66 protein-coding genes and 2 pseudogenes are annotated in these 56,741 nt (G+C 34.9%); 50 read left to right on the forward strand and 18 right to left on the reverse strand.

All coding sequences use genetic code 11. The features are described 5' to 3' along the window. Positions 1-324: 324 nt before the first annotated feature. Positions 325-828, forward strand: coding sequence for a hypothetical protein (locus tag ACIGAM_RS16820; protein WP_396512641.1), 504 nt, complete (start codon positions 325-327; stop codon positions 826-828). A 105-nt stretch (positions 829-933) separates the two neighbouring features. Here the strand turns inward: ACIGAM_RS16820 and ACIGAM_RS16825 are convergent. After that, positions 934-1,179 (reverse strand): annotated as a pseudogene (locus tag ACIGAM_RS16825) (group II intron reverse transcriptase/maturase); the annotation flags it as partial. Between the two features lie 50 nt (positions 1,180-1,229). Here ACIGAM_RS16825 and ACIGAM_RS16830 point away from each other — a divergent pair. The 21 genes from ACIGAM_RS16830 to ACIGAM_RS16930 all read left to right on the forward strand — a co-directional run bounded on the left by ACIGAM_RS16830 (position 1,230) and on the right by ACIGAM_RS16930 (position 18,272). After that, positions 1,230-1,610, forward strand: coding sequence for a transposase (locus ACIGAM_RS16830; RefSeq protein ID WP_396512642.1), 381 nt, complete (start codon positions 1,230-1,232; stop codon positions 1,608-1,610). Between the two features lie 190 nt (positions 1,611-1,800). After that, positions 1,801-2,037, forward strand: a complete 237-nt coding sequence (locus ACIGAM_RS16835) for a hypothetical protein (protein WP_396512643.1) — start codon at positions 1,801-1,803, stop codon at positions 2,035-2,037. A gap of 483 nt (positions 2,038-2,520) precedes the next feature. Next, entirely contained in the window at positions 2,521-2,952 is a 432-nt protein-coding gene (locus tag ACIGAM_RS16840; protein ID WP_396512644.1) for a hypothetical protein, read from the forward strand. A 179-nt stretch (positions 2,953-3,131) separates the two neighbouring features. Continuing rightward, positions 3,132-3,689, forward strand: coding sequence for a hypothetical protein (locus ACIGAM_RS16845; protein ID WP_396512645.1), 558 nt, complete (start codon positions 3,132-3,134; stop codon positions 3,687-3,689). A 677-nt stretch (positions 3,690-4,366) separates the two neighbouring features. Then, entirely contained in the window at positions 4,367-4,747 is a 381-nt protein-coding gene (locus ACIGAM_RS16850; protein WP_396512646.1) for a transposase, read from the forward strand. After that, positions 4,744-5,193: a hypothetical protein gene (locus ACIGAM_RS16855; RefSeq protein WP_396512647.1), complete on the forward strand. Its 450-nt coding sequence runs from the start codon at positions 4,744-4,746 to the stop codon at positions 5,191-5,193. The genes ACIGAM_RS16850 and ACIGAM_RS16855 overlap by 4 nt, the downstream gene beginning before the upstream one ends. Positions 5,194-5,200: 7 nt before the next feature. After that, the gene (locus ACIGAM_RS16860) at positions 5,201-5,473 is read left to right on the forward strand and encodes a transposase (RefSeq protein WP_396512648.1); all 273 of its coding nucleotides are present in this window, start codon (positions 5,201-5,203) and stop codon (positions 5,471-5,473) included. Between the two features lie 155 nt (positions 5,474-5,628). Next, the gene (locus ACIGAM_RS16865; protein WP_396512649.1) at positions 5,629-6,117 is read left to right on the forward strand and encodes a hypothetical protein; all 489 of its coding nucleotides are present in this window, start codon (positions 5,629-5,631) and stop codon (positions 6,115-6,117) included. Between the two features lie 295 nt (positions 6,118-6,412). Beyond that, positions 6,413-6,973: a hypothetical protein gene (locus ACIGAM_RS16870; protein ID WP_396512650.1), complete on the forward strand. Its 561-nt coding sequence runs from the start codon at positions 6,413-6,415 to the stop codon at positions 6,971-6,973. 168 nt (positions 6,974-7,141) lie between these two features. After that, positions 7,142-7,699, forward strand: coding sequence for a DUF4269 domain-containing protein (locus ACIGAM_RS16875; protein WP_396512651.1), 558 nt, complete (start codon positions 7,142-7,144; stop codon positions 7,697-7,699). A gap of 464 nt (positions 7,700-8,163) precedes the next feature. Continuing rightward, the gene (locus tag ACIGAM_RS16880; RefSeq protein WP_396512652.1) at positions 8,164-8,796 is read left to right on the forward strand and encodes a hypothetical protein; all 633 of its coding nucleotides are present in this window, start codon (positions 8,164-8,166) and stop codon (positions 8,794-8,796) included. Between the two features lie 195 nt (positions 8,797-8,991). After that, positions 8,992-9,414: a hypothetical protein gene (locus tag ACIGAM_RS16885; RefSeq protein WP_396512653.1), complete on the forward strand. Its 423-nt coding sequence runs from the start codon at positions 8,992-8,994 to the stop codon at positions 9,412-9,414. A 281-nt stretch (positions 9,415-9,695) separates the two neighbouring features. Beyond that, positions 9,696-11,372 (forward strand): DNA mismatch repair protein MutS, encoded by a 1,677-nt coding sequence (locus ACIGAM_RS16890; RefSeq protein ID WP_396512654.1) that lies wholly within the window; start codon positions 9,696-9,698, stop codon positions 11,370-11,372. Between the two features lie 438 nt (positions 11,373-11,810). Then, positions 11,811-12,689, forward strand: coding sequence for an NAD(P)H-binding protein (locus ACIGAM_RS16895; RefSeq protein ID WP_396512655.1), 879 nt, complete (start codon positions 11,811-11,813; stop codon positions 12,687-12,689). Between the two features lie 8 nt (positions 12,690-12,697). After that, the gene (locus tag ACIGAM_RS16900; RefSeq protein ID WP_396512656.1) at positions 12,698-13,609 is read left to right on the forward strand and encodes a helix-turn-helix domain-containing protein; all 912 of its coding nucleotides are present in this window, start codon (positions 12,698-12,700) and stop codon (positions 13,607-13,609) included. 202 nt (positions 13,610-13,811) lie between these two features. Then, complete coding sequence (locus tag ACIGAM_RS16905; RefSeq protein WP_396512657.1) at positions 13,812-14,375, forward strand: Crp/Fnr family transcriptional regulator; 564 nt, start codon at positions 13,812-13,814, stop codon at positions 14,373-14,375. A 121-nt stretch (positions 14,376-14,496) separates the two neighbouring features. Continuing rightward, a complete protein-coding gene (locus ACIGAM_RS16910) occupies positions 14,497-14,886 on the forward strand; it encodes a RidA family protein (RefSeq protein ID WP_396512714.1) in 390 nt (129 codons plus the stop codon). 141 nt (positions 14,887-15,027) lie between these two features. Next, on the forward strand, positions 15,028-15,585 hold the full coding sequence (locus tag ACIGAM_RS16915; protein WP_396512658.1) for a TetR/AcrR family transcriptional regulator: 558 nt from the start codon (positions 15,028-15,030) through the stop codon (positions 15,583-15,585). A 57-nt stretch (positions 15,586-15,642) separates the two neighbouring features. Beyond that, on the forward strand, positions 15,643-16,623 hold the full coding sequence (locus ACIGAM_RS16920) for an alpha/beta fold hydrolase (RefSeq protein ID WP_396512659.1): 981 nt from the start codon (positions 15,643-15,645) through the stop codon (positions 16,621-16,623). A 199-nt stretch (positions 16,624-16,822) separates the two neighbouring features. Beyond that, the gene (locus ACIGAM_RS16925; protein WP_396512660.1) at positions 16,823-17,380 is read left to right on the forward strand and encodes a Crp/Fnr family transcriptional regulator; all 558 of its coding nucleotides are present in this window, start codon (positions 16,823-16,825) and stop codon (positions 17,378-17,380) included. An 82-nt stretch (positions 17,381-17,462) separates the two neighbouring features. Continuing rightward, entirely contained in the window at positions 17,463-18,272 is an 810-nt protein-coding gene (locus tag ACIGAM_RS16930) for an SDR family oxidoreductase (protein WP_396512661.1), read from the forward strand. A 97-nt stretch (positions 18,273-18,369) separates the two neighbouring features. Here ACIGAM_RS16930 and ACIGAM_RS16935 read toward each other — a convergent pair whose 3' ends face one another. From ACIGAM_RS16935 to ACIGAM_RS16945, 3 genes are all read right to left on the reverse strand, one after another. Continuing rightward, a complete protein-coding gene (locus tag ACIGAM_RS16935; protein ID WP_396512715.1) occupies positions 18,370-18,963 on the reverse strand; it encodes a transposase in 594 nt (197 codons plus the stop codon). After that, on the reverse strand, positions 18,964-19,239 hold the full coding sequence (locus ACIGAM_RS16940) for a transposase (RefSeq protein WP_396512716.1): 276 nt from the start codon (positions 19,237-19,239) through the stop codon (positions 18,964-18,966). It abuts the gene before it with no gap. Between the two features lie 146 nt (positions 19,240-19,385). Then, positions 19,386-19,787: a transposase gene (locus ACIGAM_RS16945; protein ID WP_396512662.1), complete on the reverse strand. Its 402-nt coding sequence runs from the start codon at positions 19,785-19,787 to the stop codon at positions 19,386-19,388. 404 nt (positions 19,788-20,191) lie between these two features. Between ACIGAM_RS16945 and ACIGAM_RS16950 the strand changes: the two genes are divergently transcribed. Both ACIGAM_RS16950 and ACIGAM_RS16955 read left to right on the forward strand, forming a co-directional pair. Next, positions 20,192-20,776, forward strand: coding sequence for a hypothetical protein (locus ACIGAM_RS16950; RefSeq protein WP_396512663.1), 585 nt, complete (start codon positions 20,192-20,194; stop codon positions 20,774-20,776). A gap of 167 nt (positions 20,777-20,943) precedes the next feature. Next, on the forward strand, positions 20,944-21,918 hold the full coding sequence (locus tag ACIGAM_RS16955; protein WP_396512664.1) for a hypothetical protein: 975 nt from the start codon (positions 20,944-20,946) through the stop codon (positions 21,916-21,918). 98 nt (positions 21,919-22,016) lie between these two features. Here ACIGAM_RS16955 and ACIGAM_RS16960 read toward each other — a convergent pair whose 3' ends face one another. Beyond that, positions 22,017-23,624, reverse strand: a complete 1,608-nt coding sequence (locus ACIGAM_RS16960) for an IS1182 family transposase (protein WP_396512665.1) — start codon at positions 23,622-23,624, stop codon at positions 22,017-22,019. A 106-nt stretch (positions 23,625-23,730) separates the two neighbouring features. Here ACIGAM_RS16960 and ACIGAM_RS16965 point away from each other — a divergent pair, with 106 nt between their 5' ends. From ACIGAM_RS16965 to ACIGAM_RS16980, 4 genes are all read left to right on the forward strand, one after another. After that, a complete protein-coding gene (locus ACIGAM_RS16965; RefSeq protein WP_396512666.1) occupies positions 23,731-24,675 on the forward strand; it encodes a hypothetical protein in 945 nt (314 codons plus the stop codon). A gap of 189 nt (positions 24,676-24,864) precedes the next feature. Then, positions 24,865-25,188 (forward strand): integrase core domain-containing protein, encoded by a 324-nt coding sequence (locus ACIGAM_RS16970; protein WP_396512717.1) that lies wholly within the window; start codon positions 24,865-24,867, stop codon positions 25,186-25,188. A 157-nt stretch (positions 25,189-25,345) separates the two neighbouring features. Then, positions 25,346-26,083: an SDR family oxidoreductase gene (locus ACIGAM_RS16975; RefSeq protein ID WP_396512667.1), complete on the forward strand. Its 738-nt coding sequence runs from the start codon at positions 25,346-25,348 to the stop codon at positions 26,081-26,083. 72 nt (positions 26,084-26,155) lie between these two features. After that, positions 26,156-27,022, forward strand: coding sequence for a helix-turn-helix domain-containing protein (locus tag ACIGAM_RS16980; protein WP_396512668.1), 867 nt, complete (start codon positions 26,156-26,158; stop codon positions 27,020-27,022). A gap of 102 nt (positions 27,023-27,124) precedes the next feature. Here the strand turns inward: ACIGAM_RS16980 and ACIGAM_RS16985 are convergent, their stop codons facing one another. The 4 genes and pseudogenes from ACIGAM_RS16985 to ACIGAM_RS17000 all read right to left on the reverse strand — a co-directional run bounded on the left by ACIGAM_RS16985 (position 27,125) and on the right by ACIGAM_RS17000 (position 29,538). Then, positions 27,125-27,406, reverse strand: coding sequence for a transposase (locus ACIGAM_RS16985; RefSeq protein ID WP_396512669.1), 282 nt, complete (start codon positions 27,404-27,406; stop codon positions 27,125-27,127). A gap of 54 nt (positions 27,407-27,460) precedes the next feature. Beyond that, positions 27,461-28,201, reverse strand: coding sequence for a transposase (locus tag ACIGAM_RS16990; RefSeq protein ID WP_396512718.1), 741 nt, complete (start codon positions 28,199-28,201; stop codon positions 27,461-27,463). 216 nt (positions 28,202-28,417) lie between these two features. Beyond that, positions 28,418-28,558 (reverse strand): annotated as a pseudogene (locus ACIGAM_RS16995) (transposase); the annotation flags it as partial. A gap of 566 nt (positions 28,559-29,124) precedes the next feature. Then, on the reverse strand, positions 29,125-29,538 hold the full coding sequence (locus ACIGAM_RS17000) for a winged helix-turn-helix transcriptional regulator (RefSeq protein WP_396512670.1): 414 nt from the start codon (positions 29,536-29,538) through the stop codon (positions 29,125-29,127). Between the two features lie 116 nt (positions 29,539-29,654). Here ACIGAM_RS17000 and ACIGAM_RS17005 point away from each other — a divergent pair, with 116 nt between their 5' ends. The 10 genes from ACIGAM_RS17005 to ACIGAM_RS17050 all read left to right on the forward strand — a co-directional run bounded on the left by ACIGAM_RS17005 (position 29,655) and on the right by ACIGAM_RS17050 (position 37,060). Then, positions 29,655-30,116 carry a VOC family protein gene (locus tag ACIGAM_RS17005; RefSeq protein WP_396512671.1) on the forward strand — a complete coding sequence of 154 codons (462 nt, stop codon included), beginning with the start codon at positions 29,655-29,657 and terminating at the stop codon, positions 30,114-30,116. Between the two features lie 587 nt (positions 30,117-30,703). Beyond that, positions 30,704-31,267, forward strand: a complete 564-nt coding sequence (locus ACIGAM_RS17010; RefSeq protein ID WP_396512672.1) for a Crp/Fnr family transcriptional regulator — start codon at positions 30,704-30,706, stop codon at positions 31,265-31,267. A 122-nt stretch (positions 31,268-31,389) separates the two neighbouring features. After that, positions 31,390-32,265 (forward strand): alpha/beta fold hydrolase, encoded by an 876-nt coding sequence (locus tag ACIGAM_RS17015; protein WP_396512673.1) that lies wholly within the window; start codon positions 31,390-31,392, stop codon positions 32,263-32,265. Between the two features lie 11 nt (positions 32,266-32,276). Further along, entirely contained in the window at positions 32,277-32,435 is a 159-nt protein-coding gene (locus tag ACIGAM_RS17020; protein ID WP_396512674.1) for a hypothetical protein, read from the forward strand. Positions 32,436-32,521: 86 nt separating this feature from the next. Continuing rightward, positions 32,522-32,782, forward strand: coding sequence for an NmrA family NAD(P)-binding protein (locus ACIGAM_RS17025; RefSeq protein ID WP_396512675.1), 261 nt, complete (start codon positions 32,522-32,524; stop codon positions 32,780-32,782). 461 nt (positions 32,783-33,243) lie between these two features. Next, positions 33,244-34,065, forward strand: a complete 822-nt coding sequence (locus ACIGAM_RS17030) for an RteC domain-containing protein (RefSeq protein ID WP_396512676.1) — start codon at positions 33,244-33,246, stop codon at positions 34,063-34,065. 255 nt (positions 34,066-34,320) lie between these two features. Beyond that, positions 34,321-34,602, forward strand: coding sequence for a helix-turn-helix domain-containing protein (locus ACIGAM_RS17035; protein WP_396512677.1), 282 nt, complete (start codon positions 34,321-34,323; stop codon positions 34,600-34,602). Positions 34,603-34,766: 164 nt separating this feature from the next. After that, positions 34,767-35,279, forward strand: a complete 513-nt coding sequence (locus ACIGAM_RS17040; RefSeq protein ID WP_396512678.1) for a hypothetical protein — start codon at positions 34,767-34,769, stop codon at positions 35,277-35,279. Further along, positions 35,263-35,925: an ATPase gene (locus ACIGAM_RS17045; protein ID WP_396512679.1), complete on the forward strand. Its 663-nt coding sequence runs from the start codon at positions 35,263-35,265 to the stop codon at positions 35,923-35,925. The genes ACIGAM_RS17040 and ACIGAM_RS17045 overlap by 17 nt, the downstream gene beginning before the upstream one ends. Before the next feature lies 1 nt (position 35,926). Next, positions 35,927-37,060: a hypothetical protein gene (locus ACIGAM_RS17050; protein ID WP_396512680.1), complete on the forward strand. Its 1,134-nt coding sequence runs from the start codon at positions 35,927-35,929 to the stop codon at positions 37,058-37,060. Between the two features lie 39 nt (positions 37,061-37,099). On the opposite strand, the gene ACIGAM_RS17055 is transcribed toward ACIGAM_RS17050, so the two are convergent. Continuing rightward, positions 37,100-37,723, reverse strand: coding sequence for an N-acetylmuramoyl-L-alanine amidase (locus ACIGAM_RS17055; protein ID WP_396512681.1), 624 nt, complete (start codon positions 37,721-37,723; stop codon positions 37,100-37,102). Between the two features lie 172 nt (positions 37,724-37,895). On the opposite strand from ACIGAM_RS17055, the gene ACIGAM_RS17060 reads away from it, so the two are divergent. Genes ACIGAM_RS17060 through ACIGAM_RS17100 form a run of 9 tightly spaced genes read left to right on the forward strand, consistent with a single transcriptional unit; the run spans position 37,896 to position 45,148 of the window. Next, a complete protein-coding gene (locus ACIGAM_RS17060) occupies positions 37,896-38,183 on the forward strand; it encodes a hypothetical protein (RefSeq protein WP_396512682.1) in 288 nt (95 codons plus the stop codon). A gap of 37 nt (positions 38,184-38,220) precedes the next feature. Beyond that, positions 38,221-38,514 carry a hypothetical protein gene (locus ACIGAM_RS17065; RefSeq protein WP_396512683.1) on the forward strand — a complete coding sequence of 98 codons (294 nt, stop codon included), beginning with the start codon at positions 38,221-38,223 and terminating at the stop codon, positions 38,512-38,514. After that, complete coding sequence (locus ACIGAM_RS17070) at positions 38,492-40,894, forward strand: TraG family conjugative transposon ATPase (protein WP_396512684.1); 2,403 nt, start codon at positions 38,492-38,494, stop codon at positions 40,892-40,894. The genes ACIGAM_RS17065 and ACIGAM_RS17070 overlap by 23 nt, the downstream gene beginning before the upstream one ends. 4 nt (positions 40,895-40,898) lie before the next feature. After that, on the forward strand, positions 40,899-41,519 hold the full coding sequence (locus ACIGAM_RS17075; protein ID WP_396512685.1) for a conjugal transfer protein: 621 nt from the start codon (positions 40,899-40,901) through the stop codon (positions 41,517-41,519). Positions 41,520-41,539: 20 nt separating this feature from the next. Beyond that, positions 41,540-42,364: a hypothetical protein gene (locus ACIGAM_RS17080; protein WP_396512686.1), complete on the forward strand. Its 825-nt coding sequence runs from the start codon at positions 41,540-41,542 to the stop codon at positions 42,362-42,364. A gap of 9 nt (positions 42,365-42,373) precedes the next feature. Continuing rightward, positions 42,374-42,988, forward strand: coding sequence for a conjugal transfer protein TraK (locus ACIGAM_RS17085; protein WP_396512687.1), 615 nt, complete (start codon positions 42,374-42,376; stop codon positions 42,986-42,988). 27 nt (positions 42,989-43,015) lie between these two features. Further along, positions 43,016-43,945, forward strand: coding sequence for a conjugative transposon protein TraM (gene traM / locus ACIGAM_RS17090; protein ID WP_396512688.1), 930 nt, complete (start codon positions 43,016-43,018; stop codon positions 43,943-43,945). Continuing rightward, positions 43,942-44,775, forward strand: coding sequence for a DUF4138 domain-containing protein (locus tag ACIGAM_RS17095; RefSeq protein ID WP_396512689.1), 834 nt, complete (start codon positions 43,942-43,944; stop codon positions 44,773-44,775). The genes traM and ACIGAM_RS17095 overlap by 4 nt, the downstream gene beginning before the upstream one ends. Positions 44,776-44,782: 7 nt before the next feature. Then, a complete protein-coding gene (locus ACIGAM_RS17100; protein ID WP_396512690.1) occupies positions 44,783-45,148 on the forward strand; it encodes a hypothetical protein in 366 nt (121 codons plus the stop codon). A 412-nt stretch (positions 45,149-45,560) separates the two neighbouring features. Here ACIGAM_RS17100 and ACIGAM_RS17105 read toward each other — a convergent pair whose 3' ends face one another. The 5 genes from ACIGAM_RS17105 to ACIGAM_RS17125 all read right to left on the reverse strand — a co-directional run bounded on the left by ACIGAM_RS17105 (position 45,561) and on the right by ACIGAM_RS17125 (position 51,346). Beyond that, entirely contained in the window at positions 45,561-46,445 is an 885-nt protein-coding gene (locus tag ACIGAM_RS17105) for a glycosyltransferase family 2 protein (RefSeq protein ID WP_396512691.1), read from the reverse strand. After that, on the reverse strand, positions 46,402-47,460 hold the full coding sequence (locus tag ACIGAM_RS17110) for a hypothetical protein (protein ID WP_396512692.1): 1,059 nt from the start codon (positions 47,458-47,460) through the stop codon (positions 46,402-46,404). Before ACIGAM_RS17110 ends, ACIGAM_RS17105 begins: the two co-directional genes overlap by 44 nt. Further along, positions 47,429-48,544, reverse strand: a complete 1,116-nt coding sequence (locus ACIGAM_RS17115; RefSeq protein WP_396512693.1) for a glycosyltransferase — start codon at positions 48,542-48,544, stop codon at positions 47,429-47,431. Before ACIGAM_RS17115 ends, ACIGAM_RS17110 begins: the two co-directional genes overlap by 32 nt. Beyond that, on the reverse strand, positions 48,516-49,814 hold the full coding sequence (locus ACIGAM_RS17120; protein WP_396512694.1) for a glycosyltransferase: 1,299 nt from the start codon (positions 49,812-49,814) through the stop codon (positions 48,516-48,518). Before ACIGAM_RS17120 ends, ACIGAM_RS17115 begins: the two co-directional genes overlap by 29 nt. Positions 49,815-50,620: 806 nt before the next feature. Next, on the reverse strand, positions 50,621-51,346 hold the full coding sequence (locus ACIGAM_RS17125) for an SOS response-associated peptidase (RefSeq protein WP_396512695.1): 726 nt from the start codon (positions 51,344-51,346) through the stop codon (positions 50,621-50,623). 43 nt (positions 51,347-51,389) lie between these two features. On the opposite strand from ACIGAM_RS17125, the gene ACIGAM_RS17130 reads away from it, so the two are divergent. The 3 genes from ACIGAM_RS17130 to ACIGAM_RS17140 are packed head-to-tail and all read left to right on the forward strand — an operon-like array spanning position 51,390 to position 53,378. Then, the gene (locus ACIGAM_RS17130; protein WP_396512696.1) at positions 51,390-51,647 is read left to right on the forward strand and encodes a hypothetical protein; all 258 of its coding nucleotides are present in this window, start codon (positions 51,390-51,392) and stop codon (positions 51,645-51,647) included. 52 nt (positions 51,648-51,699) lie between these two features. Then, complete coding sequence (locus ACIGAM_RS17135) at positions 51,700-52,119, forward strand: LexA family protein (RefSeq protein ID WP_396512697.1); 420 nt, start codon at positions 51,700-51,702, stop codon at positions 52,117-52,119. Next, complete coding sequence (locus ACIGAM_RS17140) at positions 52,119-53,378, forward strand: Y-family DNA polymerase (RefSeq protein WP_396512698.1); 1,260 nt, start codon at positions 52,119-52,121, stop codon at positions 53,376-53,378. Before ACIGAM_RS17135 ends, ACIGAM_RS17140 begins: the two co-directional genes overlap by 1 nt. A gap of 30 nt (positions 53,379-53,408) precedes the next feature. On the opposite strand, the gene ACIGAM_RS17145 is transcribed toward ACIGAM_RS17140, so the two are convergent. The 3 genes from ACIGAM_RS17145 to ACIGAM_RS17155 all read right to left on the reverse strand — a co-directional run bounded on the left by ACIGAM_RS17145 (position 53,409) and on the right by ACIGAM_RS17155 (position 56,484). Next, positions 53,409-54,836: a type IV secretory system conjugative DNA transfer family protein gene (locus ACIGAM_RS17145; RefSeq protein ID WP_396512719.1), complete on the reverse strand. Its 1,428-nt coding sequence runs from the start codon at positions 54,834-54,836 to the stop codon at positions 53,409-53,411. Between the two features lie 159 nt (positions 54,837-54,995). After that, positions 54,996-56,027 (reverse strand): MobB family relaxase, encoded by a 1,032-nt coding sequence (gene mobB / locus ACIGAM_RS17150; RefSeq protein WP_396512699.1) that lies wholly within the window; start codon positions 56,025-56,027, stop codon positions 54,996-54,998. 40 nt (positions 56,028-56,067) lie between these two features. Further along, positions 56,068-56,484, reverse strand: a complete 417-nt coding sequence (locus tag ACIGAM_RS17155; RefSeq protein WP_396512700.1) for a BfmA/BtgA family mobilization protein — start codon at positions 56,482-56,484, stop codon at positions 56,068-56,070. Between the last annotated feature and the right edge of the window lie 257 nt (positions 56,485-56,741).

The following is a 56,741-nucleotide window of genomic DNA, read 5'->3' on the forward strand; positions in this document are numbered from 1 at the left end:
ACACATCGGAAAAGGAAGAAAAATGTCGGATTACACAAATTCGATTGACGAAATGAAAAAAATTATAAACGAATAAAAAACGGTGTACAACAACGTATCTAGCTCATAGCTAGTTAGTTGCTTAATAGAAGTTAAGGTATATTTGCTAGTCCGCCAAATTTTTTAATTTGGCTTATTGAAAAAAGATTATAAGAAAAATTAAAAAATTCGGCTCGTGCATAATCCGAAAATAATTTTATAATTTGCACGCTACGAGCCATATACAGAGACGTTGTACCCAATTTGAGAAAAATAATCTACATATTAATCGGACTACTAATTTTCGTGTCTTGTCAAGAAAAACAAAAAGCGGAAAAAGAAAAGCCTGCGTCCGAATTTGACTTGATTGCGGATTTGACCAACTTTCGACAAAATATGACTGAATTGGACACTTTGACAATTTCGTTTGACCATTCTGTATGTACTTATCAAGGATATGAACGAATTGAAATAACAAAACAATCTAACTCAATCAGAATTGTTAGTAATTTTAAAGAACTGACTTTTCAGGAAAACCCAAAATGGGAAAGAATTTACGACAAGAAAATATCCGAGAACGATACAATATGGAAATTTGAACAGTTTCTAAAACGAAATGAAAAGCGGAAAAATACTGACCAAAACAAACGTGGGATTTTAATGTTAACAGATAAAAAAGACACGATACGATATTCGACAGATGGACTTGTGGATTTAAATAGATTTCTCGCTGATTATTATGAAACAATGAGAAAAATTCACCCAGAAAATAAAAATGGAATTTATGGAGTTGATATTGTGGAGGAATAAAAACTGGGTACAACAATCGAGTAGACGAGTCCGCCCCTAATTAGGAATGGACGGCGGCTCTCACACCACCGTACGTTCGGGTCTCGTATACGGCGGTTCGTTAAATTAAAACTTTACTTTGAGGTAATATTCCAGCATACTCTCAAAACCTCGTTTTCTTAAACGTTTTTGGGTGATCGTAGTCCTAAGTATTGGAATTTGGGCTACTGCCCAACCTCCCATACGTGTCCTACTCCAGGCATAGGCCCGATCCTGTTTCACGCCTAATCTTATGAGGTTTTTACGTTTGCGCTCCGGTTTCTTCCAGTCGTGCCATATGCAATAACGTAGGCGGTTGCGTAGCCATTCGTCATTTACTGAAATAGGTTGACCAAAAATCAATCATTTAATTCAGGATCAAGATGAAAGACAACAAACCTCCCTGCTCAAAAAAAGAGTACCAAAAAGTAAGTTTTGAACTCAAACTAATGATCATTGACCAAATCCAGAACGGTCAGATCTCCGTTAACCACGCTGCCAAATCCTATAACATTTCAAGATCTTCTATTGATTATTGGCTAAAAAAATACAGTACCTTAGAACAAAAGAAACGAGGTATGAGTAAACAAGATGAGATCAAAAAGCTAAAAGATAAGATTGAAGAACTAGAATTTGTAAAAGAGTTTCAAAGGGATTACATCGCTAATTTGGAGAACCTATCAGGACTTGATCTGGCAAAAAAGCATTTGCCCGAAGCGTTGGCCAAAGAAATAGAAAAACGCAAAAGAGACCTTTTAAAATGAAATGGGTCTACCAATGTTTCGGGATATCTAAACAGGCTTTTTACAAACGTCTGTCAACACATCAAAAGTCTAACCAGCAAGAACAAGCCATACTTAACCTTGTTGAACAAGTTAGAAAAAAAATGCCTAAAACAGGCGGTTTAAAGCTTTATAAATCATTTAAACCAGCTCTTGTTGAAAACATATTAAAATGGGCAGAGATCGCTTCTATTCACTTCTTAGAAGACATCGACTGCTCATACCCAGAACCAAAAGAGAACATATCACTACAACTTCTAAGCATCACTTTTATAAATATCCAAATTTAGTTAAGGACTTTATTCCTACAGCTGCAGAGCAGCTGTGGGTAAGTGATATCACCTACATCAAAACAGATGATGGTAATGCGTATCTCGCGCTGGTAACAGATGCCTATTCTAAAAAATAATGGGTTATAAAATTGATGATCATATGAAAACAAGTCTTTGCATTGATGCATTACGAATGGTCTTAAAAAACGAAAATATAACGACCAAAAGCTCATTCACCATTCAGACCGCGGGTTGCAATACTGTAATCTTACTTATACCTCCTTTGCTGAATTAAACCAAATTAACATCAGTATGACTCAGCAATACGACCCTTATGAGAATGCCGTAGCCGAATGAATAAACGGAGTATTGAAACAAGAATTTGGATTGGGTAAAACAATTGTAAGTCTAAAACTAGCTCAGAAAATGGTGAAAAAAGCAGTCAAAATCTACAATTCAAAACGAATGCACTACAACCTAGAGTTTAAAACTCCGGACTTTGCTCACAGTAATCAAAATCATAATTACAAACAATACAGAAAAATACCGATATTAGTAACTCAATAAAAACAAAATAGTAAACCGGCAACTGGTCAACCTATTTCAGTATAAGACAAACGATGAACATTCCAAAAACATCAGATGATTTTCAAAATGACTTTTATTCTTCTATTGACTTAATGGATAAAATTGGAGAATTAAGGATTCAACAATTTATGGACAGACTGAATAAAGTTTCTGATAAAATAATAGTAGACGGAATTGTTAAAGTTTTTAAAAACGAAAAGAGACCTGAAACGGAATATATTGACCAAAAATACGCTGGAAAAATATTAGAAAAATTAAAACCAAAATCTGATTTAGATTTACTTGTGGTTTTAAAATCAACAATTGGGAATTGGAATAAAAGTGTTGAGGAATTCCCTTTTTGGATAAAAGAAAATTACGGAATTGAATCTGTAAAAAATAAATTGACTGAATTTGAAATTCAAAATCTGACCGAAATAGAATCGGACAAATTAAAAACGATAAAATGGTGGCTGAAAATCTAAATCGGAATAAAAAGCCAGCAGGTAACAACGTGTATAATTAATTGCTTTGGCAAGTGCTTATTTGGAAAATTCCTTCGGAATTTTCTCGCGTTCGTTTTTGTTTACTAAATTAGTTGCTTAAACACGCAACTAACCATACACAAACCGTTGTGCTACATTTACCAAAAAAACGAAAACGAATGAAAAAAAACTTACTGACTCTACTATTTGGACTTTTAGTAACATTAATCTACGCTCAAGAAAACGACAACATTGCAACGGAGAAAATTTGGAGAGTGAATTTTTTAAATCCAGGAGTAGAATTGGAATTACCAACTGGAACTTACTCAACTTTCTCAGCTGGACTTGGAATTGGGTATGGAGGCGGATATCCTGACTTGACTTTTGGAGGTAGTGGATTTATTTACATAATCAGTCCATTTTTAGATGTTCAAGAAAAATGGTTTTATAATCTAAATAAACGGAACAGCAAAAAGAGAACGACCGAAAATAATTCTGGAAATTTTGTTTCGTTGAGATTTATAACACGTGGGAATTCAATCGCTGAAAATGTAAACCGAACCTCTGACTTTGATTTCGCAATTGGACCAACTTGGGGAATTCAAAGAAAATACGGAAAGAATTTTCACTTACTTTTTGACGTCGGACCTCAATATTATTTGGACACAAATGGAAATGGAAATATTTGGCCAATAATGTTACAACTGAATTTAGGATTTGACTTTAAAAAGAAATAAAAAACGTTGCACAACAATGTATAACCGCAATTACGGCGGATTCGACTACGTCCGAATCCACTCGGAATTGCTAACGTCAGTGCTTAACCGAAAATAATCGCTAATTTAACCCGTAACTGACGGTTATACGAGACCGTTATCTACAACAGCTCCGAAACGAAATTCCGGCGGAATTTATTTCGGAACTGTAAAATTTCAAAGATTCTACTTCTAACACCAGGCGTCGACGGATTTAATAAAAATCAATTAAACGGAGACGGACAATAAAACGCAAAAATTGCGCGGATCTTAAACTAGTGCGGACAAAAAAATCGCGGAAACCACTCTTGCGCGGACAAGCTAAACGTGAATTAAACTAATTTTAAACTCCTACTTGATTCTCAAAAAAACGGATAATCCAGCTACCAAAACCAATCAAACGCCGAAAAAAATATCGCGGATCAACAAACGTCTTCACTCAGGCGTGTCGCTGAAGTAGATAACAACGGTTATAAAAAATAGCTGATTTTCAATAGTTTCCAAGTTTTGGTTTGTTTAATTTCTATAAATTTAAAACGGAAAGAAAGCAGCACTTTTAGCCGCTACTTTTCATAACCAAAACCGTTACCTGCAAGCTGAAAAAACGTCATTTCCTGAAATAGGTTGACTAAAAATCAATCATTTAATTCAGGATCAAGATGAAAGACAACAAACCTCCCTGCCCAAAAAAACAGTATCAAAAAGTAAGCTTTGAACTTAAGCTAATGATCATTGACCAAATCCAAAATGGTCAAATCTCCGTTAATTATGCTGCTAAATCCTACAATGTTTCAAGATCTTCTATTGACTATTGGCTAAAAAAATACAGTACCTTAGACCAAAAGAAACGAGGTATGAGTAAACAAGATGAAATCAAAAAGCTAAAAGATAAGATTGAAGAACTCGAGTTTGTAAAAGAGTTTCAAAGGGATTACATAGCTAATTTGGAGAACCTATCAGGACTTGATCTGGCAAAAAAGCATTTGCCCGAAGCATTGGCCAAGGAAATAGAAAAACGCAAAAGAGACCTTTCAAAATGAAATGGGTCTACCAATGTTTCGGGATATCTAAACAAGCTTTTTACAAGCGTCTGGCAACACATCAAAAGTCCAACCAGCAAGAACAAGCCATACTTAACCTTGTTCAACAGGTCAGAAAGGAAATGCCCAAAACAGGCAGTTTAAAGCTGTATAAACACATCAAGCCGGTACTTGTTGAAAAGAACATCAAAATGGGTAGAGATCGCTTCTATCTACTTCTTAGAAGACATCGACTCCTCATACCAAGAACTAAAAGAGCACACATCACAACAAACTCAAAACATCATTTTTATAAATATCCTAATCTGGTTAAACAATTCATCCCCCAAGCTGCAGAGCAGCTGTGGGTAAATGATATCACTTATATTAAAACTGATGGTGGTAATGCCTATCTAGCCCTTGTAACAGATGCCTATTCTAAAAAAAATAATGGGTTACAAAATTAATGACCATATGAAAACAAGCCTCTGCATAGATGCGCTGCAAATGGCTTTAGCACAACGAGAATATCCAGACCAAAAGATCATTCATCACTCAGACCGCGGTCTACAATACTGTAACCCTACCTATACTAACTTCGCAGAGAGAAACGGAATCAACATCAGTATGACTCAGCAATACGACCCTTATGAGAATGCCGTAGCCGAACGAATAAACGGAATATTAAAACAGGAATTTGGATTGGGTAAAACAATTGTGAGTCTAATTAGCTCAGAAAATGGTTAAAAAAGCAGTCAAAATCTATAACTCAAAACGAATGCATTACAGCCTGGAGTTTAGAACTCCGGAATTTGCTCACAGTAATCAAAATCATAATTACAGACAATACAGAAAAATACCGATATTAGTAACCCAATAAAAACAAAATAGTAAACCGAAAAATGGTCAACCTATTTCAGTATAAGACAAAAGTTGCGATTATATTTATGGTTTTAGGTTTCAATTTAGGTTTTAGCCAAGTTGAACTGCCTTTTTTTGAACAAATCGCGTTTGATTTTTACAAGGACACTATTATTGAAAAATATTCTTCCAACAAGAAAATTCGGATTGCAAAATATGCGGTGGACTTGCATCCTCATTATTACAGATTTCAGGTGGACGAATGTCTTACTAGAGAATTTCTTGATGAGAAAACGAATTTGCAGATTTTGAGCTCTTATGCTGAAAAAGAGACGGACTTTGATTTTTATACTAAGTTAATGAACTATGACGTAGTAGATAAAAAACAATTCCGGATTAAAAATTCAAAAACTGAAAGTTACCCATACTTGCGGATTTCAATGCCATATTATAAAAAAATGAGCTATATAAGTATATCGTTAACATCGTTGAACACCATAAAAAATGGAGTATTGAGTACTTTCTATTAATAGATGAAAATGGGAATGTAATAAAGTGGTGCCGAGATAAGGACATCATTATAACTCAGTATCACGGATAAAAATACTACAGCTAACAAAGCCTAAACGTAATGCGGACTTTAGGGCTAAAACCAATGGTCTGTGTATATTTATGAAGTCGCTAAATCTTATGGATTTAGCTTTGAAACAAAAAGAAAAAGCAAAACAATAAGCTTTAGCTACGTCGGCAGACGGAAACGAAAAGTTTCCTTGCCTCCGCACTACGCTTAGCCGAACCGTTGTAAGCAAGCTGAAAAAACCGGAAATGAACGAAATTTTGAGTTGGAATATTAACAAAGAAAAACTGATTGACTACAAATCGGAAGGTTGGACTGAAGATTATTTCGTTTCATCACCAAATAATGAATACGGAATTATAGTCTACAATATTGACGAATGGAGAATGGGAGCTTATGTTGGACTAATTGGAATTTACTCAAACTCTAAAAATCCGAAACTTGAACTGAATTCAAGTCGAACTTGGATATATTTCCAAAACGATAAAACATTTGATTTCCTTGAAAAATCGGAATGTATAGTTTGTAGAAAACCTGCCCACAATCCGAATAATCCGAAAGGTGGTTTTTCTTTTATTATCATAAATCTGAAAAAGAAAAAATTCGCATTCCTTGATTTTGACCCAACATCAATTTATTACGGACTTAAGGAAACGGAAAAAAATAAAGCAAAATTAATTGAGGTTCATCCGAGAGATTTAGAATATCTGAATAGAGAAAAACGGACAAACGAAATTGTAGATTTGGAAAACCTAAAATGGCTCGACTTAATTGATTTTGACAGAGCTTTAGAAAAGTATTATGAATAGAAAAGCCAGCTTACAACACCGTGCATAATTAATTGCTTTGGCAAGTGCTTATTTGGAAAATTCCTTCGGAATTTTCTCTGGTTCGTATTTGTTAACTAAATTAGTTGCTTAACCACGCAACTAACCATACACAACAACGTTGCCCACAATTTGAAAAAAATTCGGACATTGATTGAAAATTTTAGAAATATTGAATATTTAGAATTCGGAAACGAAAGACAAAAACTTGCTTTCTCTGAAATAAAAAAATATGAGATTTTAGAGAAACTCGAAAACTATAACCCAATTTTGACAGGAACTATTCCAATCGGAATTGATTTACCAGAAAGTGATTTAGATATTATTTGTGAATGTCAAAATCACTCTGAATTTAAAACATATTTATCAGAAAATTTTTCTAACAAAAAAGACTTTAAAGTTTATTCAACAAACCAAAACGGAATTGAATCAACTGTTGCGGAATTTAAAACCGACAATTTTTTGTTTGAAATTTTCGGACAAAATATACCAACTGAAAAGCAAAACGCTTATCGACATATGATTATTGAAAACAGAATTTTAAACGAAAAAGGAGCTGACTTTAAGAAGAAAATAAAAAAATTAAAATCTGACGGATTAAAAACGGAGCCAGCTTTTGCCGAACTATTAGGTTTGAAAGGAAATCCATATACTGAATTACTAAAATTGGAAATAAAAACTGTCCTGTTTTTAGGGAAGCCTACATAGAGACTTGCAATATTATTGGTTCATACCTTGGTTCTAAAAATAAAGACGCTGTAATCTGTGATTGTGAAAAAGCCAATGAGGAAAGGAAAAAAATTGTATTAGAATCTTTGGATGACTATTTTCGGAAAAGAAAAGTGAATTACGAATGTTACGAAGAAAAATAAAAATAACTGTACCCAACAATGGTAACCGTTGCACAAGTCTCTAATTCTTATAAAATCTCCCTTATTTAAGCCGCTCTTTAGCGGTTTTTCTATTTTAATAAAAGCCCTTATTATAAGCACAAAAAAGTTCTGATATCCCGTAAATCACTTCTGTAAATAAGTATATTTGTTTGGATATAAGGAGTTGGCAACAAGTTAATTGAACCGAGAAACTGATTGACTAACTGAAAAGCAACGTTCACTCATTTTCGATTTCAGAATTAATAAAGGAAATTTAAGTTTGAATTAAAATAACAGAATATGAAAACCATTTTTACCGTCTTAATGTTATTCTTGACATTTAATTCATTTTGCCAAGAGCTTTCTGGGAAAAAATCAATTAACAAACCAAACTATTCGGAGAATTCAGAATTAAAAATATTCTATTCAGACAAATCAAGCAAATTTCATTCTGACCAAAAACCAGCAGGAATATTTGTTAATGACAAATTTGTTGGAAGTCAAGAAGTGCTGAATTATATAAATCAAGATAAAATTGAGACAATCAATATAGAAAAGGAAAAATTTGAAATGAACGGAATAGAATATTATGGAAAGATTTATCTAAAAATGAAATCTGATTACAATCCAAAGTTCCTTACACTGAAAAAACTTTCTGAAAAATATTTGAAGTTAAATGAAAATCCAATAATATATCAAATAGACGAAAAAGTTGTTGAAAACAGCTCGAATGAAATTTTAGTAGACGAAAATTTTATTTTAAAAATTGTTGTTGAGAAAATAAACACATCTGAAAATAATACAGAAATCAATCTGATAAGGCTGATAACAAAAACGCCCGAAAACATACAAAAGGCGAACGAAATACGAATAAAAGGAATTGAAAATATAAAACCAGTTGCCAACAAAGGTAACCGTTGCACAAGACTTTAATTCTTAGAAAATATCACTTATTTAAACCGCTTCTTAGCGGTTTTTCTATTTTAAAAAGGCTCTGTTAATCAATATAAAAATGTTCTGATATCCCGTTAATCACTTCTGTAAAAAAGTATATTTGTTAGGATATAATGAGTTGGCAGTAATTTACAAACAGAATTCAAAATTGAATAATTAAAACTAATCTATGAAATGAAAACTAAAAAACTAATTTTTACATTAATTCTTGGAATAATCTTCTCTAACAGTTATTCCCAAATATCTGCATCCTTTTATCAGAATGAATCGAATTCTAAAATTGCAATTGGGTACGAATTTAACGACAAATTATGGACGGACTTTAGATTATATTCTGGAACAAATATTGAAAATATAACACCGGAAATAGTCCTGAACTATAATTTAGTGAAAAAAGAAAAATATGAAACATATATTGGAGCTGGAATTGTATTAAATAATATTAATGGAATAGTTATACCTATTGGAATCGGAATTAAACCATTTGAGAGTTTGAAAAAATTATCATTTAATATTGAATTAAATCCGTTATATGAAATTGACTTTGAAGACGTATTTATTCGTGGATTTATTGGAATTAGGTATGTTGTGAAATAAAAAACTAATGCTAACAAAGAGAGGGGATTATCAATGTTGATAAAATCTAACACTTCAGCGTATATCATAACCTTAATCCTCTCTTTGTTCTTTCTGATTTATACTATCAATTTAAAGAGAATCAAACTTAAGCCGTTTATAATTTATTGCTAGTTCTAGCCTACTTACGAGAGTCATCGCGGACTTTCTATTCGGTTTGTATTTGCTAAATTAGTTGCTGAAACACGCAACGAAATCATACACAAACACGTAGTAAACATAAAAAAATCGTCTGAAAATATATGAGTTGGATTTTAGGAATAATTATCATTTTAATTTTACTGTTTATAATCACTAACTTCAGAAAGAAAAAGTCGTTAAGAAAAATCAAAAATGATTTAATAAATAATTGGGGCAAACATAAAAAAAAAGATGAATTCCATTTTGGCTCCATCGAAAAATATTTTCAAAATAATAACCAAAAAGAAAAAGCATTTCACATAATATCAGACAGATGTGCATCTGATTTGGATATCAACGAAACATTTAAAATAATTGACAGAACTTCTTCAAAAATAGGTCAACAATTTCTCTACTGTAAATTAAGAACAATTGAAAACCAAGATAAATTGATGAAATTCAATATACTTGTTCTTCTTTTCGAAAAAAATCAAAATTTAAGACTAAAAACCCAATTGGAGTTGAGTAAACTGAACTCTAATGATTATTATAATTTTGAAGATTTGGTAACTTCAAAACCCGTTAAAAAGCCAAAAATATTATGGTTAATATATACATTAACAGGTTTATCAACATCTTTTATCCTCTTAGGTATATTCTTTCCCATTTTTTTTATATTTCTAATTCCAATACTTGCTTTAAATATGGCATTTCATTATAAAAACAAATGGAATGTATCAAATTATCTTGATGGTGTAAGCCAACTTTCCAAGGCATTAAATGTTTCCAAGAAAATAGCAAGTTTTCAAGAAGTTAAACATCATTTCCCAAACACATCATTCATTAAAGAAATAGAAAAAATAAAGCTCAAAACTGCATTTATTAGTTTTGAGAAAAACATTGATAACGAATTTGCATCAGTAGTTTGGCTAATATCTGAATTTATAAAAGTACTTTTCAATTTAGAATATCTAATTTTTTACAGTTTCATTGGCTCAATTACGACTAAAAGAGAAGAACTAAAAAAAATGTTTCATTTTATAGGAGAAATTGATTCTGCTATTTCTAATGCTTCACTAAAAGCAAGTGATTATAATTTATGTTCTCCAGAATTCACAGAAGACAAAGAAATAAAAGTCAAAGAAATTTCTCATCCATTGATAAAAAACTGCGTTGTTAATGATTTAAGTTTAACAAACAAAAGTTTATTGTTGACAGGTTCAAATATGTCGGGAAAAACAACTTTTATAAGGTCAATTTCCATAAATAGTATTTTAGCTCAAACTTTAAACATCTGTTTTGCTAAAGAATATATTGCCCCTTTTTTTAAAATATATTCTTCGATTAAAATTACTGATGACTTACTAGAAAATACAAGCTATTATCTTGAAGAAGTTTTGACCATCAAAAAATTAATAGATGTATCTAAAAGCAAAATTCCTCATTTATTTGTCTTAGACGAGATATTTAAAGGAACAAATACAATTGAGAGAATTTCTGGTGGTAAGGCTATTTTATCGTATCTCAATAAAGGCAAAAATATTGTTTTGGTTTCAACTCACGATATTGAGTTAACCGATATATTAAGTAAAGAAAATTTTGAGTTATTTCATTTCAGTGAACAAGTAGAAAACAACAAATTAAATTTTGACTATAAACTTAAAGAAGGTGAATTAAAAACAAGAAACGCAATCAAAATTTTAGAACTATATAATTATCCGTCTGAGGTAATTAAAGATGCAAGAACAACGGAAAAAATAACGTTTGCCAACACCGGTAACCGTTGCACAAGACTTTAATTCTTAGAAAATATCACTTATTTAAACCGCTTATTTGCGGTTTTTCTATTTTTATATCGTTTGTAAATTAGCAGAATGAAGTCTCTTTAAAATGGACTTTCACTCTTGATTTAACGTCATCGTGAACCTTAAAAACAAGCCGAGCATCCCTGCCCTACTTTTGGTGCGTTTTTCAATAAACTTCAGGTATTTTTTGAGGTTGTAGGCGATGGCAGAGAGCTGGATTTTAGGGAATCTTCAAAACTAGATAGGGTACTTAAAATCGTGCGTAACTTAATTTAAACCTGTAGCCGTATTTTAAGACTATACTTTAAAAAAAATGTTACTAAGTCCTGAACATAATGAAATTATCAAATTTGGCTTGCGAATAGCCTAATTTGACTACATCAATTCATAAGCGTTATTAGAATTTTGTTGCTCACAAAAGAATATGATAAAATGAAAATAACACTTACAAGTTCATTAGGAAACATAGGGAAAACACTTGCTGAAAACCTAATTAAAAAAGGTCACGAAGTAACAATTATAAGTCACTCAGTAGAACGAAAAGCGGAAATTGAAAACATCAACGGTAAACCGCATATTGGCTACTTACAGGATTTAGATTTTTTAGTTGCTGCTTTTTCTGGTGCAGATGCTGTTTTCTTAATGAATCCACCTGACTACACACAACCTGATATCAGAGAATATTACAGACAAACAAGTACAAATTTTGCAAAAGCAATTGAAACAACAGGAGTTTACAGAGTTGTACTTTTAAGTAGTTTTGGAGGGCACCTGACTTATGGAACAGGCCCAATATTGGGTTCGCATTTTTCAGAAGAAATCATCAAACAACTACCGAATATAAGTCTGACCATATTAAGACCAACCTACTTTTACTACAATCTCAATAATTACATTGATATGATAAAATATACCGGTCAAATTTTAGCCAATTACGGTACAACTAAATTTCCACTTGTTTCACCAAAAGACATAGCAGAGGTGGCAACTTATGAATTAGAAAACAATCAAAGTAATTTGTTTAGATATATTGCAAGTTCAGAACATACCGGACAGGAAATTGCAACGATATTGGGTCAAGCGATTGGTAAACCAGATTTGAAGTGGACAATAGTTTCAGACGAAGACATAAAAAAAGGAATTGAACAAAATGGAATACCTACCCACATAGCCAGTCTATTTACTGAAATGTATCACAGTTTAGAGAATGGTAGGCTGACTGAAAATTATGAAAACAATAAACCGTCAGAGATGGGTCGTGAGAGTCTTTTAGACTTCGCAAATGAATTTGCTACATTGTACAATAAATAGAATGATAAATGTCAAAACACATTGTTCATATTCATAGTATTAACGAGTACCATAAAATTAATAATCTCGCAAGCCCACAACATCCCCTAGTGAGCGTCATTAATTTTGAGGATATTAAGCATAAAACTGGTACTTCTATACATGTAACGCACGGCTTTTATTGCATCGCATTAAAACGCTTATACGAAGGGAAAATGAAATATGGACAGCAAGAGTATGATTTTGACGAAGGTGTTCTAGCATTTGTAGCACCCAATCAAGTAATGGCTATTGAAGTTGAGAACAACGAACTGAATCATTCTGGGTGGTTACTTCTATTTCATCCAGATTTTTTATGGAATACAGCTTTGGCTAAAAAAATTAAAAACTATGACTTTTTTGACTATCAGTTGAACGAGGCATTGCATCTTTCTGAAAAAGAAGAAAAAATGCTTATTCGGATTATGGAAGATATTTTTCAAGAGTATAACTCAAATATTGATAATTTTAGTCAAGATGTAATTATTTCACATTTAGAGCTTTTATTAACGTATTCAAAACGGTTTTATCAACGTCAATTTATTACACGCAAAAAGGCTAACCACACAATTTTAGATCAATTTGAATGTACTTTAAATGATTTACTTAGAGATGAAATGTTGAAACGTAATGGTTTGCCTACAGTTGAAAAAATAGCTAATAGACTCAATGTGTCTCCCAATTATTTGACAAGACTTTTAAAAACAATCACCGGAAAAAGCACACAATCGTTTATACACGAAAAAATAATAAAACTGGCAAAGGAAAAACTATCAACTACCGGACTTTCCGTTAATGAAATAGCTTACGAATTAGGTTTTGAACATCCACAATCATTTGGCAAATTATTCAAGCAAAAAACAGCAATGACGCCCTTAGAGTTTAGAAAAAGCTTCAATTGAATTTAATTAGAAAAATGAAATATAGTAAGCTAGTTCTTATAATTTATAAAAACAATAGCGGTTTAAGTGCTTAATCTAAAGTAAGTGAATGTAACAAGTCTGTACATAATTAAAACGTTAGTATATTTTAAGCTGCAACTATTCTTATATTAGACCATTGGGAATCTCTTTGACAAGTGGTATAAAAATTAATTCTAGTTTGATGAAAGAAAAATTAAGAGCACATATTGAAAATATAATACCGCTTACAGATGATGAGTTCTTACATATTCTATCATTTTTCTCATTTGAAACATATAAAAAAAATGATTTTCTTATTCACGAAGGAGATCAGGTAAAGTTTTGTTATTTGATTGTTACCGGGCTTTTGAAATTAGTTTACGATGACAAAAATAAAAAACAACATATTGTTTCCTTTGCGATGGAAGACTGGTGGGAAAGTGATTTTTCAGCTTATTTCTCGCAAACTAAAGCTAAAATGTTTTTACAGTGCATAGAAGACACTAACGTATTTTCATTGAGCTTTGCAAACTATCAAAAATTAGCAGCAGAATCACCCAAAATGAAACAGTTCTTTCTTGAAAAATCTAATTCAGGACATATAGCTTCACAAAATAGAATTTTATCTTTTTTAACATCAAGTGCTAAAGAACGATATGAACAACTTCTCAACCAATATCCTTTATTATTTCAACGTGTACCTAAAACCCTTTTAGCTTCATATTTAGGAGTTTCGCGTGAGACTCTTAGCCGACTTTCTTCTTAATAACTGCACTCCTTTATTATTGTGACATAGGTCACGCACAAGTAATACAAGTATTTAAATATTTGCAATTAGAGTATCAACTCCTAGTTCAACATTAATGCAAAAGAAAAAAGAAGAAAAAATGGAAAAACGAATCATCAATCCGTGGAAATGGCAAAACGAAAGAAGTTATGTACAGGCCGTAGAGGTTACAAAGCCAGAAGGTACGCTCTATATTTCTGGGCAAACAGCAATAGATGATATTGGCAAATCAAGCACTTCTAATATGAAATCTCAATTAATTCAAGCTATAGAAAACCTAGAAAGAGTTATAAAGGAAGCCGGCTATGAATGTGGAAATATTGTAAGATTAAACATTTATACCACTTCAACTGAAGAGCTATTTACTTGTTTTGATATTTTCCAAAATTGGGTGTCTGATCACGGCATAAAACAAGCAAGTACAGTTTTAGAAGTAAAAAGTCTCTTTGAAACATTAAAGGTAGAATTAGAAGCTACAGTAGTTAAATAGTATTTGATTTTTAAATTCAAAATAAAAAATAGTAAACTCATGCGATACTTTTTATAAACACGGTATCAGAAATAAGCTGAAGCTTGATTAATGAATTTTACCAATCGTTCGGTAATTGCATATTTTTAATATCTTTGCCTTATGAGACCACAAAAAGTAAATGACGACGAGTTAATAACTTCCCTATCAAAAATCTTAAGAACACATGGGTATGAAGGCACAAGTCTTAAAGACCTATCTGATAGTACGGGCTTAAAAAAAGCAAGTCTTTATCATAGATTTCCAAATGGTAAAAAGGAAATGGCTCAATCTGTACTTAACCATACGGGCAAATGGGTGGCAGATAACATATTTAACGTACTTAATAAAGAAGGGGAAACTGCTGAAAGTAGATTGAAAAATGCATTGTTACAAATACAGAAGCTTTATAACGGCGGACTAGACTCTTGTATATTTAGAGCTTTATCTATGCAGAATGGAATGGATTTGTTCAGTGATAATATTTCAAATGGTATGAAGGAGTGGTTAGAGGCATTTAAAAATTTTGGCTTATCCATACATTTATCAGAGCACTTAGCAGAAGAAAAAGCTATGCAAACATTAATTGATATACAAGGTAGTCTTGTGGTTAGTAAAGGTTTGCAGGATACTACCATTTTTGAAAACACATTGAAAAAGATAGAAGATAAATATATCTAAAAAAATTTCTTACTTAAATATACCGAATGTTCGGTAACTAAATAAAACTAAGCATACATGAAAAAAGTAATCTCCATATTTTTAAGTGCAGTACTGTTTCTTTTTGGGTGTGAAGAATCTAAAAAGGAAAGCAACATAGTTCAAACCACTATAAAATATCAAAAAACACTTCCTATGAAAATGACAAAATTTAAAACAATAGAAGTTGATGGTATCAACATAGCATATCGAGAAGCCGGAAACCCAGAGAATCCCACAATGGTTTTATTGCATGGCTATCCTTCGTCATCACACCAATACCGAAAAGTACTCAATGCATTATCAGACGAGTATTATTTAATTGCACCAGATTATCCAGGTTATGGAAACAGTGATTTTCCTGCTCCAGAAGTATATACATACACTTTTGAGAATATCGCCAATACAATGGATTCCTTTTTGAAAAAAAAGGGATTAGATACTTATGCTATTATGATGCAGGATTATGGTGCTCCCATTGGGTTTAGAATTGCGGTTAAACATCCTGAACGCATTACGGCTATTATTAATCAAAATGGTAATGCCTATGAGGAGGGACTTGGAAAAGGCTGGGAACTCATTAGAAATTTCTGGGTCGATAGAAATGAAATAACCGAAAAAGCATTGTTACCTGCCTTTACTTTAGATGGTTTAAAATGGCAATATACCCACGGAACAAGAAATCCAGCAAACGTAAATCCTGACACCTGGCATTTAGATTACCTTAGAATGTCAAGACCCAATGCTCATAAGGTTAATTTAGATTTATGGTATGATTACCAGGATAATATTAAGCACTATCCTTTATGGCAGAAGTATTTACGAGAGCATCAACCGCCATTGCTTATCGTATGGGGAAAAAATGACGAATATTTTCCGGAACAGGGTGCCCGGGCATTTAAAAAAGATGTAAAAACTATTGACTATAATATTTATGATACAGGACATTTTGCTTTAGAAGAAGATGGCGAAAAAATCATTGCCAAAATGAGAGCCTTTATGAAGAAATATTTGAAATAGCAAACGGCTGAAAAGATTTAAACTTTATAGTTGTTTCAATCCTATTTCTAAATAATCTTTCGGCTTTTCTATTTAACGTATTTATTAAAACCTAAAACTACAGGTTTTAATATAAGGTAAGATCGTATGTAACTGACAGCAAAAGATATTTTTACCAAATGGTAAATGACATAAAAAAGCAATGGCTTACTTTACAATAATGAAAGAATTTATAGAATACATATTACGATATGGTAATTTGAATAAACAGCAAATTGACTTGATTACAAGCAAAGCAAAAGAAATTGAACTTATCAAAGATGACTATTTTGCAGAAGCAGGTAAAGTTTTAAAACAGGTCGGTTTTATTATTGATGGTATTCTTCGTATTTGTTATTACAACAACAAAGGTGAAGAAATCACTAAAATTTTTATTGAAGAAAACCATCTTCTTTTCAACTTAAACAATGCTCCTTCAACGGAATATATACAGGCTGCAACAGATTGTAAGCTCCTTGTATTTTCTAACAAAAGTTGGAAAGAAATTTCCGATACTATAATTGATTGGGAATATATTATACAAAAGATTACGAATAAATCACTTGCGCAAAAATTGGAACGCGTAAGTCCGTTAGTTTCGCAAGATGCAACCACACGTTATCTAGAATTTATGGAAAAATATCCAACACTTGTCAATCGCATTCCCTTATCATACATCGCTTCATATTTGGGAATCACACAACAGTCGTTGAGTAGAATAAGAAAAAATATTCGCTAAACTGATTTTACCATATGGTAAACAGGTTCATTTTTAATCTGTGCACTTTTGTACCATCAATTTATATTAAAACATGAAGAAAATGGACAAAACAATTTTTATTACAGGCGCATCATCAGGATTAGGAAAAGCAACTGCCAAATTATTTGCGGCAAATGGTTGGACGGTAATTGCTACAATGCGTAATCCCGAAAAAGAAACAGAACTTACTGAGTTACCAAACATTCATCTTTTGAAGTTGGACATCAATAATGCCAAGCAAATTGCTCAAGTAGCTTCTGAAGCGGAAAAATTAAGTCCTGTAGATGTATTATTCAATAATGCAGCGTATGGACTTATGGGAGCTTTTGAGGGGACTAGCGATGAACAATTAACAAGACAGATCAACACTAATTTCTTAGGAACAATACTCGTTACAAAATCATTTCTTCCTTACTTCAGAGCAAGAAAAGGAGGTACGATTATTACTGTTACATCTTCAACCGCTAATATTCCTTATCCGTTTGTAGCAGTTTATGCAGCAACAAAATCAGCATTGGAAACGTGGACGGAAGGAATGAGCTACGAACTAAATGAGTTTGGAATCAATATCAAAACAATTGTTCCTGCTTATATGCAAACTAGCTTTGGAAATAATGCACAAATGGTTTCTCATCAAAATTATCAGGAAGTTTTTAATCAATACATCACGGCAATGAAAGCAGATTCAAATGCAAAAAAAGATACACCTGAAAACATTGCCAATGTAGTTTTCAAAGCTGCGACAGATAACAAAAAGAAATTACACTACACAGCTGGCAAACTATCAACAGTAGAATATGAATGGCTGAGAAAAGATGGAATAGAAAATGTAATTTCAACAACGAACAAGCGATTTTTTGAAAACGAATAATGACGTAAAAAAGCCCAGCTGCCAACAACGGTAACCGTTGCACAAGCCTCTAATTCTCAGAAAATCTCACATATTTAAACCGCTTTATAGCGGTTTTTTAGTTTTGGGCCATTCTCATAACAGAAAAAATTAGGATCCTCAAAAGAGATCTATAGGCTTCCTTTAATGCGGTTTTGAGTTCTAAAAACAAGTCGAGCATACCTGCCCCACTTTTGGTGCGTTTTTCAATAAACTTCAGGTATTTTTTGAGGTTGTAAGCGATGGCGGAGAGCTGTATACATTTGTTGGCCTGATTTAATCCAATGGTATTTACCTTCCTTAGCCCCATAAACTGAGTTAAGGTTCCAAAGACGGGCTCTACCGTGCTTTGTCGTTTGCCTTTCATATACCTGCCCTGAGTGCTTTCTACCCGGGCGATATTACGCTGATACTCTGCGCAGTAGTAAGTAACACTAAACTTCTTTTCCTGTGCGCTTTTGCCCAGACAGCTCCTGCGTATTGGGCAATCAATACACACGTGCTTGCGGGCACGGTATTCCTTTTTTCGGGTTCCAGTTCTATAATCGTTGAACTCTTTGGTAAACGGGATTATCTTGCCCTGTGGGCACAGGTAATAATCTTCGTTTTCAACATACTCAAAGCCATCGGGACCGCCTTTAAACGTTCCGTGAGCAGGTATAAAACTCTTGATTCACTGACGTTCTAAAAATGCGTAGTTCTCTCCGGAGCTATAACCCGTATCAGCTACACAATTCTCCCATACCAAACCCTGCTGCCACAAGCGACGCTTTAACCGTTTTACAATATCGGGCAGTTGCTGGTTATCCTTACCGTCAGCGTGATAGGCCCTGATGTCTGTAATCACGTGATGACCCGTATCTACACTAAGCTGACTCAGGTAATTGAGCTTTCTGGCCTTACTTATGTCATCCTCTCGCTTTTGCTCGTCGGTGACAGGGACACTGATGCGTGCATCAGGATCGGTAGGACTATAATGCGTTTTGTTGCTGGTGTATTTGCTGCCTTTATTTCCTGCTCCCGGACGCTGATCCTGATCTTTGCTCCAGCGCTAGTTGCGGGTGCTAATGGCTTTTAATTCTTCTTCGCTGGCTGTTATGCTACGCTGGTTTTTATCTGATTTATCATCTTTACTTTTACGAAAAGGCTGCTCTTTGTCCATCGCGCTGATGTGGCAACCTTGCGCAGGTGAGATTCTAATTCTTCCTCAGGTACTTTAAGTTCCAGAGTGTCCACCGAAGCATTGGCTTTTACCGGTGCGCTGTCGATAGCCTGAGTATGCCCACTCACCATTCCGGCTTCTACACAAAGGCTGAATACTTTTGTGAAAACCGATTCAAAGACATCTTCAGGAAACAACTGCCGCGTTCGACTGATGGTAGAATGCCAGGGCAATTCTTCATCAATATCGTAACCTATAAAATATAGGATATCCAGCCGCATACTGCAATGATCTATTAACTTCCGGTCGCTAATGATGTTTTCTAAATAGCCCACTAAGCACAGTTTAAAAAACACAACAGGATCTATGCTCTTTTAACCACTGCTGCCGTAAAAGTCACGGGTAAGTTCATAGAGAAAATCCAGGTTCAGCGCATCCTTTAAACACCGGTAGAAATTTGTGGCCGGCACCCGTTCACTCAACCGAAAACTGTTGAATAACTGCTCTTGATATACTTTTTTTCCCTGCATACCATGAAATTACAACACTTCTCTAAATTAATTATAAACCCTATGTTAGCTTTTTGCTAACTTGTGCAACAGGCACAATGTATAACCGCAATTACGGCGGATTCGACTACGTCCGAATCCACTCGGAATTGCTAACGTCTGTGCTAAACCGAATATTAACGCATATTAACCCGTAACTGACGGTTATACGAGACCGTTAGCCATACATTTTGAAAAAAATCTTACTCATATCAATAATCCTTTTAATAATCAGTTGTCAAGGAAAGACAACCGAAATTCGATTTTATCCAACATATCCGATTTCACCACAAGATTCGATTGAAAGAATGGACTTGGACAAATCAAATATGGATTTTAAAAATATTACCAATTGGATTAGCAAAAATCAATACCACGATACAAGGTCAATTATAGAATTTAAAGATGGTCGGATTTTAAAAAAAATAATACCTTACGTTCGTGGTAACGGATTAATCAAAGAACGAAGTATTTTAAGTATTACATCCGATTCAATCCTCATTGATGATGGATATCCAATAAGCGCACTAAAATGGGTGCTCAAACGACACTATACAAACAATGGCAAAAATTTTCGTTATCCTGATTCCCCAGAACAGGCTGGTGTCGAAATTACCTTAGACACCAACAAAACTGCATACGACTTAAAAAAAAGTTTAATAAATCTAACACGAATATTTGACGAGGTTAATAGCGAAGTAAAAGACACACTTCAGTTAAGGTTTATTTTCGATTATTTTAAGCAAATTCCACCTCCACCTCCACCGCCAAACTAATCAAATTCAAAGCGTGGACTAAAAAAACGTATGGCAACACCGTATAAAATTAATTGCTAGTACAAGTCTACTTACGAAAATCCTCGCGGATTTTCTATTCGGTTTGTATTTGCTAAATTAGGTGCTTAAACACGCCACTAATCTTATACAATCACGTTGCCCACAATATGAAAAAAACTTTGAGACAGACATTAACACTTGGTTTTATATTAATTGGAATTGCTGTTTACGGACAAAAATTTAATTTTGATATTCACAATACAACACTAAGTGAATATCTTGAAATGGAGCGGAATTTAGGAAGTGAACAAATTCCGAATATCCGAAATCACGTTTCTGCTGATAATGCGCAACCGATAAAATTTAAGCGTGAACAAAAGATTATTTCCGATTTAGTTGCACATTATTATTTCAAGAAAAAAGACAGTACAATGTCGTATATCCTTTATGAATGGGACGAGAGTTTATTGACTTTGAAAGCAAATACGAATGACAAAAAATCAAAGAAATATCAAAAGGCTCTTATTCGTAAATTCAACGAATTAGAGAAAATGATTGTGGATACTTATGGAGAACCTGTTTCGGAAGGCGATTTATCTGACTTAAGAATTGCCAACGATGATATAAAAGGCGGATTGAAAAAAAATGTAAAATGGTTTCCAAATGACAGTACGGAAATTGAAATGTACGCTAATATTTCAAATTACTATGAAAAGCGTGGAATGGTTACAACTTCCCCAACTCATAGAATTCGACTTTACGTAAGAAACACAAAAAAGGAAGAACGAATTACGCCTGAATTAACTGAAGAACGCCTTGATAGTTTAAATAAAATTTCTAGAAAATTTATTGCCTCGTTAAATGATAAGAGTTTTACCAACTCAAAAAGTTACTTATCGGTAATTATAATTGACCAAGTGACGGACGAACAACTCAAAGCACTAATATCTGGAATTGATTTTGACAGAGAACTTGAATTGGTATACAGCGGAATTCAAATGGCTATGAACGGTAAAGCGTTCGCAATGCTTCAATATAAATATAATGACGACCAAAACAGTCCACCAAAAGAAATGATTAAGGTAATTTTCGATGATAAAAACAAGATTGTAGGAATACAACCAATGAAAATGCAAAACTGACGAAAAAATACTGTGGGCAACAACGGTAACCGTTGCACAAGCCTTTAATTCTTAGAAAATATCACTTATTTAAACCGCTCTTAAGCGGTTTTCTAGTTTTATATCGTTTGTAAATTAGCAGAATGAAGCCTCTTTAAAATGGACTTATACTCTTGATTTAACGTCATTGTGAACTTTAAAAACAAAACGAGCATCCCTGCCCCACTTTTGGTGCGTTTTTCAATAAACTTCAGGTATTTTTTGAGGTTATAGGCGATGGCCGAGAGCTGCATGCATTTGTTAGCCTGTTTTAATCCAATAGTATTTACTTTTCTTAGCCCCATAAACTGAGTTAAGGTTCCAAAGACAGGTTCTACCGTGCTTTGCCGCTTACCTTTCATATACCTGCCCTGTGGGCTTTCTACACGGGCGATGTTGCGCTGGTATTCTGCTCTGTAATAGGTCACGCTAAATTTCTTTTCCTGAGCACTTTTGCCCAGGCAACTCCTGCGTATTGGGCAATCAATACACACGTGCTTGCGGGCACGGTATTCTTTCTTTCGGGTTCCCGTTCTATAATCGTTGAACTCTTTGGTAAACGGGATTATCTTGCCCTGTGGGCACAGGTAATGATCTTCGTTTTCAACGTAGGTAAAATTGTCTGGACCGCCTTTAAACGTTCCGTGTGCAGGTATAAAACTCTTGATTCCCTGACGCTCTAAAAATGCGTAGTTCTCTCCGGAGCTATAACCCGTATCGGCTACACAATTCTCCCACACCAAACCCTGCTGCCACAAGCGTCGCTTTAACCGTTTTACAATATCGGGCAGTTGCTGGTTATCTTTTCCATCTGCGTGGTAGGCTCTGATGTCTGTAATCACATGATGACCCGTATCTACACTAAGCTGACTTAAGTAATTGAGCTTTCTGGCCTTACTTATGTCATCCTCTCGCTTTTGCTCGTCGGTGACAGGGACACTGATGCGTGCATCAGGATCGGTAGGACTATAGTGGGTTTTGTTGCTGGTGTATTTGCTGCCTTTATTTCCTGCTCCCGGACGCTGATCCTGATCTTTGCTCCAGCGCTTGTTACGGGTAGTAATAGCATTCAGTTCCTGCTCATTGGCAGTTATGCCGCGCTGGTTTTTATCTGATTTATCGCCTTTACTCTTACGAAACGGCTGCTCTTTGTCCATCGCGCTGATGTGGCGAATCTTGCACAGGTGAGATTCTAACTCCTCTTCAGGTACTTTAAGTTCTAGAGTGTCCATCGAAGCATTGGCTTTTACCGGTGCGCTGTCGATAGCTTGAGTATGCCCACTCACCATTCCGGCTTCTACACAAAGGCTGAATACTTTTGTAAAAACCGATTCAAAGACATCTTCAGGAAACAACTGTCGCGTTCGACTGATGGTAGAATGCCAGGGCAATTCTTCATCAATATCGTAACCTATAAAATATAGGATGTCAAGCCGCATACTGCAATGTTCAATAAGCTTGCGGTCACTTATAATGTTCTCTAAATAGCCCACTAAGCAGAGCTTAAAAAACACAACAGGATCTATACTCTTTTGACCACTGCTGCCGTAAAAGTCACGGGTAAGTTCATAGAGAAAATCCAGGTTCAGCGCATCCTTTAAACGCCGGTAGAAATTTGTGGAGGGTACGCGCTCACTCAACCGAAAACTATTGAACAACTGCTCTTGATATACTTTTTTTCCTTGCATACCATGAAATTACAACACTTCTCTAAATTAATTATAAACCCTATGTTAGCTTTTTGCTAACTTGTGCAACAGGCACAATGTATAACCGTTGGCAATAATCTAAAAAATGAATCACACTCTAAGAATAACATTTCTAATATTTGTTTTAATATTTAATTCTTGTGGATATCAGAAAACAGAAGAAGATAGACATCCTGAAATCCCTATTTTTCCTAAGCATACAAACAATAAAATTTCCATAAAGGAATTTCCTTTTTATTTAACAAATATTAAATACAACCAAAAAAATGTATTCGCAAATAATGAAAATGGTGATTGGATAATTTTAGATAGAAAATTTAATAAAATTAAACAGTTAAATAAACCTTCTGCTTATGTGCATAGTTATATTAGTAAAGATGGAAATATTTACTTTTTAAAACCAAAAGAAAAAACTGAATTAAATGAAGTTTATAAATTCTCCATTCAAGACAATTTCAAAAAAGAGAAAATAGTAAATTTAATTCTAAAATCTAGAGAAGGCGTCTCAATTAGAGATTCGTTAAATTTAGTTTATAAAAATCAAACTAATAAATATATAGATAGTTTAACTTCTGATATTTATCAAAAAGAAGAAAAATTAATATCTGAAAAAATTAAAAAATTAAACTCAAATTTGATTTCGATTTTTCCATTAGTGAATGAAGTAAGTGTTTTAAAATATGAAAACAAAGAATTCGCTTTATATACAAGATATGACCACACAAATGAATTTAAAGATGTATTAGAAAAAACACAGCTGAATGAATTAAAACCTATATGGAATTTAGAAAAAAGTCCAAAATCATTTGGAAAAGTTACTTTAGGAAATTCATTCTCTGGAAATCATTATGTAGGCGGTTATACTCCTTATGGCTATAATTACGTAGAACTTTCATTAAATAACGAAACAACAAAGTTTAAAGCAAAAAATTCGAACAATGGAAATGGTGTAAATATTTTATATAAGAGCAAAGACACAATTATCATTAATGATTTTGAAAGACTATACTACATAACATTAAAAAAATAACTATTGCCAATCGAGTAGGCGGCCGTGAGCGGTAAGCCCACGGTGCACCTCTCACACCACCGTACGTACGGGTCTCGTATACGGCGGTTCGTTAAATCAAAACTTTACTTTAAGGTAATACTCCTGCATACTCTCAAAACCTCGTTTTCTTAAACGTTTTTGGGTGATCGTAGTCCTAAGTATTGGGCTTTGAGCTACTGCCCATCCTGCAACCCTACCTATACTATCTTTGCGGAGAGAAGCGGGATCAGCATCAGTATGACTCAGCAATACAACCCCTATGAGAATGCCGTAGCCGAACTAATAAACGGAATATTAAAACAGGAATTTGGATTGGGTAAAACAATGGTGAGTCTAAAACTGGCTCATAAAATGGATAAAAAAGCAGTCAAAATCTACAATTCAAAACGAATGCACTACAGCCTGGAATTTAAAACTCCAGACTTTGCTCACAGTAATCAAAATCATAATTACAGACAGTACAGAAAAATACCGATATTAGTAATTCAATAAAAACAAATAGTAAACCGGCAACTGGTCAACCTATTTCAGTATAAGACAGAAACTCACCTGCCGCCCCAGAACAATTTGACTACAACGAATACCAATCCGACTACTTTTTACGAAACGACAATTAAGAACTTTGCAACATACTTAAAACAAGAAAAATATGCAGAATCTTAAAGAAAAAGTAATTGCTATCACAGGCGCAAGTAGCGGAATTGGAAAATCCATTGCCACAAAGCTGGCTGCCGAAGGGGCAAAAGTAGTTCTTGCTGCGCGTCGTGAAGAAAGATTAAAGGAGGTTGTAGAAAATATTATTGAAAGTGACGGAGAAGCAAGTTATGTTATTGCCGATGTCAAAAATAAGGCAGACTTGGATAAATTGGTTGAAAAAGCCGTAGCTGAATATAGAAGACTGGATGTAATAGTTAATAATGCAGGGATTAGTCAGTTAAGCCAAATTGATGAACTGGATGTGGAAGGCTGGGAGCAAATGATCAATGTGAACCTGAAAGGTATTTTATATGGAATGGCCGCCGCAATTCCCGTGTTTAAAAAACAAGAATCCGGACACATCGTAAATATCATTTCTACGGCAGGGCTTAAAATAATCCCAACAATGGGTGTTTATGCCGGAACCAAAAATGCTGTAAGGACCATTTCTGAGGCTTTTAGGCAAGAGTCTGATGGAACTATAAGAATCACAGGAATTTCCCCAGGCTTCGTGAATACCGATTTTGCTGAAAATATTAAAAACGACCAAATGCGAACAGCTATTCTAAAAAGTCGAGATGAAATTGCCATAAGTCCCGATGCGATTGCAGATGCTGTAATCTATGCTATTAGTCAGCCGAAAGAAGTAGAGATTGGGGATATTGTGATTAGACCAGCAGTTCAAAACTAATAATTAGTTACCTTTAAAGTTATGGGAGCGAGTAATTCAGAAATAAAACATTTTAAAAGCATATCTGCATTAATGCGCTATTTAGGATTGCCCGCCCCACAACATCCACTGTTTACATTAGTAGATTATAAAAAAACACCGCAACTGGAAATAAACAGCGAACAAAAATTATGTATTGATTTTTATAAAGTCTCTTTTAAAAATACTTTCAGCGGAAAAATAAAATATGGTCAGGACTATTATGATTTTGACGAAGGTGGACTGGCGTTTTTAAAACCCAGTCAAATTGTAAAACCTTATGGAAATTTGGAAAGTTATGAAGGCTACGCTTTATATTTTCATCCTGATTTCATTCGCAAATTTCCGTTGTGCAGTAATATTAAATCTTATGGCTTTTTCTCATATAATGTTTCTGAGGCACTTTTTTTATCGTCCAAAGAAAAAGTTATTGTCGAGCAATTATTCCAAACCATAAACGCTGAATCCAGAGAAAACATTGATCCATTTAGTCAGGAGGTTTTGGTATCACAATTGGCTTTGTTGTTAAGTTATAGCAAGCGTTTTTATAATCGCCAATTTATTACCCGAAAAGAAGTAAACCACGAAATTATAAGTTCGCTGGATCAAATTTTAGAGGAGTATTTTCAGGATAAAAACGGATTGGAAAAAGGTTTACCTTCAGTAACTTTTATTAGCAACAAACTCGGTCTATCACAACGCTATTTGAGTGATTTGTTACGCTCGCTTAAAGGATTAAACACACAACAATATATTCAGAATACAATCATAGAAAAAGCAAAAGAAAAACTATCTACATCCAATCTGTCGGTAAGCGAAATAGCTTATGAATTGGGTTTTGAGCATTCGCAATCATTTAGCAAATTTTTCAAGACAAAGACAGATATTTCACCTTTGAAATTTAGACAATCCTTTAACTGACAATAAGAAAAACCCAGCACACAACAATGGTAACCGTTGCACAAGCCTTTAATTTTTAGAAAATATCACTTATTTAAACCACTTTTAAGCGGTTTTCTAGTTTTATATCGTTTGTAAATTAGCAGAATGAAGTCTCTTTAAAATGGACTTATACTCTTGATTTAACGTCATCGTGAACCTTAAAAACAAGCCGAGCATCCCTGCCCCACTTTTGGTGCGTTTTTCAATAAACTTCAGGTATTTTTTGAGGTTGTAGGCGATGGCGGAGAGCTGTATACACTTGTTAGCCTGTTTTAATCCAATAGTATTTACTTTTCTTAGCCCCATATACTGAGTTAAGGTTCCAAAGACAGGTTCTACCGTGCTTTGCCGCTTACCTTTCATATACCTGCCCTGAGTGCTTTCTACCCGGGCGATGTTGCGCTGGTATTCTGCTCTCTAATAAGTCACGCTAAACTTCTTTTCCTGTGCACTTTTGCCCAGACAGCTGCTACGTATGGGGCAATCAATACACACGTGCTTGCGGGCACGGTATTCTTTCTTTCGGGTTCCCGTTCTATAATCGTTGAACTCCTTGGTAAACGGGATGATCTTGTCCTGTGGACACAGGTAATGATCTTCTTTCTCAACATATTTAAAGCCATCGGGACCGCCTTTAAACGTTCCGCGAGCAGGTATAAAACTCTTTAAGCCCTGTGCTTCTAAAAAGGGATAGTTCTCGCCACTACTATAACCCGTATCGGCTACACAATTCTCCCACACCAAACCCTGCTGCCACAAGCGACGCTTTAACCGTTTTACAATATCAGGCAGTTGCTGGTTATCTTTTCCATCTGCGTGGTACGCTCTGATGTCGGTAATCACGTGATGACCCGTATCTACACTAAGCTGACTTAGGTAATTGAGCTTTCTGGCCTTACTTATGTCATTCTCTCGCTTTTGCTCGTCGGTGACAGGGACACTGATGCGTGCATCAGGATCGGTAGGACTATAGTGCGTTTTATTGCTGGTGTATTTACTTCCCTTATTTCCTGCTCCCGGACGATGGTCCTGATCTTTGCTCCAGCGCTTGTTGCGGGTGCTAATGGCCTGAAGTTCGTTTTCAGTAGCAGTTATACTGCGCTCGTTTTTATCTGATTTATCGCCTTTACTTTTACGAAAAGGCTGCTCTTTGTCCATCGCGCTGATGTGGCGAACCTTGCGCAGGTGAGATTCTAACTCCTCTTCAGGTACTTTAAGTTCTAGAGTGTCCATCGAAGCATTGGCTTTTACCGGTGCGCTGTCGATAGCTTGAGTATGCCCACTCACCATTCCGGCTTCTACACAAAGGCTGAATACTTTTGTAAAAACCGATTCAAACACATCTTCGGGGAACAACTGTCGCGTTCGACTGATGGTAAAATGCCAGGGTAATTCTTCATCGATGTCATAGCCTATAAAATACAAGATATCCAGACGCATACTGCAATGATCTATTAACTTCCGGTCGCTAATGATGTTTTCTAAATAGCCCACTAAGCACAGTTTAAAAAACACAACAGGATCTATGCTCTTTTAACCACTGCTGCCGTAAAAGTCACGGGTAAGTTCATAGAGAAAATCCAGGTTCAGCGCATCCTTTAAACGCCGGTAGAAATTTGTGGAGGGTACGCGCTCACTCAACCGAAAACTATTGAACAACTGCTCCTAATATACTTTTTTTCCATGCATACCATGAAATTACAACACTTCTCTAAATTAATTATAAACCCTATGTTAGCTTTTTGCTAACTTGTGCAACAGGCACACCGTATAAAATTAATGGCTAGTTTTAGCCTACTTGGAAAATTCCTGCGGAATTTTCTCTGGCAAGTATCTATTTACTAAATTAGTTGACTAAACACGCCACTAATCTTATACATCAACGTTGTAAAACATTATGCAAACAAGAAAAAAACTGTTAATTTCCTGAGCTAGTTTAAAAAAGAAAAAGCTTTAAGAAGTGGATGACCATTGATAAATTTAACTAAAAAATAATCAATAACTTCTTTTAAAGTTAGTCAGAGTTTGGATAAAATCATCATTTTATAATAAAGCTTTTTATTCCAAACAATAGAGAACTATTAATCCATCAAATGTTCACCCTCTAATTTCTCTCTGGTCGATTGAATTAACATCTCTCTTTCAGTATTAATTTTAGCTAAAAAAACATTATTAACGTCGCTTTTATTATCGTATTGCCCACTCCAACAAACCATATCTAGCATAATTGGGAGCATATTAATTCCTTTTTTTGTGAGGCTGTATTTAATTCTTGACTTTTTAATTTTATCTTTTCCTTTACTTATAATACCTACTTCCTCCAAGTGTTTCAATCGGTCTCCTAAAACACTCGTAGAAATCTTTTCTCCAGATTCTAAAAATTCATTATAGTGTCTTTTCCCATTAAACATTAAATCTCTGATAATTAATAAAGACCACCTATCTCCAAAGTGTTCCAAAGAGTAGTTTATTGGACAGTGTGATTTCATTTTCATTCTTCAAATATAATAAACTCATTTTAACTTCGAAATTAAAAGTTAATAGTGTTTTAACTTGCTTTTTCAAAGTTAAAGTCTAATTTTGTGACGAAAACAAAATATAAAAATTAAAGATGGAGAATAGCACAAAATCAAAAGAAGGATTAGATACACTAGCATTTTATAATATTGCGTTTGTAGTCTCTAACATTGAAGAATCAATGAAATGGTATAGCAATATTTTAGGGTTCAAATTATTAACAAAACAATCCATTCCGGCTCCGGAAGGAAAAATTGAAATGGCTTTTATGGAAGGAGCAGGTATGAAAATTGAAATGATTGAAAACTCAAATAATCAATCAATTGAGTTAATTAGAAAAGATGCAACAACTGATGCAGCGCCTACGGTAATTGGTTCAAAGGCATTAGTATTTTATGTTGAGGATTTAGGGGTGACAACGAACGAACTTGAACAAAAAGGAGTCAAGTTTCTATGGAAAGAACGATATTTAGCTGAGGACAGTCTTTATTGTACTATGATCTTAGATATTGACGATAATCGTATTAATATCTTCCAAAAAAACACCGTTATATAAGTTAAGCTGGGATAGTAATTATCAATAAAACTATCCCAGAATGGTAAATTCCAATACACGGAAAATACGAATACGTTTTACAACAAAGAACTGAGGTAAAAAACAACTCTTTTCTATATTAAATTTGAGACATAAGTATCCTTTGCTAAAATCTGTAACTACAGATCTTAACTGTTTCACTTATTTCATCTTGGAGCTATCCTTTATGTAGAACAGACACATAATTTTCATCGTTGGGTAATCCTGATTTAGCAATGGCATAGGTCTGTTTTACAAGCTTATTGAATACTGCATTCAATAATCATTATTTACTCGTGTCTTTCTCTCTTTCATACCACAATCGTCGGAGTCAATTGGCTAAAATCCATTCATATATTACCCTACAGCCCTAGTTGTTTTTACAAGAATTAAATGCAGATAAAAATAAAAGATTTCTGAGTACTTGTTACCAATGCTTTCAGTAATTAAATATAATGAGATAGCTTCGCAACTAAAATAATTATAAGAATTATCGGATAGTTTAATCAATGTTCTTTAGGGATAAAAATCCCATTTCAAATTATTAAGTTTAGATATAAGAAATACTAATGGAGGTGTTTTCACATTTTATAAAATCCCGAGTTCATATTAGCGAAGCCGAACTTAATTTAGTGCTCTCAAAGTTTAAAAACACAACCGTTAAAAAAGGGGCGCTTGTATTGAGAGAAGGACAAATTGCCAATCAATACTTTTTTATAAAATCGGGTGGCTTACGACTTCATTACGGTTCATTTGAGGAACAACATACGTCATGGGTATTTTTTGAAAATGACTTTTTTACCGAGATATCGAGTTTACACGCTCAGGTCCCTTCCCGTTTCAATATTGAAGCGATAGAACATACAGAACTTTTGGTAATCGGTAAAGTTGAAATGGATCAACTCTACAAGATGCTTTCGGTATGGCAGGAGTTCGGAAGAAAAATTTGGGAAGAAATTTGTATCAGACAAGTAGATCAAAACCTGAATTACCAAACCTTATCAGCCAAACAGATCTACCTCGAACTACTCAAAAATTCTGATTTTGTAAAAAAAATACCTGTCAAACAGTTAGCCTCTATCCTGGGTATAACCCCTAATGCACTGAGCAGAATCCGCAAAGAAATCAAGTAGTTCATTACCTACCATTTGGTAGTTTTTACAGGATTTTACCGCTATACATTTGTAAAAATTTAAAATTACAAATGATGAATATTCAAAATCAATATGCGGATACTGAGCTTATAAAAAATTGGATGGGCTTTGTCAACAACTATGCTACCGTAAACGGGATTAAACTCCACTATGTCGTGGGTGGTGAGGGAGAACCGCTAATTTGCCTACCCGGATGGCCCCAAACCTGGTATTCTTACCACCCTATTGCTCAGAAACTCTCACAATCATTTCAGGTGTTTGTCGTAGACATTAGAGGAATGGGCAGCTCTGAGAAGCCTGAATTGGGTTATGATAAAAAATCAATGGCAGCCGATATTTTTGCATTGGTTAAGCATCTAGGTTTAGGTAAAGTAAATCTAATGGGGCATGACATAGGCGGAATGGTAGCCATGAGTTATGCTTTTAACTATCCTGAATTTTGTGATAAACTTATCGTATTAGATGGTGCACATCCAGGCGAGGGAATGCTGCACATGCCACTCATCCCGGCCGAAGGTACTTTTGCGGGTAAGATGGATGCAAACATGCCTTACCCCTGGTGGATGGCGTTTAATCAGGTTAAGGCCTTACCCGAAAAATTATTGAAAGGACGTTTTCAAATCCTGCTTGATTACCTTTTTGAATACGTGATGATCGATGAAACGAAAATGAGTTCATTTGAGCGTGAAATTTATGCTGCCGTTTATAACGATCCCGAGAGCATTAGAGCATCTAATGCCTGGTATCAGACTTTTGCAAAAGATATAGACGATTCCAAATCCTATCAGCAACTGGAAATGCCCGTATTAGGCATTGGCAGTTATGTAAGCTATACTTATATGAAGATGGCTTTACCTTACGTAGCAAACGATTTAAAAGTTATAGGAATTCTGGATAGCGGCCATTATATGTACGAGGAACAGCCGGAGCAGGTTATTCAAGCGGTGGTAAACTTCTTAACTGAACATAAAAAATAAGGAGATATATTATGAAAAAATCAATTTTAGTAGCAGGTCCTACCGGTAATTTAGGAATGAGAATATGCCGAAAATTGTTAAACAAAGAGGCCATCATGACTGCTATAGTACGTCCCACGTCCAACCCTCAAAAAATAGAAGTACTTTCTAAAATGGGTGTACTTATTTAAAAGGTAGACCTCAATAATACCGAAGAAATAGCCGATGCGTGCGAAGGGAACGATCTGGTTGTTTCCGCTTTGGCAGGCCTGGAGATGTGATTGTTGATTTACAAAAAAGAATTTTAGAGGCTGCCCTAAAAGCAAAAGTGAAGCGATTCATTCCTTCCGATTTTTGTACCGATTACACGGATTTATTACCGGGCGAAAACCGGAACTTTGATCTAGTAAGCGTATTCAGATCTTATTTAGATAGCACTTCCATACAGGCATCTTCTGTGTTTAACGGTGCTTTCGCAGATATACTACAATTCAATACTCCGGTGTTAAACTTAGCGGAACGTAGCATTGGAGATTAGGGGGAGAAAGCCGACTGGAAATTGGACTTCACCACCGCGGATAATACAGCGGCATTTACTGTAAACGTAGCAATGGACGATGATGCTCCCAGATATGTAGATTATAAGTTTTCAAATCAGACTGAATGAGCTAAGGGTCTTTGTAAAAGAATGAACAGTTAAAATTTATAAACTTTGACAGCTATCACGTATGTAAACTTATTAGAAAAAATTGAATAAAATTAAAATCTTATATTTCCATAAGCAAATATAAACTCTTAACTAAATTTTATATTTAGTTAGCAAGCAGGCTGACTGTAGGGGGTTGGCCTGTTTTTTTTTTATTTACCCCTTTTGGCGATTCAATTTTATAAATATCGACTCCTTAAATCTTCATTTTTATAAATCGCCACATCCTTGATTCTTAAAACCTATTAAATTCCATCAAATCCTATTAATTTCTAGTTTTAAAAGGGCTAGTTATGGAATGGGACAAACATCTAGAAGAATTTAAGAAAAAATTAAAAAAGCTTCAAAAGCAATACGCCTATCAGAAGGAACTTAACCAAATCTGTTTATCCTATGTTTCCGAATTTTTCAATCAATTAGAGCAGGACTTTAAAAGTAGACCTGATCTGGAGGAAGCAGAAGAGATCTGCTTTTTTAAACATATAAAGCCCGTTGCTTTGGGTTATCATCTGTATTATCGATACCTTATTCAATTGGAACACGAAAAGCCGGTAAATACCCTTAAAACTCAAAAACGATATTACAAAGAGCTTTTGGATACACAGCATCAGTTTAAACTGCGTCATATAGGATTTGCTTATTATTTAAAATCAAAACAGACCCACTTGGACCACATCTACTTTTTGCGTCAGCAACCCCTCCCCTTTGATCCAGATGATCTGAGTACGCATCTCAATAGATATTACAACACATCCCGCGATTATTTAACTGCAAAATTACGCAGCAATGATTTAATTTCTGATTACCTCAGCGCCAGGCTTGATAAAGTAACCCATACCTCTACTTCTTATTCTGACTCCCCACATCTAGACTGGAGCGGTTCAAGAACCGATCTTATAGAACTTATTTATGCCCTGTACCACAGTAAGGTCATTCACAAGGGCAAAGCTGATATCATCGAAATAGCCCGGGCACTGGGAAGTTTTTTTAAGATAGATCCCGGTGATGTGTATAAGACCTTTGCTGAAATTAAATCCCGCAAGAAAAGCCGAACCAAATTTCTGGACGAATTGGCCACGAATCTACAGTTGGCTATGGATCGCGAAGACTTCTAAATACCCCGCTCCGGTTTACCCCCGGAAAAATAAATTAGGTCCTTCAAAGTACCCTCTATTTATAGAATTATCCTCAAATCAATCTTTAATTGGTTGATTTTGGTAATTGTTAAATTTTGACCGGGGCTCCGGTTTCCTAGGGAACAATCCTGCACAAATCCCCCCAAATTCGTAGAACGAAAGTCAAACCTTGATTGGGACTATCAATCAAAATGAATTAATCCTGGTAGTCCCTTTTTTTAAAAACGTTCTACTATGCCAGCTACTATTGTAACCTCAGATGATCTTAGGGAATTCAAACTCGAATTACTCGATGCTATTAAAAACTTACTATCCGAACAGTCGAAAGGAACACTTAAAAAATACCTCAAATCTTCAGAGGTGATGAATTTACTTCAAGTAAGTCCGGGTACCTTACAAAACCTAAGAGTTAATGGAACCCTACCCTATACCAAAGTTGGAGGAATCATTTACTACGATGCTGAGGAAATTCAAGCTGTACTAACAGCCAATCGTGTTGAGCACCATACTGATTAAAACATATGAATTACATAAGACACCTCAATGCGGTCTTCCAGCAATTTTCGATGGATTCCAGATTGAACCCCACTCATATAAGCCTTTACGTAGCCTTATTTCAGTATTGGAACATCAACCGCTTTCGTGAAGTGTTTTTTATCAATCGTGAAGACGTCATGTCTATGGCTAAAATAGGATCAAAAGCAACCTATCACCGTTGCCTAAAACAATTGCATCATTGGAAATACATTTTCTATTTGCCTTCCCATAATCCTTATAAGGGCAGCCAGATAAAGATGCTCAAATTCAGTACAAGTACTGATATGACTTCTGAGCCAAGTACTGGCACAAGTGATGAACAAGTTTTGGGACAAGCATTAGTACCTAATACAAACAGTAAAAAACAAAGAGAAAACTATAGTAAACCTAAGCTACCCAAAAATGAAAATGAGGTTTTAGATTTTTTTAAAAACAAACATTGGTCACTGCTTGAGGGAAGTAAATTTTTTAATCATTATACCTCGATTGGATGGAAGATAGGAGGCAAAATAAATATTGTGGATTGGAAGGCATCAGCCGAAAAGTGGATGCTTAAAGCCGATGAAATAAAAAAAGAACAAAAAGTGACTGAAGTGTCTCAAAACCGGGACAACCTCAAAACCATTAACACTAAAAATTATGGACAACCCCTCTAAAATTATTGAAGATGGCGTGGAATACTCGCTTGGGACGTTTGATGGGCACAAAGTGTACTACGATTTTGAAAAAGTTTTGATCTATCTAAGTGCAAAAGGCAAACTGCTTTTTGGTAATAAATTCAAGATTTATGAAGAAGACACCCAAACCATTCTGAGCCTTTGCCATTACTTCATCAAAGACAAAGAAAACTGCAGGAAAAACGGAATTGATCCGGATAAAGGAGTCTTGCTTTCGGGTCCCATAGGTTGTGGTAAAACCAGCCTAATGAAGCTATTAAAATACCTGGTTCCCTTGCAGCCGCCCTATTTAATCGCCCCTTGTCGCAACGTTGTATTTGGTTTTAACCATTTGGGTTATAAAACCATCGAGGATTTTGGTGATAATGGCGCTGTGTGCTTTGACGATCTGGGTGTTGAACCTTTAGGTAGTCACTACGGTAGGGATTGTAACGTGATGGGCGAAGTGTTACTGTCTCGTTATGAGCTTTACTTAAAAACAAAATCAAAGATAAAAACCCACGCCACAACAAATCTAAATGCCGAGGAGCTTGAAGAACGTTACGGAAGCAGGGTGCGCAGCAGAATGCGGGAACTCTTTAACCTAATCCCTTTTGATAAAAACACAAACGATAAACGCAAATAACATGAAACTAGCCACCTTTAATATTCAAAACCTATTTCACAGAGATCGAAGCGCGATCCAAAAATCGTACAGTAAATGCGTTTCAGATTGGGTTGCCGAACTGGATTCGTTAATCAGAAAAAAAGATTATAGCCATAGTGATACCAACCGTATGCGCGAACTCTCCTTCTTACTCGGTTTTGATAAATCGTACCAAACCCCTTATGCTGTGATGCGCAAAAGAGCAGGCTTTTTATTTTTAAAAGGAATGGATTATTCTAAAGAATTACAATCCTGCGAATTAACAGACTGGAACGGGTGGGTTGCCCTACAAACCATTCCCATTGGTTCAGTAGCGATCAAGAATAAGGCTCGAGTTATCGCAGAAGTTAATCCTGACATTCTTTTGCTCCAGGAAATTGAAGACAAAGCTTCTTTGTCCGAATTTAATACCCAAGTACTGCCCGAATTCAATTGTAAACCCTTTGATGAATTGTTTGTTATTCAGGGGAATGATAAGACCGGAAAGGAGACGGGAATACTGACTAAAAATGGCTATAAAATCCTGTGTGTAAAAAGCCATCAATATGACAGAGATTCTAACGGGGAATTGCTTTTTCAAAATGACTTCTTAGAATATGAAATTCAAACCCCTGCAAAAAATAAAATCTATCTATTAGTGGTGCATTTGCAAGGCGACGCTAAAGACAAAGAGTTTGCAGACCTAAAACGTAAAAAGCAAGCGCAACTCGTAGCTGAAGTCTATAACGTGCTCCGTTCAGAAGGAAAAAAAGATGTTGCTATTCTAGGAACGCTCAACGCACCTTCCTATTGTCACTCCCTGGCTCCCCTTTTGGTAGATACCGACTTAAAAGACATCACCAAACACAGTCGCTTTAATGTGGATGTAGACAAAGGAACAGATGCCGCCTATTTTAGTTTAGGAGCTTATCGCTTGGGCGTTAATATAAGACAAAAAGACTATCTCCTGCTCTCTCCTAATTTATTCTCTAAAGCTACCCAAGGAGGGCTTAACCGCAAGGCTATTTGGCCTGAGAAAAAACCGATGTGGTCAACCTATTCAACAATGCAAAATGCTAATGAGGCTGCTAGTGAGCATCCGGTCGTGTGGGCTCGGATAAATAATACGCTCTAAAAACTTAAGAAAAAAGCTCTGATTATTTTACCTAATAATTCATAAACTATTAAAAATTGACCGTGCAACAAAACTCACGTTTTCTAATGTTTTTAAGTAATTCGTTTCATCCCAATTACTCAAAAACCCCAACTCCAACAATACCGTCGTGCAATAATCTACCGTCTCGCGAAGTACCTGAAAATTCGCAAATTTCACTCCTCTACTCTTATAACCAATTTGCTCCCTGAGCCCTTTCTGAAGTTGATACCCCAGAAAAATAGATTGCCTAATATGCTTACCATTATTTGCCACATATACTTCTATACCCCGGGCATTGGGGTTACTGGAGTGATTGCAGTGCAACGAAATAAAAATATTAGCCCGAAGCTTCTTTGCCAGTGCTCCCCTATCCTTTAATGAAATCAGTGTATCCGTATAGCGAGTTAAGTAGATCTCATAGGTATCGCTGAATAGTTTTTTATTGAGCTTTACCAGTTCCTTCGCGATATTGAGCACTACATCCTTCTCTTGAATTCCGTTAACTCCTAATGCTCCAGAGTCACTCCCTCCGTGGCCGGGGTCAATAACAATTATGGTCTTATTAGAACTGCTCAACTGACCATAACTAAATACTGGAACTACTAAAAGCAGAAAGAACATCACCTCTTTTAATCGTTTCATATTCTTCTATTTGAATACAAATTTTTCAAAGAAACCAGACATTAAATACGAATAGTCTAAGGTTTAACAGGACTTCTCGTTAAAGTTTAGGGATTTTCTGCCTGCTGCTTGTTTTCCCAATAGATTTCGCAAAACATTTTTACTAACCGTAGTAAACGCAAAATCTATTCTTATGAAAAAATTTATTCTACTAGCACTCGCAATGCTCCTGATCACCGTACCAGGCTTTGCGCAAATCGGAGGAATCGAAGATTCTGTTGATGATGTATCCAGTACCATCCGCACCGTATTCCCTATCATACTGGGGGTTATTTTTTTAGTCGGTTTCCTGTTCAATGCCGGGCATTTTTTTGGAGAAAATGCAGATCTCAAAAAGGGTATCACCCGCGTACTCGTTTTTGTTTTGATTGCAGGCGCGGTTGTGGGAATCTTCACCTACCTCATTGGTATTGTAGTCTAAGTCGCTAAGCGACGCTTGGCAATTAATACTTGGATTTATGAAAAAGTATGAAGTTTATAAAAACATCAGGAAACAGGCAGTCATTTTCGGTCTGCCTGTTTCCTTATATGCCTTAATGATGGCTTCAATAGTGATGTCACTTCTGGTCATCATCTTTTCCTTCAGCTTTGTAATGATCATCGGCATCATGATATTCAATGTTGTCTTATATGCCGCACTGACTCAAATCCTTCGAAATCCACAGCTGTTTCAAAAGCAAAACACGTTTCCAAAAATCATTAGTAACAAAAGAAATACCGACTTTGATTATGAAGAAGATTACTATTTCTAACCCGCAACCTATTGCAGATATTCAGGACCATGTTCTTTTTGCCAATACTGGTAACGTAGTGCTTTGTTATAAAGGGACACTCCCTGAAATCTATTCGCTTTCAGAAAAAGACTTTGAAGATCTGCATAGTGCCTGGTTTCAGGCCTTGAAATCACTTCCTGTAGGTACTGTCGTTCATAAACAAGATATCTATCTTAAAAAATCCTTTTCTTCAAAAGAATTACCCAATAATACATTCCTGGCAAAGGCTACTCACGATCATTTTAAAGGTCGGGAGTTTATTGAACACCGCTGTTTTTTATTCTTCACATTGACTAAAAACAAAGCTTTCAACAATCCTAAGTACGTCAATCCATTTCGGGATGTTTCTAAAAACAGGGTCCGGAAATTAGATGATGATCTTCAACATTTCATCAGTGCCGTAAGCGATTCGGTTTCCTTTATCAATAACAGTAGAAAAATGGAATTTATTCCACTTCAGGCACCAGAAATTCAGGAATTAACAACGCAGTATTTCAACGGGTTTAATGAAGGTGTTGATACTGACATTCTTTTAGAAAAATCAGCTATAACTATTGGCGAAAATTACTTTGATACACTTGCTATAAATAGTGAATTATGCTTTGGTGACACTGTTCAAAGCAGTAAAACCAATGAGCGCTTTACTTCAGATGATTTTGTTTTCCACCAGGGCTTTATTGATGGCCTGGGGCTAAATCTGAACGAGAACCACATCATCAATCAAATTATATATCTCGATGACAAACAAAAATGGCGCAAGCTGCTTGACAAAAAGGTTGAAGAGCTCAATAAAAGTTCCAATTTCGGCTCTCAAAATAAAGTGGTACTCGGAAAAATTCAGCACATCCTGGATCAGATCAATGCCGATGAAAATGCTCGGATCATCCGGGGCCATCTCAACATAGTCTATTGGTCGAAAGATGCTAAAGAACTGGATAAAATTACCTCAAAGATCAAGACCGAGTTTAAGGAACTCGATATTGTTCCCTATTACCCGCGTGGCGAAGAACGAAAAAATTACATCCTAAACAGCTTCTGTTGTTTTTCATCAAACTTTTCCAATCAGGATTTATATGTAACCGATTTAAAACACGCCCTCTGCCTGTTCATCAACAACACCAATTATAAATCAGATGCTACCGGCATCATCTTCAACGATCGGGAACATAACATTCCCGTTTTAAAGGATGTATGGGACGAACGTAAAAAACGCATCAAGGCACGCAACTTTGCCATTTTTGCACCCACAGGTGAGGGAAAATCCTTTTTGGCCAATAATATTCTGCGTCAATATTTTGAAAGTGGGGTACGCCTGGTCATCATAGACTTGGGCGGTTCGTATACCAAATTTGCCAAACTCTATCCCGAACAATACACCGTGTTGCGCTACGAGAGCGGAAAGAACCTTGGCATCAATCCATTTTACATCAGCGATCTAAAGGATCTGACACCCGAACGATTGGAAGATTTATCGGTCTTCCTGTTTGAACTGTTCGCTTCAGATATAAAAGTCACCAAAGCTCAGTCGGTTTCCGTTAAAAAGATATTGCGCCAGTATTACGAAAGCACTCCGGAAAATCATTCCCTAAACGGATTTTACGCCTATATAGAAGCGCACCAAAAAAACCTTTTGAGCTTGCTTAAAATCCATCCCGATTACTTTAATGTGACGCGCTTTTTGCATGTGATGTCAGAGTATGTCGGCGATGGTCTATATAGTTTTCTTTTTGAGGTCAGCGAGGATCAGACCTATAAAATTGAAGATAAAAGCCTGATTGTTTTTGAACTGGATGAAGTCAAGGATAATAAAGAAATACTTTCCGTGATGTTGAAGCTGATTAAATCAGCTATTCAAAGAACCATTTGGAAAAACAGAGCTGAAAAAGGCATCATTCTCTTTGATGAGTTTGCCAAGCAATTAAAGTTTAAAAGCGTACTGGAAAGCGTAGAGTTTTATTATCAAGCTATTCGGAAACAAAACGGGGCTATTGGAATTATTTTACAATCTATCAATCAACTGCCCCATAATGCTACATCGGCTAGCATACTCGAAAATACGCAAGTTATCTACAGTCTGAATAACGAAAAAGGGTATGAAGAATTAGTCAAGAGACTCAACCTATCGAGCCACGATCTGAACCAATTAAAATCTATTAAAAACAATCTTTCGGGTCCACGCAGGTACACCGAAATGTTTATCAAAATCGGTAAAAAAAGCAACATATTCCGTCTCGAAGTTCCCAAAGAAGTGTATGCAGCATATCTAACTGATGGGAAAGAAAATGAGGCCATAATGTCCATTTATGAAAAGACCAATGATATGGAATTGGCAATTAAGGAATTCACATCTAAAACCTAAAACTATGAAATCGAATATTCACGAATACCAAAAAAAGTATACCGCAAGAAGTAAAACAAACATTTTAGTAATTGCTGTGGTATTGACCTTTTTAATACCTGCACATGGTATTTGCCAAGGGATGCCAGTTTATGATAACACCAATTTTGTGAGCCTGGTAAAATCGTTACTAGAATCTGCCAAGCAAACCAGTCAGCTTCTAAAAACTGTCGAATTTCTCAAAAAGCAAAAAGAGAATCTCGAAAAGGTAAATCAAGTGGTTAAGCAATTAAAGGCAGTACGCGAAATCGGTAGAAATTACAACCGCCTCATCCGGGTTATGGAAACTGATTTGAGAGCTATTCTGGACTCGCCATACATAAAACCTCAAGAGGTTACTAAAGTATCCCAGTCATTTAATGTAATTGTGGAGCAATCCCTGGAAACTATGAATTACATAGATGAGATCTTATCCAGTGATTATTTGAAAATGTCTGATGCAGACCGGGCACAAGTGCTTCAAGAAAGAGAGCAGCAATCTCAGGAAATGGTTTCAAACATCACCATCAGAACCAAAAGGTATAAAGACATTATTTCCTTCAGAAAAATGCAGGACAAAGTCAATAACCGAGAAACTAATTATTAAACGATAGCGCCATCATTGCAATGGGTATAGGATTAGAATATATCGACACACTTTTTCAAACGATCCAAAACAGCGCGTTCTCTCAATATACTATTGGAGGAATGAAAACACTTGCAGTTCTTTTTTTTCTGGTAAACATACTTAAAAAGTACAATGAGGGTATTGCAGATAAGGACGGCTATTCGTGGGGATTGAGCCCGGGTGAACTGGCTAAAAACTTCGCGGTCATACTTATCGTTATTTTCTCAACTCAAATCTTAGGCTTCTTTGATGCCATACTTGTTGCTGTAGAAAGTCAGTATCGGGATACGGCTCCTGCCCTGCTTCCATTGCAAATGCAGGAAATACCACTTGAAGAAGACGTAAGCCTATTAGATGCCGCCAGTAGGGCTATGACCTTGCTTTACGAGGCACTGATCACCCCGCTTTACGGCTTCAAGATCATTGCCTTTGTAATAAGCATATTTCTGTGGATTCTTGATCTGTTCATCTATCCGCTATTCCTTGCAGAACGCTTTTTCCTTTTAGGAATCTTGCAGGCCTTTTTTCCACTGGTGATCAGCCTGGCAGTGTTTGAAAAGTTTCGTTCTCTGGCCTATAATTTTTTCAAGTTGTACGCTGCCGTGTATATGCTTGTACCTGCTTTCTTTTTAGTTAATGTCTTTGTAAATACAATTTACACCGAGATCAATACCAATTTTTGGACAAACCTTTTCGGTACTGACGTCGGTCAGGGATTTTTTGCTCCCGTTGTTCAGCTCGGCTCTGTTGGCTTTATTGTCTTTCTCAAATTCAAACTTTATAGAAAAGCGATCTCTTTCACGCTTCGATTATTCACCAATTAAAAAGATAAAATGAAAACACCATACTCCAGTATTTATAAAGTCCTCCATTTAAACCGGCTCGTTGTTATATCATTAATTGTATTTGCGACACTCTCCAGTTGCTTTTCGGTTTGGATGGCTCACAACATTAATAACAAAGCATTGAACAGTGCTTTTGCAATTAACACAGACGGCACTATAATCCCACTGAAACTTGTCAATCAAAAAGAGAATTTTAAAGTTGAAGCCCTGGCACATTTAGAATTGTTTCATTCCTATTTCTATAACATAGATGCCAGTAATTATGAAAAGAATTTAGAAAAGGCATTGTGGCTGGGTAACAATTCAATTGATAATCTGTACCGTCAGAAAAAAACGGACGGCGTTTATAATCGCCTAATTCAGTATTCTCTTGTACAACAAGTTTTAAGTATAGATTCTCAAATAGACGAGCAACAGGGAGAACAAACATTTAGAACGGTAACGGTTTTTGAAATCAATCGAGGATCAACTATAGACACCTATGAACTGGTTTCAACCGGTAATTTAATTCTTGTAGACCGCAACTTTCCCAAAAATCCACACGGACTTTTAATTACCAATTATTTTGAAAACTCGCTTAAAAAACTAACTGATAAAAATTAATGACCGGCATTACTAAAAATCACAATTATGAAAGTAGAAAAAAACAAAATTGTAGTTGCCGCGGTACTCGCCACGGTAATTCTATTCCTGATATCCTATTCTGTTATGATACTGGGCGCTGATGATAAGGAGACCGAAAATCTCAAACAAACATTGATACCCAAGCTAGATGAGCAACAGAAAGAATATCACTCTAAGCTCGATGCCATTAATGATCTAAAAGAAGTACGAGAGACCAATGCTCCCAGTATTTATGATGAAAAAAATATTGACTCTTTAGGCTTTTATGATGCCGATCTTCCTGAAAAAGAAAAGGAACGAATCATCGATAGTATCTACACCGCCGGGCGTATCAACTATTCAGAAAACACTTTTGAAAATCTGGGAACCCGAAAAAAAGAAAGTCCGAAAGTTTTAGAACTGGATTCTATAGAATTTAATGCTGAACGTAAAATAGAAACCAAAGAGATGGGATTAGAACACCAGCTGTTCTTCGCATCTGCTCCACGACAAAGTCAAGCTACAACTTTAGGCACTACCGATGCAACGATCTACGCTGTAGTTAACGGAGATCAAGTTGTTAAGGCCAATTCCCGATTGCGTATGCGACTTACTCAAGATGCAACCATCAACGGAACGGTAATTCCTAAAAACACCCCCATTTTTGGCTTTATCAGTTTTCAACCCAACCGGGCTCTTATTGCTATTGAAAACATTGATCATCAATCAACAAAGTTACAAGCCTTCGATTTTCAAGATGGCAGCGCAGGAATCTATGTTGAAAATAATTTTAGAGCAGAGGCCACAAACGAAGTTTTAGATGATATCCTACAGGACATTAATATCCCCAGTGTTCCTCAGGTAGGTGGTATTAGCCAGATCCTACGACGAAATAATAAAAACGTCAAGGTCACTATTTTAAATAATTACAAACTAATTCTAAAGCCAAAACAATGAAAACACTACCTGTACTAGTTGCCTTATTAATTTCAATCTTCTGCAGTGCTCAACAACAGCCTTTAACGCTGGATACCATTTATGCGAACGATCAAAAAAATGTAGCCTTATTTTTCCCGTCACCCATACGTCAAGGGATTACGGGTTCAGAGAATTTTGTATTTACCTACAATCGGGAAAAACAACAGTATTTTGGCTTACTGCAAGCTAAGCCAGGAAAAGAAAGCAATCTACTGGTAATCAATAGTAAAGGTTCTGTTTTTTCGTATATTGTTTGCTATAAAAAGGAATTGTCTAAGCTTACCTATTTTATTACTGAATCCAGCAGTATTGGAAATGAAAGCCCTAAATTTTTAGATTCGGTTGATTTAATGAAGCCCGAAAATCCTGTAGCAGGCAAAGATGCTTATTATAAAAGAGCTTGCTTCTACTTGTTAGATCAAGATGTCAAAATTGGAAGCATTAAAAATCGCAATGCAGGTGTTATTCTTAGTGTAGAAAATATAGTATTTGATAAAGAAGAACTCTATTTCGTGATCCAGATTGAGAATAAATCTTCATTAGATTATGATTTGAATTTTTTAAAATTCTCAATTCAAACACGACAAAAAGGAAAGAAGAAATCGGTACAACGCTTGTATAAGGAGCCGCTATTTATCTGTAAGCTACCGGAAAGAATAGGAGAAAATAAAACGGTAAAACTGGTTTATGTGATGCCTAAACTTTCCTTAAGCGACGACCAGAAAGTACTATTGGAGCTCAACGAGCAAAATGGGGAGCGCAATTTAGAACTTGTTGTTTCTCACAAATACATTAATAATCCAAATTAAAACCATTATGAAAGATCTCATAATTTATACATCCCTCCTGCTGTTTTTTAGTTGTGGGATCAACGAGGAATCTAAACCTTCAAAAACTGCTCAAATTGTTGCCGAAAGCTTTTATCAAGGTGATGAAACTACGCTTAAAGAATATACTACTGAAGAAGGCTATGCTAACTTTAAAATCCTAATAGCTATGTTCGCCAAAAGCAAGAATACCGACTCTGATTTTAAAGTACTTGAAGAAACTGTAGAAGGCCAAGTAGCCTGGGTAAAGTACTCCACTTCCTACGATAAAACACCTGGTATTTTTAAACTGTTAAATGAAAATGGAGTTTGGAAAGTTACAGCTAGAAGGCCTGGGGAGAAAGGGCCTTTTTAAAAAAGATAATGCTATATTTTTGAGGCATTTTTAAAAAATGATTTTGGATTGTGACTATAATTTTGGTTTTACTAAGAAATAGTATTTTACGTAACGGTCGAAGAAAATCATATCTGTCAAAAACTTATTAAAAATCTGGGGTTTGAAATATTAATCATAGACACCGAACTAGCTAAAACCAAAATTTATCCTATAAGCTTATAAAAGTACAGATGCAATAATCTAAATAGAACACTTATCCAAAAAAAGGTAATATTATATTAAGCTCAAATCATAAGACGTTCTGTAATTAATTTTTAAACCAATAACACTTTTCACTACAATCATTTATAAAATCTGAAAAATTAAAACCGCAGCAGTAATGCTAGCGGTTTTTTTGTTTTAAGACTTAGGCATTTGTATATCTTACAATCTACGCAAAAGGTTCATTTGATACTCTATATTTTTCTAGTGTATGTTTATCTGGTAACTGTGCTATAGAATAGGTATTTGTACTGGTGTCAAACGCTACAAACCCTGCTTCTTCAAAGGCTTTTAAGGCTTTTTCCATAGGCCAGATATTCCATTTCTTATAAAAGTAATTTGCGTTATTAACTATACCTTCGATTTTGTCTAAGGGCGGACGCACAAAACTATGCTGCTGATGAAATGCAATAGCTGGTGATAAGAAAAATTTCATCCCTGCAGCTTTTGCTTTAAAAGCAAAGTCTGTATCCTCTGCTCCATAACCTTTATATTCTTCGTCAAAACCTTGAAGTGCTTTAAAGTCTTGTTTAGTCATCGCAAAACATAAACTCCAGAATAGTTCGTAATGATCTGTTTGAGTAACCTTAGGATAGAACGGACGTCGTGGATGCAATATACTTTTATCTATTAAATTTATAGTTTCTACTTGAGTTACCTGCTCGTTTAGATATCTCGGGGTAGCCATTATTAAACCTTTATAAGTATCCAGTTGATTATTTAAATTTTTTATATAATTATGCTCTGGTATACAATCTACATCTAGAAATAACAAATGATTAGTTTCTGCTAATTCTGCTCCCAGGTTACGCGCGTTTGCAATGGGCAATAAATTAGCTTTATCGCTTATTATATTATTTAAATTAATAGTTAACGGCCCATTATAATCAAGATTTAGTTTGGCGTCCATATTAATAATTATAAGCTCTTTAGGATGTATTGAATTGCGTTCAACACCACGAATTAAATTATTAAGATGCTCTTGTCGGCCATAATGAATTGTTATTACACTACACGCTGCTATTGGTATCATATTCTTGTTCTTTTGAAGCATTAATTACGGTTTTGAAAAATTCCTGAATTTGGGCAGCCAGTTTGTCAACTGTAGTAAAATAATGCTCTGGTGCTTTATAAGGTTGAAAAGTTTTGGCTTTCTTGATAAGGGGTTTTAAATTATGAACATCTACTTTGTGAGCTATATTCAGGTTTTCAAGTATTGCAGCTGTAGTTTCTTGTTCTAAATAAGGACGCTCTTCGGGAAATGCTAAAAATCTTTTACCAAGACTAATCATTTTTAAAACCATATTAGTTCCGCAACTTGCGATAACAATCGTATCCTTATGGATAAAATCTTCTATTCGTTCTACAACACCTTGATAGGTTATATTTTCGTTTTTAATAGTAGGGTCTACAGGTCCTATTATTTGAATGCTGTAATCTGGAAACTGCGCTAAGAGTACAGGTAATAGATTTGTTATAGCTGTACCGCCAAAACCGGTAACGATTGTTATATCATAAAAAGGTTTTTCGTGTTGGATAGATTGTTTTTCTGGTTTATCTATAAAACCTAAATAACACGTTTTAGCTATTATCCATGCAGGTGTATCAATACTTTCAAAATCTTTAGGGTAGTACGCTAATAGAAAGAGGGCTCCTCGGTATGCCTCAGTATGCGCAAGGTCTGAGCGATTTCCGGGCATTCTTCGGTACACATAAGGAACAGAAGATACTCGGGCTAATGCTGCAATCTCTACACTTACATCAACAATTAAGAAATCTATTGAGAATTTTTGTAATGCCTCTAAAATATACGTGTTGCGTTTTAAAATCTTAGACAAACCTACTGGTGAATAATGTAAATATTTAGGTTTATTGTAAGAGTCTGGCAATAATTGGGTTCCGTCAAGATCCTCATTGGGTAAATGCTGCACCTCAGCATAATCCGGAAAGTTATGGAGCGAATCTGTAAGTATTACACAATTAGAACCATAACCTTCTGCAAACCTGCTTGCATAGCGAGAATGCCCACTTCCGTGACTATGTGCGTAATACGCTATTTTGTGTATCATATAAAAATTGGCTAATTTCTAATATATGGTCATACAACTCTATATAATCATCTACCATACGCTCATAAGACATATGCTCTTCTGCATAAGTTCTACAAACATTTGGATTTATATCCTTTACTTTATCTAGTGCTTCTGCAAGCTGATTTACGTTTCCTTTTTCAACAATTACAGCTACTTTATCATTTAAAATTTCGTTTACTGCTCCAGTATCAAAAGCGATTAAAGGTGTTCCCGTCGCAAGTGTTTCTGCTAGAACAAGACCATAAGGTTCATCCCAAAGACTGGTGAACAAACAACATTCACTTTCCAGTAACTCTTTGTTTAATTCTGCTTGATTTAAATGTCCTAAGAACGTTACAAGAGGGTGATTTATATATTTTTTTATGTAAGTATCGTAATACTCCTGAGCTTCCTGATCTACAGGTCCTGCTAATCTAATTTCTTTATTTTTTAATAAAGCAGCTTCAATAGCTAGATGCGGTGCTTTCTCTTTACATATACGACCATACCAGAATACAAACGAGGAAGACTTATGAGTGACATACTCCCAGCGACTAACATCAATACCGTTGCGAATAGTTGTACACGAGGGTATATATTCTTTCCACTGCTTACAAAGACTATTACTCACGGAAGTAAAATACTGATTGTGTAAATCTTTTAAAATAAGATTGGCTACTTTTAAATCAGTTAAGGGTGGTGTATGTAAAGAGGTTATTACTTGCTGTGGTAACATATTTCCAAGCAGTAAGGCCTGTATATTTAATGAGTGATTGTGTATTATATCATATTTCTTAGATTTTATTTGATTAAATACACGACTATAGTTAATAAGATGCCCTAATTGCAAATTTTCAAACACCGGATAATCATTACTATTTAAATTTTCAAACACGTCATCTCTAAATTTGTCTATTGCAACCAAGTTTGCATTTGTTCTGCTTTTATGATGTGCATATAAATCTACTTGATGACCGCGATCTACTAATGCATCTACCAAAAGGTGAGTTATCATTTCTAATCCACCTGCATAAGGTTCTGCAATAGGAAACTTAGCGTGGGCAATTATTGCTATTTTCATAAGTTAATTGATATTGAGTTAGTTGATTGATATAGTTTTTATATAATTTGATATTAAAAAAATACATTCCGCAAGCCAATAATAAACTGTAACAAAAAATTGAAATTCCTAGGAAATGTAGTCGATGATTAACAAATATCATTGCTATACACTGTATAGGTATAACTAGATACAGACTATCATAAACAGGTTTAAAACGCGATTGAACTTTTGAAGTTCTTCTAAAAGGAAGTTTTGAATCTATAAAATAGGTAAGCCAGTATATACTTGACTGAAATACCAACCCCTGGTGGAATATGAAAGCTTTTATTGCTAAGTAAAAAGTGGCTGTAGATTGTAAAAAACTATAAAATTTAGAAAGATGACTTATAATAAGTGAGACAATTGTTAGGGGGACAATATAAAGCACCGATGCAGCGGTAACTAGATTAAAAGAAATTGACATCGCACTAGTTAAAAGAATTAAATACGAAAATAAATTGAAATTAAACCAGCAGGTGAGTTGAGGAATTAACTTTGTCTTTATCGCAACCGGAAGTTTTTTTGAATTTAATAAATAAATTAGATTTTGAAAATTCCCATAAATCCAACGTTCGCGTTGTTTAATAAATTCTGCAGGCTCACTAGGCGCTGCTCCAGAACCTATAACACGATCTATATATTTGGCGCTGAAGTTATTTTCAAATAATTGTATTCCTAATTGAGCATCTTCGGTTATAGATACAGTTGGCCAACCACCCAATTTTTCTAATGATTCTCTATTAATTACAGATAAGGTCCCGGTAGGAAGACTTAAACTTTCGCTAGCTGAAGATTTAGAATAAAATTCAAAATAATGATTGAATTCTGCATTAACAGGACAATCTATATCTAAATTATTATAGTGTTGTGGATATTGTATTAAATTATGATCATTATATATATAGTCACTATTTATAAACTTTAAAGCATTTAGGTTAAGTTCATAATCTGCATCAACAGTGAGTATCAAATCAGTCTGTGGGTGTATGTACGGCAACGCTTCGTTTAATGCCCCTGCTTTAAAATCTTTTACGTTTAAGAAATTTAAAAACTTAACTTGGTTCGAAAACTGCTCACAGTAGGTTTTTATAGGTTTCCAGTATGTAGAATCTGGTGTATTATTATATATAACTAAAACTTCGAAATGTGAATAATTTTGATTTATAGCCGCTTGTACCGTTTTTAAAACAGTAGAAACTGGTTCTTTATAAATCGGGATGTGAATACTAACGAAGAGTTCAGTTTCCACTGATCTATTTTGCTTTAGACTTAATTTTGATCTATTATCTCTGGTTTTAATAAAAGCCAATATTGTAACCAGTGCGAAATTTATTAATGTAAATATGTATAGATAAATTACACTATATAGCATCAAAATTATAATGCCTGTAAAAAAGCTTATTAACAGTAAAAATTTAAAGTAACTTGAAGTCATTGCTCAAATTTATTTTTTGACCAATTTAGACTTTAAGGATTTATAGCTAATAATAATTAAAAGTTAAAATATAATAATGCTTTCCCAATTATTATATTATTAAGAATTCAGAAAATTTTAATACAATCACAAAATATATTATAAACCATTGATTTTAAGCTAACTAAAACTTTAGAATAATTAATTTCTGGATTAGAATTACTGATATACCAAATTAAATTAATTACTTTTAGTTATACTATAAAATGGTTTAACATATTCCATTTTAAAAAAAAATAATCATTTCAGCTCAACAATAAGGTTTTAAATTAGAATGAAGTCTCGAATAGTAATGCCCCAAATTATATTTAAATTTTAATGATAAATTTTGTTCAAAACTGTTATTTTAGAATTAGCTCTTTAATGCATAATCTATCATTTTGCAAAAGTAGATTGTAAATTTATCTAGGCAATTTATTCAAGTTTATTAAACTAAACGTGAATCATTCAAATTACGAAGTTAGAAATATTATTAGTCGAACACTTGATATTGCCCGCCCTCTAAAGTATCAATAATTTTAAAGCTATTGGTAATTAATTCTGAAAATGGAGATTTTAAAAAGATAAGAAATTTTACAAAATCAAAATAAAGTAGGTCTTGACTCATCTAATTCTGGGTCAATGGGCGTGACCGGTTTTAGTATTTCAGGATTGTCAGTATCTACACCGCGTTTGTAAATAGCATTAGACACCGGGAACGTTTTAAAAGTGGAATTAGTAAATCCAGTTTTCATCAACTCATTAACCTGATTTTGATTGAGAGTAGGATCTATCCAATCCTCTGTGAATTGATCATCCAAAACTAAAGGCATACGCTTCTTTTCATTATGTATTTTTTCAAATAATTCATTTGCCGGAACCGTAATTATTGTGGTCGTAAAAAGCTCATCATCTAGCGGAGTATATAAACCAGCAAACATAAACAGCTTATGCCCTTCTAAAGTACAATAGTAAGGCTGTGATTTTTTGTTGTAATGATGGGGTTCAAAAAAACCATCAGCAAGTATTAAGCAGCGCATAGATTCTGCACTCTCTTTGTAGGTGTTGCTTTTAAAAATACTTTCGCTGCGGGCGTTTAGTGTATTGTATTTAAAACCTGCGGGATTTTCAAATGCAAATCGTGGGATCAATCCCCACTCTGCAGGGTAAATTGAGTTAGGTAGGTTCTGGGTGATAATATGTAAATTTGTCTTTCCGAAACCATTTATATGATAATGTTTTTGATATTCTAAGGGAATAGCAAATTCACGTTTTGTTATTTCCTCAATTTTGGTTTCTGATTTAGTTAGGCTGGTTGCGTAGCACATATTGCAATATATTTATAGTTAAATTTATTAAATAGATTTTATTATGAAAGCTACACGAAGAGAACTTTATGATTTAGCTAACAACTATTACCTAATGGCAGAAATCAGTCTATTAGAAAGCGATATTAGTTTTAAGGTTTATGAAATTAACTATAAAGCTTTTTGCTATTTAATTTGTATTTGTGATCGCAATCATAATTATAAGGGTGACGCTCATCTATTTATCTTCAGAAATAAATCTAAAAAATTTGCATTAAATCTTTGTTGGAAAAAACTGATTGAACCGAGTCTAGCCAACTAGTAATTCTTGTAATTTTGGATAAATTCCTATTAAATGGAAAAAATCCAATCTTATGATCTTAAATATTTTTTCTCCCTTACTAAAACTTTCCCTAAAAATTCCTTTTATTGCCGGTCTTTCATGCGGTTTTCCCTCTCCTGCAGATGATCACTTAGATGAGGCAATAGACTTAAATTCAGCTTATATAAAAAATAAGGATGCTACCTATTTTGGGCGTGTAAAAGGCGATTCTATGACAGGTGCAGGATTATCTGACGGCGATTTACTAATCATTGATAAGAGTCTTGAACCCCGCAATGGCAAGATTGCAGTTTGTTTTATCGATGGCGAGTTTACCGTTAAACGTATCAAAATTCAAAAGGATATCATCTGGCTTATAGCTGAGAATGAAAAATATCAACCTATAAAGGTCACAAAAGACAATGAGTTTTTGATTTGGGGTGTTGTAACTAATGTAATTAAGGATCTCTAATGTTTGCTCTCGTAGATTGTAATAATTTCTATGCTTCTTGTGAACGTGTTTTCAATCCTGATCTTAATTATAAGCCGGTAGTCGTTTTATCCAATAATGATGGGTGTGTAATCGCAAGAAGTAATGAAGCAAAAGCTCTGGGCATTCCTATGGGTGCTCCCGCATTTCAAATCAAGCAAGATGTTCTTAAATATAAAATACACGTGTATTCTTCAAACTATGCATTATATGGCGACATGAGTGCAAGGGTGATGAATATTCTTTCAGACTTCTCACCTGATATGGAGGTCTATTCTATTGATGAGATTTTTCTAAAACTTATAGGCTTTGAACGCTATGATTTAACCGCTTACGGGATCCAAATGATTGACTTAGTTAGACGCAGTACGGGAATACCAATTAGTGTTGGCATCGCTCCTACTAAATCATTGGCAAAGGTTGCCAATAAGATTGCTAAAAAGTTCCCAGAGCGCACGAAAGGAACTTATGTAATAGATACGCCAGATAAGATAGCAAAAGCTCTTAAATGGACTGAAATTGGAGATGTCTGGGGCATTGGGAGACAGTACCAAAAGAAGCTCCAAAATATACAGGTTTTAAATGCTTGGCAATTTACACAGTTGCCTAATGAGTACGTACGTAAAGAAATGAGCATTGTAGGTCTTAGGCTACAAAGAGACCTTTCCGGTGATTCAACTTTAGATTTGGAGGAAGTAGCTAAAAAGAAAAATATAGCGGTAACTCGATCATTTGAAAAAATGTATTCGGATTATGAAGATATACAGGAACGTCTTGCGACTTATGCCGGAAAAATAAGTTACAAATTACGCAAACAAAAGAGCAATTGTAAAGTTGCATATATATTCTTAAACACAAACAGACACCGAGACGACTTACCTCAATATGGAAATGGAATAACTGTACAAATGCCTTATGAGACCAATTCCACCTTTGTAATTACAAAAGCGGTAATGACGGGTTTGAAACGAATCTACAAGGACGGTTTTCAATATAAAAAAGCTGGAATCATCGTTATGGGATTAACTCCTGATACGCAAAAGCAACTCTCTTTTTTCTATCACGAAGATCCCAGACATAAAATTTTAATGCAAACTATAGACCGATTAAATAAAAATTGTTTTGATCAGGTTAAGTTTGGTGCTCAAGATTTAAAAAAGGTCTGGAAGATGCAGCAGAATCATTTGTCCAAACGGTATACTACAAGGTTAAGTGAGATAATTGAGGTGAAGTGTTTATAACTATTAATTACGGAATGAATTGTATTTATTTTAATTGAATATAGACCTAACCTCATCGTAGATCCGCTCCAAATTAGCCGCTAAATCAGCTTTAGAAAACTGCCTGGATTCTTCTGGAAGTGCCCTTTCAATATTCGATAATTTAAACTGTACTTTTTTGTCCGTTCCATCTGCATAGGTCACAAACTCACCCTGCTTCAACCGAAAGAATACATCGGCTCTAATTTTAGGGATTTCTTTCTCTCCTGTAGTAATTCGGGTATCAAAATCAAGATTGTGCCCACGACTAACGCTTTTGGTTGGGTCTTTAATAATCTCAAAAAAGCGTTCGTAATATTTGGCAGTATCCGGGTCATTCACCTTACCAAAAAACTGATAGGACAAATTGCTCAATATTGCCTTGCTCGCCTTATCACCATACATCATATCGTTCTGTATCTTATCCTGCATCACATAGACGGTTGAAATATTATAGCTTCGCAGCGTCGCAGGAATTCGATGCATATTCAATAAGCGAATGGTGGGAGCTTCTTCCATCAAAAGAAAGGATGGCTTTGACTTGCGAACACTCATTTGCTTGGTTATAGTATGAATAATTGTAGCTATCACAGTAGAATACGAAGTCTCAAATTTGGGATTATTCACTACGCATATCACCGCAGGATTCTCAGCAGAATTAATATTTAAAGGAACTTCATCTGCAGACAAAACCATAAAAATCCGTTGAGTACTGATACGTTTTAAGGCATTTGCTAAAGTGCTTTTTACACCAGCAGTTTGCCTTTCAGAATCTTTACCGCTAATAAACGCATCTGCCATAGCTCTGGATGTAGTATTGGTCTCCAGAAACTGTATCAGACTATCCGTATCGAGATATTGATAAATAGCGATTAAATGCGGGAGTGTACAAAACTGGGGATACGAAGTTTTTAATTTCCAAATCAATCCACCAATCAATCCTTCGGCGGCATCTGTAAAGAATTTGGTTGTTCCTGTAGCACCGGATTCTCGTTGTTCTAAAAGGTTTTCAATCAAGACCCGTGACACCTCGTTTACGCTTTCCTCGTTCTCTAAATAGCGTGGTGCGATAGGATTTACCCTATGAATGATTTTATCGAAGGAAATGACTTTAAATGGGATCTCACTATTCTTGAAAAGCGGGTATGCCATTTCGGTGATTTCAAAATCTTTATAGTCGTGAATCACTCCACAAAAATTATACTTCTCAAAATGTTTTAAAAAACCATAAACTACGCTTTCGGTCTTTCCACTTCCTGCAGAACCAATGATGGATGCTCCCCGTTTAATATTATCAATCTTAAAATTACCGGTATTTGTTTTGAAATTGACCTTATATTCCTCATCAGCTCTTTTAACCTCACTAACCTTGTGTAGAAAAACATATAAAACCGTATTTATCAATAGTAAAGGGCATATCAAATAAAGTGAACCTGGCATTAATTGGTTAGCATTTAAAATCCATATTGATAGCGAAATAATGCAAAATAGATTTAAAGTAAAGGCATATTTGGTAAGTCGGTATAGGATATAAAAAACAAAGCTGCTTAAAAAGATAAAAAATAGGATGTGATACAAATTATAGATTTCCATAGCTATTTAAATTCCTATTGAACTCGATTTAATGGCCACGTCTAACCCTTGTCGTAACCTTTTAAAAATTCGTAGCGCCAACTGTGCCTGACTTATAGGAATATTAGGAATAACCGGTATTCCCGTTTTATGTATTAGTTTGAATGCTATTGCTTTTTCATTAGCTGGTAATTTCATTAGAGCAGCGAAGTATACATTCGGATTTTTAACAAACTCCTTTCTGGCTTTGTAGGTTTCGGTAAAATTTCGGTTGTACTCAAAGGATTTATCAAAGGTTTTTTCTGCTGCTTCAAAAAATTTATCCCGGTCAAATCCCCTACCCACTTTTCTACCATGCATCTCAACTTCTGATGCTTTATACTTGCTTCCCGGCGAAAGACTCACGGAGTTAGATGCATCCTTTCTGCTTACGATGATATGAATGTGACTTTGATTCCCTGCCTTCTGCATTCCCTGAACAATCCGCATTCCGTCTTGATGATGCGGTGCTTCCTTTTCCAGTTTGTCTATTTTCATTTTCAGATGGTCAATTTTTCCTTGCGCTTCACCTCGTTCTATTTTCCGTATTTCACGCTGTAGCTGAAGTATTTTACTCGCATAAGGTTGATTTTCTCTAACCTGTATATCTGTTCCTTTGAAGCTTCGCTGATGCTCAATTTTTGCGTAGTACATTATATCATTCACGGTGACTGCCCTGCCATTAATTTCACGATTAAAAGATTTTACATATTCTTTCATCAACTCACGCGTATACTTTTTCAAGTCGGCTGTACTGTTTTCCAATCGTTTTAATTCATACTTAGACGGGCTCACCGTGATGGAATAAAACTTAGGCTCCTTACTTTTAAGCTTAGCCGTATTTCCATCAATTTCTTTGATCACTTCTTCGGCAAAAATTTCATCACCATATTGATTAAAAAAATGTTGCTTCTCTTCTTGTTCAAGACCTTGGTTTTCTTTTTCCAAATAGGCAACAAAACCTGCTGAGCTCTTACCGTAAGATTTACCTAATTTTTGCGGTGTAATTGTGATATACATAATGATATTAACTTTAAGATATATTGTCTCGAATTTGCTTTTACCGCTTCTCTCTTCCTTCGGTCGTGAATTTCGTAGACTCGATTTCGCGAAAACGTACTTCCCGTTTTTCCTTCAAATTTTCCTTTTCTAGAATCAAAGGTTTTTTCTTCGGCTCTGCCTCTTTGAAAAGTGTTTCCATCATCGCTACAGTTGGTTTGGTTTGGTTCTTTTCAATATCTCTTAAAATGGCAATTACCCCGTTAATTCGTTTTTTAATTACGTGTTCCAAAGTTTGCATTTTAGGTCCGATAGCTTCGGTTGGAGAAATACCATTATCTTCAAAAAACTCAAGCATCAACAATAAGGTCATTGATTGAGATTTAGAAAATTGATGACAAAAACGCCTGAATTTCTTAACCACTGAAGTCTTGATGCTCAGACTCTCAAATCGTTCATTTTCATATCCTTTATCCATTTTTCCGTGAAAAATTTGATGTTTTTACTGGGCTTACACGGTTTTTCCGTGAAAAATAGCATTGATTTTTAAAAATCTTTAAATCGTTAATACTCAAAACGCTGTTTATGAGTAATTTAAAATCGAAAAGGAATGCTTAACATCGCGTAGCGTGTTACCCTCTTGCTATTCCTTTTCGTCAGCCGCAGGCTGACAAAAATCCATACCATTATAAAAAGATAATGGCCTTTGGTTACGGCTGAAAACAAAGCTGACTT

Source organism: Leeuwenhoekiella sp. NPDC079379 (assembly GCF_044542075.1).
GTDB lineage: Bacteria > Bacteroidota > Bacteroidia > Flavobacteriales > Flavobacteriaceae > Leeuwenhoekiella.

Excerpts from the sequence above, each read along its gene's own strand:
- ACIGAM_RS16890 (WP_396512654.1), top strand. The coding sequence starts at position 9,696 with ATGAGTTGGATTTTAGGAATAATTATCATTTTAATTTTACTGTTTATA.
- ACIGAM_RS16915 (WP_396512658.1), top strand. The coding sequence starts at position 15,028 with ATGAGACCACAAAAAGTAAATGACGACGAGTTAATAACTTCCCTATCA.
- ACIGAM_RS16900 (WP_396512656.1), top strand. The coding sequence starts at position 12,698 with ATGTCAAAACACATTGTTCATATTCATAGTATTAACGAGTACCATAAA.
- ACIGAM_RS16955 (WP_396512664.1), top strand. The coding sequence starts at position 20,944 with ATGAAAAAAACTTTGAGACAGACATTAACACTTGGTTTTATATTAATT.
- ACIGAM_RS16980 (WP_396512668.1), top strand. The coding sequence starts at position 26,156 with ATGCGCTATTTAGGATTGCCCGCCCCACAACATCCACTGTTTACATTA.
- ACIGAM_RS16845 (WP_396512645.1), top strand. The coding sequence starts at position 3,132 with ATGAAAAAAAACTTACTGACTCTACTATTTGGACTTTTAGTAACATTA.
- traM (WP_396512688.1), top strand. The coding sequence starts at position 43,016 with ATGAAAGTAGAAAAAAACAAAATTGTAGTTGCCGCGGTACTCGCCACG.
- ACIGAM_RS16990 (WP_396512718.1), bottom strand. The coding sequence starts at position 28,201 with ATGGACAAAGAGCAGCCTTTTCGTAAAAGTAAAGGCGATAAATCAGAT.
- ACIGAM_RS17145 (WP_396512719.1), bottom strand. The coding sequence starts at position 54,836 with ATGCCAGGTTCACTTTATTTGATATGCCCTTTACTATTGATAAATACG.
- ACIGAM_RS17000 (WP_396512670.1), bottom strand. The coding sequence starts at position 29,538 with ATGAAAATGAAATCACACTGTCCAATAAACTACTCTTTGGAACACTTT.
- ACIGAM_RS17130 (WP_396512696.1), top strand. The coding sequence starts at position 51,390 with ATGAAAGCTACACGAAGAGAACTTTATGATTTAGCTAACAACTATTAC.
- ACIGAM_RS17075 (WP_396512685.1), top strand. The coding sequence starts at position 40,899 with ATGAAATCGAATATTCACGAATACCAAAAAAAGTATACCGCAAGAAGT.
- ACIGAM_RS16840 (WP_396512644.1), top strand. The coding sequence starts at position 2,521 with ATGAACATTCCAAAAACATCAGATGATTTTCAAAATGACTTTTATTCT.
- ACIGAM_RS16920 (WP_396512659.1), top strand. The coding sequence starts at position 15,643 with ATGAAAAAAGTAATCTCCATATTTTTAAGTGCAGTACTGTTTCTTTTT.
- ACIGAM_RS16885 (WP_396512653.1), top strand. The coding sequence starts at position 8,992 with ATGAAAACTAAAAAACTAATTTTTACATTAATTCTTGGAATAATCTTC.
- ACIGAM_RS16880 (WP_396512652.1), top strand. The coding sequence starts at position 8,164 with ATGAAAACCATTTTTACCGTCTTAATGTTATTCTTGACATTTAATTCA.
- ACIGAM_RS17040 (WP_396512678.1), top strand. The coding sequence starts at position 34,767 with ATGGCTAAAATAGGATCAAAAGCAACCTATCACCGTTGCCTAAAACAA.
- ACIGAM_RS17140 (WP_396512698.1), top strand. The coding sequence starts at position 52,119 with ATGTTTGCTCTCGTAGATTGTAATAATTTCTATGCTTCTTGTGAACGT.
- ACIGAM_RS17020 (WP_396512674.1), top strand. The coding sequence starts at position 32,277 with ATGAAAAAATCAATTTTAGTAGCAGGTCCTACCGGTAATTTAGGAATG.
- ACIGAM_RS17010 (WP_396512672.1), top strand. The coding sequence starts at position 30,704 with ATGGAGGTGTTTTCACATTTTATAAAATCCCGAGTTCATATTAGCGAA.
- ACIGAM_RS17050 (WP_396512680.1), top strand. The coding sequence starts at position 35,927 with ATGAAACTAGCCACCTTTAATATTCAAAACCTATTTCACAGAGATCGA.
- ACIGAM_RS17135 (WP_396512697.1), top strand. The coding sequence starts at position 51,700 with ATGATCTTAAATATTTTTTCTCCCTTACTAAAACTTTCCCTAAAAATT.
- ACIGAM_RS17035 (WP_396512677.1), top strand. The coding sequence starts at position 34,321 with ATGCCAGCTACTATTGTAACCTCAGATGATCTTAGGGAATTCAAACTC.
- ACIGAM_RS16910 (WP_396512714.1), top strand. The coding sequence starts at position 14,497 with ATGGAAAAACGAATCATCAATCCGTGGAAATGGCAAAACGAAAGAAGT.
- ACIGAM_RS17105 (WP_396512691.1), bottom strand. The coding sequence starts at position 46,445 with ATGCTTCAAAAGAACAAGAATATGATACCAATAGCAGCGTGTAGTGTA.
- ACIGAM_RS16985 (WP_396512669.1), bottom strand. The coding sequence starts at position 27,406 with ATGAAAGGTAAGCGGCAAAGCACGGTAGAACCTGTCTTTGGAACCTTA.
- ACIGAM_RS17015 (WP_396512673.1), top strand. The coding sequence starts at position 31,390 with ATGGGCTTTGTCAACAACTATGCTACCGTAAACGGGATTAAACTCCAC.
- ACIGAM_RS16905 (WP_396512657.1), top strand. The coding sequence starts at position 13,812 with ATGAAAGAAAAATTAAGAGCACATATTGAAAATATAATACCGCTTACA.
- ACIGAM_RS16895 (WP_396512655.1), top strand. The coding sequence starts at position 11,811 with ATGAAAATAACACTTACAAGTTCATTAGGAAACATAGGGAAAACACTT.
- ACIGAM_RS17060 (WP_396512682.1), top strand. The coding sequence starts at position 37,896 with ATGAAAAAATTTATTCTACTAGCACTCGCAATGCTCCTGATCACCGTA.
- ACIGAM_RS16860 (WP_396512648.1), top strand. The coding sequence starts at position 5,201 with ATGAAAACAAGCCTCTGCATAGATGCGCTGCAAATGGCTTTAGCACAA.
- ACIGAM_RS16835 (WP_396512643.1), top strand. The coding sequence starts at position 1,801 with ATGGGCAGAGATCGCTTCTATTCACTTCTTAGAAGACATCGACTGCTC.
- ACIGAM_RS16850 (WP_396512646.1), top strand. The coding sequence starts at position 4,367 with ATGAAAGACAACAAACCTCCCTGCCCAAAAAAACAGTATCAAAAAGTA.
- ACIGAM_RS16930 (WP_396512661.1), top strand. The coding sequence starts at position 17,463 with ATGGACAAAACAATTTTTATTACAGGCGCATCATCAGGATTAGGAAAA.
- ACIGAM_RS16830 (WP_396512642.1), top strand. The coding sequence starts at position 1,230 with ATGAAAGACAACAAACCTCCCTGCTCAAAAAAAGAGTACCAAAAAGTA.
- ACIGAM_RS16965 (WP_396512666.1), top strand. The coding sequence starts at position 23,731 with ATGAATCACACTCTAAGAATAACATTTCTAATATTTGTTTTAATATTT.
- ACIGAM_RS17070 (WP_396512684.1), top strand. The coding sequence starts at position 38,492 with ATGAAGAAGATTACTATTTCTAACCCGCAACCTATTGCAGATATTCAG.
- ACIGAM_RS17030 (WP_396512676.1), top strand. The coding sequence starts at position 33,244 with ATGGAATGGGACAAACATCTAGAAGAATTTAAGAAAAAATTAAAAAAG.
- ACIGAM_RS17125 (WP_396512695.1), bottom strand. The coding sequence starts at position 51,346 with ATGTGCTACGCAACCAGCCTAACTAAATCAGAAACCAAAATTGAGGAA.
- ACIGAM_RS16870 (WP_396512650.1), top strand. The coding sequence starts at position 6,413 with ATGAACGAAATTTTGAGTTGGAATATTAACAAAGAAAAACTGATTGAC.
- ACIGAM_RS17005 (WP_396512671.1), top strand. The coding sequence starts at position 29,655 with ATGGAGAATAGCACAAAATCAAAAGAAGGATTAGATACACTAGCATTT.
- ACIGAM_RS17115 (WP_396512693.1), bottom strand. The coding sequence starts at position 48,544 with ATGAAAATAGCAATAATTGCCCACGCTAAGTTTCCTATTGCAGAACCT.
- ACIGAM_RS17080 (WP_396512686.1), top strand. The coding sequence starts at position 41,540 with ATGGGTATAGGATTAGAATATATCGACACACTTTTTCAAACGATCCAA.
- ACIGAM_RS16925 (WP_396512660.1), top strand. The coding sequence starts at position 16,823 with ATGAAAGAATTTATAGAATACATATTACGATATGGTAATTTGAATAAA.
- ACIGAM_RS17045 (WP_396512679.1), top strand. The coding sequence starts at position 35,263 with ATGGACAACCCCTCTAAAATTATTGAAGATGGCGTGGAATACTCGCTT.
- ACIGAM_RS17155 (WP_396512700.1), bottom strand. The coding sequence starts at position 56,484 with ATGGATAAAGGATATGAAAATGAACGATTTGAGAGTCTGAGCATCAAG.
- ACIGAM_RS17095 (WP_396512689.1), top strand. The coding sequence starts at position 43,942 with ATGAAAACACTACCTGTACTAGTTGCCTTATTAATTTCAATCTTCTGC.
- ACIGAM_RS17110 (WP_396512692.1), bottom strand. The coding sequence starts at position 47,460 with ATGATACACAAAATAGCGTATTACGCACATAGTCACGGAAGTGGGCAT.
- ACIGAM_RS17065 (WP_396512683.1), top strand. The coding sequence starts at position 38,221 with ATGAAAAAGTATGAAGTTTATAAAAACATCAGGAAACAGGCAGTCATT.
- ACIGAM_RS17085 (WP_396512687.1), top strand. The coding sequence starts at position 42,374 with ATGAAAACACCATACTCCAGTATTTATAAAGTCCTCCATTTAAACCGG.
- ACIGAM_RS17100 (WP_396512690.1), top strand. The coding sequence starts at position 44,783 with ATGAAAGATCTCATAATTTATACATCCCTCCTGCTGTTTTTTAGTTGT.
- mobB (WP_396512699.1), bottom strand. The coding sequence starts at position 56,027 with ATGTATATCACAATTACACCGCAAAAATTAGGTAAATCTTACGGTAAG.
- ACIGAM_RS16865 (WP_396512649.1), top strand. The coding sequence starts at position 5,629 with ATGGTCAACCTATTTCAGTATAAGACAAAAGTTGCGATTATATTTATG.
- ACIGAM_RS16975 (WP_396512667.1), top strand. The coding sequence starts at position 25,346 with ATGCAGAATCTTAAAGAAAAAGTAATTGCTATCACAGGCGCAAGTAGC.
- ACIGAM_RS16960 (WP_396512665.1), bottom strand. The coding sequence starts at position 23,624 with ATGCAAGGAAAAAAAGTATATCAAGAGCAGTTGTTCAATAGTTTTCGG.
- ACIGAM_RS16855 (WP_396512647.1), top strand. The coding sequence starts at position 4,744 with ATGAAATGGGTCTACCAATGTTTCGGGATATCTAAACAAGCTTTTTAC.
- ACIGAM_RS17055 (WP_396512681.1), bottom strand. The coding sequence starts at position 37,723 with ATGAAACGATTAAAAGAGGTGATGTTCTTTCTGCTTTTAGTAGTTCCA.